Genomic DNA, 56818 nt, shown 5'->3' with positions numbered 1-56818 from the left:
TGTGGGGCATTTTCGTTGGGCGTGCCAAGCCGCACACCCATCGCACCGCCGCCCGCCGACAGGATGATGCCGCGCGCTTCATCCACCCACCGGTTGGCGAAATTGCGCCACGCATAGACAGCGTCTTCGAAATTGCCCACCACGGCGAACGCCACTGCCGTCAGGCGCACCGGCATCCAGTCGATCCAGTAGAACGCCTTGGCGGCAAACTCGCCGAACGCTTCGTTGCGCATGTGGTCGGGCTCGTTCCACGCACGTGACAGGTATTCCGAGACGCGGTACATCACGGCGCCGGCCGGGCCCAGCGGCATCAGGAACCAGAAGAACACGCCAAACACATTGCGGTGCGTCGTGATCAGGGCTTTCTCGACGGCGATGCGGGTGATCTCCGTGCTGTCCATGCCGACCGTGTCGAGGCGCGTCCATTCGGCCAGCAGCGCACGGGCACGCGGCTCGTCGCCGGCATTGAGCGCAAACTGGATCGACGTAAAGAAGTGGCTGTAGTGGCGAAACCCCATCGTCAGGTAGATGATCAGGACATTCCAGGCGAAGGCCAGGAAGATCAGGTTGTAGTGCATGAACACCCAGTAGACGAGCCAGGTGGGTAGCATCAGCGCACCCATCATCAGCAACCATCCCATGCGGCCATTGGTCTGCTCGCCGGCGTTGAACCAGGTTTCGATGCGAATCGTCAGCGCCTTGATGGCGCCGTACACCTGGTTGTCCGCGCGCAGCGGTTTCAGTTGCTCGATGAGCAGCGCGCACAGGATGGAAAAGAATGTCATTCAGGAACCCTTTTTTGTTATGGCAATACAACTGCCCCGTTACGATAGCGGAGAAGTACGCCAGAATCAAATTTCGGGCAATAACATTCCCTTAAGCCCGCAGAAAGTGGAACAGATTGCGCAGCATGGCGGCTGTTGCGCCCCAGACAAAATACTGCTCGTAGGGCATCGTGTAGAAGGCCCGGCTCCCGCCCTGTGGCAGCTCGATTTCGCGCCGCTGGTGATGCTGGCCGTCCATCAGCCAGGCCAGTGGCACCTCAAAGGCTTCCGCCACTTCGCCCGGGTCCACCTGCAAGGTGAACGGTGGCTCGACCAGGGCCACGACCGGCGTGACGCGGTAGGCGCTGATGGTGGCGTAGTCGGGCAGCACGCCGATGATCTCGATGCGGTGGCGCGACAGGCCGATTTCTTCTTCGGTTTCGCGCAGCGCCGTTTCGATGGGCGACGAATCGTAATCTTCCGAGCGGCCACCGGGAAAGCTGACCTGGCCGGCGTGGCTCGTCAGGTGGTCGGTGCGGCGCGTGAGCAGGACCGTCACGCCTTCTGGCCGCTCAACCAGCGGGATCAATACGGCGGCGCGGCGAAACGGCGCGGCCAGGCGTTCGTCGGTCTCGGTCGAGATTTCCGGATCCCACGCCAGGGTTTGCGCAAAGCGCTGGCGCAGCGCTGTCGGACTCAGCCGCGCCGGCGCGAGCGCGGCCTCGCCGGCCAGACTGATCACGGGCAACTGGGTGGGGTCGAACACGAGCTTGGCCAAAATAACGTTCTTTCAATAACGCTGCGGATAGTAAAAAAGGCATCCTTGCGGATGCCTTTTTATTAGCAAAGGTGCTTGCGCACGAAAGCTATTACTCAGCTGCAGCTGCTGGCGCTGCTTTGACGCGACGCTGTGGCAGTTTTTCTTTGATACGCGCCGATTTGCCCGAACGCTCACGCAGGTAGTACAGCTTCGCACGACGCACATCGCCACGACGCTTGACTTCGATCGAAGCGATCAGCGGCGAGTAGAGTTGGAACGTACGCTCGACGCCTTCGCCGGACGAGATCTTGCGAACGATGAAGTTCGAGTTCAGGCCACGGTTACGACGGGAAATCACGACGCCTTCGTATGCCTGGGCGCGCTTGCGGGTGCCTTCGACGACGTTGACGCTGACGATAACGGTATCGCCAGGTGCGAAATCAGGGATCTTGCGGCCGAGGCGCGCAATTTCTTCTTGCTCGAGTTGTTGAATCAGATTCATTTTTATGACTCCATAAACCATCTTGCCGGCGCTACCTTCGCCCAGTAGAGGATGGGGTTGAACAACGGGCAACGTGCCCGCTTTTGCATGCGTCTTGCAACGCATATTCGTTACGCGTCTTGCGACGCCACATTCTTACTCGGCAGGTTTGACCAACCCTGCCAGAAACTGTTCGTCCTTCTCCGTCAGCTGGCCGGCGGCGCGCGCCGCGTCCAGCAGATCCGGGCGCTTCGACGCGGTGGCTTCCAGCATACGCTGGCGGCGCCACTTGACGATCTCGGCGTGGTTACCACCCATCAGGACAGGTGGCACCGGTATGTCTTCGTACACGTCAGGCCGCGTATAGTGCGGCGAGTCGAGCAAGCCGTTGACGAAACTGTCTTCGACGGCCGATGCATCGTCGCCGAGCACGCCGGGAATCAGGCGCACCACGGCGTCCATCAGGGCCATCGCCGGCAATTCACCGCCCGATAGCACAAAGTCGCCGAGAGAAATTTCCTCATCGACGCAGCGATCGAGCAGGCGCTGATCCACCGCTTCGTAGCGACCGCACAGGATGACGAGACCAGGCTCGTCCTTCAGTGCCATCGCGCGGGCATGGGTCAATGGCTTGCCTTGCGGCGACATGAACACCACGCGCGGGCTGGGCAGACCGAGGTCTTGCTGGCGCGCCTTCGCGGCATCGATGGTCGCTTCGAGCGGCCGTGCCATCATCACCATGCCGGGACCACCGCCATACGGGCGGTCATCGACGGTGCGGTGACGGTCTTGCGTGAAATCGCGTGGATTCCAGAGATGCAAGCCCCAGCGTTGCTGCTCGAACGCACGGCGGGTGACCCCGGACTGCGTCAATGCGGCAAACATTTCCGGGAACAAGCTCACGACGTCAAATTGCATCGGATCTCAAGCCCACGTGGACGGGTTCAAAAATCGAGACCCCAGTCCAGGGTAATCAGTTTTTGGTCGAGGCTGACAGTCTTGACGAACTGGTCGACGAACGGCACGAGGCGCTCGGGGGCCTTCTCGTCTGACGACGGATCGGGCACCGGCACGATGCGCAAAATCGATTGCGCGCCATTGCTCATCATGTCGGCCACCTTGCCCAGGGCTTCGCCCTGCAGGTTGACCACGTCAAGCCCGATCAGATCGGACCAGTAATACTCATCTTCTTCGAGCGCGGGAAACGCGCTGCGTGCGATCTGTACCGTGGCGCCCTTGAGCGCTTCGGCAGCATCGCGGCCCTGCAGGCCGACCAGCGTGGCGACGACATCGCCGCCATGCAGTTTTGCACTGCGCACCGTAACGGCGTGCAGAGTCGGCTTGCTGACCCACCAGGTTTTCACGTTCAGCAGCGCATCGGCGTCAGCGGAGTGCGGCGTGACACGAATGCCACCATTGATGCCATAAGCACCGGACACGTACCCCACTTCGGCCAGATCGGCGGGAACCGAAGTTCCCGTACCTGCGTTGCTCGCTGCTGAATCGTTCAAACCTGCGTACCTTGCTTAATGAAATTAAGCAGCTGGCTTTTGCTGGGCGACCAGGCGAGCGACGGTTGGCGACAGTTGTGCGCCAACGCCTTGCCAGTGCGACAGACGGTCAGCAGCGATACGCAGGCTGACTTCAGCGCCCGATGCCATCGGGTTGTAGAAACCGATACGCTCGATGAAACGACCATCGCGACGATTGCGCGAATCAGTTGCAACGATGTTGAAGAACGGACGCTTTTTTGCGCCACCACGAGCCAAACGAATAACGACCATAATATTTCCGAAAAAGTTGTTCTGGACGGAGAAAGTCGACGATTATAGCGCGCGACACCGAACAGCAGCAAGCGTTAATGATACAGGGCGCGCAGTCCCAGGAGAATCAACCATTATCACCGATTTCGCGCCATACCGCTACCAGCCATCTGCTCGATTGGCCTGGAATACGCTGTCAATCGCCGAAAGCGTGCCATTCGCGCCAATCTGGACGATACTTTGGCTTTCCTGAACGATTGACAACATCCATGGCTGCTGCGCACAAGAACAAGACTGTCGCCACCCTGCTCGCCCTGCTGCTGGGTGGTTTTGGTATCCACCGCTTTTACCTGAAGCCCGGCGCGGACCGGATCGGCCTGCTGCACCTGTGCTGCCTGCCAGTCACGGGCATCCTGTACGGTGCGGTCAAACCGCATCCGTTCTATATCGTGCTGCCGCTGCTGGTGTCGTACATCGCCGGCTTTGTCGAGGCGCTGGTGATCGGCCTGACGCCGGATGAGAAGTGGGATGCCCAATACAACGCGCACAGCGGGCAGCAGACGCACTCGAACTGGGTGCTGGTGTTGCTGCTGGTGGTGACGATGCTGGTGGCGACGACCGTACTGATCGGGACGATCGCACGGCTGTCGGATGTGGTGTACACGGGCGGCGCGTACGGGTGAAGAACGCGGGTTGCGTACGATCGCGGTGGGCAACGGTTTGTTGAACGCGTGCACGGCAGAGCCGTCCACCCTACATGCCCACGGTAGGGTGGACGGGTTCAACGAACCCTGCCACGCCACGCCACGACGTGACCGGCACCGCCTACGAAGCGTGCCGGCCTGCATGCCTGCTTAGAACTGCTCGATCTCCAGCGCCAGCACGCCCGCTGCGCCATCCACGATCGACGTGCGCAGCCCCGGTGCCTGCGACAGGATGTGGTCGGCAAAGAAGCGGGCCGTGCCGATCTTGGCGCGGTAGAAGGCGGCATCGCCCTCGCCTGCGTCAAGCCGCTTCTGCGCGGCCAGCGCCGCGCGCGCCATCTGCCAGCCGCCCAGCACGATGCCGACCAGCTTCAGGTACGTCACGCTGCCGGCAAACACCGCCTTCACGTCCGTCTTGATATTGGCCACCACGTACTCGACCACTTGCTCGAGCGCCGCGCTGCCTTCTTGCAGGCGCTGCGCGATGGCCGTGAAATCGGCGTTCTGCGCCTCGCCCAGCTGACGCTCGACATCGCGGATCTGCACGATCAGCGCCTTGGCCACCGCGCCGCCATCGCGTACCGTCTTGCGGCCCACCAGGTCATTGGCCTGGATCGCCGTCGTGCCTTCATAGATGGTCAGGATCTTGGCATCGCGGTAGTGCTGCGCCGCGCCCGTTTCTTCGATGAAGCCCATGCCGCCATGCACCTGCACGCCGTCGCGCGCGACCTGCTCGCTCATCTCGGTCGACCAGCCCTTGATGACCGGGACCAGGTATTCATAGATGGCCAGATTCGCCGTGCGCGTAGCCTCATCGGGATGGTGATGGGCCAGGTCGGACAGCGCCGCGCCGACATACGCCAGCGCGCGCGCGGCTTCCGTCTGCGAACGCATCGACATCAGCATGCGGCGCACGTCCGGGTGGTGGATGATCGTCACCGGACCGCTCGAGCCCGCCACATCGCGCGACTGGACGCGGTCCTTGGCGAAGGCCACGGCGCCCTGGTACGCATGCTCGGCCAGGCCGACGCCCTGGATGCCCACGCCGAAGCGCGCTGCATTCATCATGATGAACATGTATTCCAAGCCGCGGTTCTCTTCGCCGACGAGCGTGCCGACGGCCCCGCCGTTGTCGCCGAACTGCAGCACGGCGGTCGGGCTCGCCTTGATGCCCAGCTTGTGTTCGATCGAGACGCAGGCGACGTCGTTGCGTTCACCCAGCGAACCATCGTCATTGATCATGAACTTGGGCACGATGAACAGCGAGATCCCCTTCACACCCGGCGGCGCGTCAGGCGTGCGCGCCAGCACCAGGTGCACGATGTTCTCGGTCATGTCGTGATCGCCATACGTGATGTAGATCTTGGTGCCGAACAGTTTATAGGTGCCGTCGCCCTGCGGCTCGGCGCGGGTGCGCACAGCGGCCAGGTCGGAGCCGGCCTGCGGCTCGGTCAGGTTCATGGTGCCGGTCCACCGGCCCGACACCAGCGGCTCGAGGAAGCGCGCTTTTTGCGCGTCCGAGCCGGCGGTGAGCAAGGCCTCGATGGCGCCGTCGGACAACAGTGCCACCAGCGCGAACGACAGGTTGGCGCCGTGCAGCATCTCCATGCAGGGCGTGGCCACGAGCTTGGGCAAGCCCTGCCCGCCGAAGTCCTGCGGGTGCTGCACGCCCTGCCAGCCGGCCTCGGCGTATGCCTTGAACGCCTCACGGAAACCCTTGGTCGTGGTGACGGCGCCGTCTTTCCAGTAGCTCGGGTCCTTGTCGCCCACGCGGTTGAGCGGCGCGATCACGTCGCGGCAGAATTTCGCGTTTTCTTCCAGGACCGCTTCCACGGTGTCGGGCGTCGCATCTTCACAGCCGGGCAGCGCATTGATCTCGGCCAGGTTGGCCAGTTCGGTCAGCACGAACTGCATGTCTTTCAGCGGGGCGTTGTAGCTCACCATTGTCTCCTGAATAAATTCTTATGCAAAAAAAACGCCGTTCCTGCAGAGGCGGGAACGGCGTCATTGGCGGCTGTCGGCGCGGCGTACAACGACGCCGCGCCTGGCGATCAGCCCAGTTCCTTGACCAGTTCCGGCACTGCCTCGAACAGGTCGCCCACCAGGCCGTAGTCGGCGACCGAGAAGATCGGCGCTTCCGGGTCCTTGTTGATGGCGACGATGACCTTCGAGTCCTTCATGCCGGCCAGGTGCTGGATCGCGCCGGAGATACCGACAGCGATGTACAGCGTTGGCGCGACGATCTTGCCCGTCTGGCCAACTTGCCAGTCGTTCGGCACGAAGCCGGCGTCGACGGCGGCGCGCGACGCACCCATGGCCGCGCCCAGCTTGTCGGCCAGCGGCTCGAGGATCTTGAAGTTGTCGGCCGAGCCGATGCCACGGCCACCCGAAACGATCACCTTGGCGGCGGTCAGTTCCGGACGGTCCGACTTGGCCAGCTCGCGGCCCACGAAGCTCGACGTGCCTGCATCGGTCACGGCAGCGATGGTCTCGATGGCGGCCGCGCCACCAGCGGCGGCGGAGTCGAACGCCGTGCCGCGCACGGTGATGACTTTCACGCTGTCGCTCGACTGCACGGTGGCAATCGCGTTACCGGCGTAGATCGGGCGCTCGAACGTGTCGGGCGAATCGACCTTGGTGATCTCGGAGATCTGCGCGACGTCGAGCTTGGCGGCCACGCGCGGCAGGATGTTCTTGCCGTAGGCGGTGGCGGGCGCGAGGATGTGCGAGTAGCTGCCGGCGATCGCCAGGATCTGCTCGGCCACGTTCTCGGCCAGGCCGTCGGCGAAGTGCGGCGCGTCGGCGACCAGCACTTTCGAGACGCCCGCGATCTGCGCGGCGGCTTCAGCGGCAGCGCCGCAACCCGAACCGGCGACCAGGATGTGCACATCGCCGCCGCACTGGACAGCTGCGGTGACGGTGTGGTGGGTAGCGCCCTTCAGGGAGCCGTTGTCGTGTTCAGCAATGACTAATGCGACCATGTTGATTCCTATCTTGTAAGTAACGACAAACGGCTCAGATGACTTTGGCTTCAGTGCGCAGTTTCTGCACCAGGGTGCCCACGTCCGGAACCTTCACGCCAGCCGAGCGCTTGGCTGGCTCGACGACTTTCAGGGTCTTCAGGCGCGGCGCCACGTCCACGCCCAGGTCTTCCGGCTTGATCGTCTCGAGCGGTTTTTTCTTGGCCTTCATGATGTTCGGCAGCGTCACGTAGCGTGGCTCGTTCAGGCGCAGGTCGGTGGTGATGACTGCAGGCAGCTTGAGCGCCACGGTTTCCAGGCCGCCGTCGACTTCACGCGTCACGGTGACCTTGCCGTCCTCGAGCACCACTTTCGACGCGAACGTCGCTTGTGGCCAGCCGAGCAGTGCGGCGAGCATCTGGCCGGTCTGGTTCGAGTCGTCGTCAATTGCCTGCTTGCCCAGGATGATCAGCTGTGGCTGCTCTTTATCAGCCAGCGCTTTCATGATCTTGGCCACGCCCAGCGGCTCGGTGTCGCCTGCGGTCTCGACCAGGATGGCGCGGTCGGCGCCGATGGCCAGGCCGGTGCGCAGGGTTTCCTGGCACTGCGGCACGCCGATCGACACTGCCACCACTTCAGTAACCTTGCCGCCTTCTTTCAGGCGGGTCGCCTCTTCCAGCGCGATTTCGTCGAACGGATTCATCGACATCTTGACGTTGGCGATATCCACACCACTGTTGTCGGACTTGACGCGAACCTTGACGTTGTAGTCGACCACGCGTTTGACGGGTACCAGGACTTTCATAGGGTGCCTTTTAAAATGAGATGGAGACAGACTAAAGTGGCTCAGATTATATGAGAAATCGGGGCAACGGGCCAAATTAAAGCACGAGCGTGCGATTTTTTAGTAGAGGAAAACACCTAAAGTACTCGGTCTGTCATGAATTCGGGGAAAACAAACGGGGCAAAGACCCCGGCACGGCAAATATGCGCGCCGTGTCGACAGGCGCGACACGGCGGCTTGAATTACTTGCGGCGCATCAGAAACGTGAATTCGCCGTGTTCGAAGGTGTGGGCCAGCAGTGCATTGCCGGTCTGCTTGGCAAACGCCTGGAAGTCGCGCACGGAGCCGGTGTCGGTGGCCACGATACGCAACACCTGGCCACTCTCCATTTCGGCGAGCGCCTTCTTCGCTTTGAGGATGGGCAGTGGGCAATTGAGCCCCCGCGCATCCAGATCTCTCTGGAATTCCATGGTGTCGGTGTCAGTGTCGAAAATGATGTCGCTCATCGCATTCCTGATCAGTAAGGAGGGTGCTGGAACTCGAATACTACTCCAATTCCCACAGTATGACGCAGCGCACCAAAATAGTCATAGATTGTTGCGAGCCTGCAACCCAGTGTTAAAAGCTTGACGAACTGCTACCGAGTCTGTACTGGATGCTCACGAAAAAGCACTATGGTGGTGCACCATGCGAACAAGATGCGATCCAAACCGGCGCGTGCAATAGACGGTCAGACAATGCGGCGCAATAAAATGGGCGTTGTTTCGATTAAAGCGTCGATGTGCGGGTCAATACAGGTCCGACAGCTGACGATGCGCTTCAATTGCGCCGATCAACCCAACAACGTTCGCCCTGCCGACTCCGACACATAAATTTCACGGCGCACGATGCGCAGTGTGCGTGCTTGCTCCAGCATGGTCAGAAAATCAGGACTGCCCAGGTGAGCATCGAGCGCTTCTTGCGTGGCCCACCCTTCGGCCAGATGAAACACGTTGGCCTGCGTCAGGTCTTGCGAGGCGAGGTAATACAGGCAGCCTGGTTTGCCAGCGATCTGGTCAACCGAGGCCGTCGCAATGCGTGCAAATGCTGCAGCGTCCAGCGGATCGATTTCATAGGTGCCGACCAGGCTGACAAAGCGTTCAGTCGTAGAGGTGTTCATATTGGTTCCTGTAATGGTAAAAACCAGGGCACGAGCGTGCGCGCATGGGTTCGATCGATGCAGTCTGACGGCTGGCGGCCTGCACGAGAACCCATGCTGCGGCCATATCATTTATGCTTTGGTTGCATAAAACGAATTCACGCGGACACGAATGAATAAATTGTTGTGGATGCGTTGCTTCGTGCGCGCTGTCGAAACCGGTAGTTTTTCAGCCGTTGCGCGCGAGCTCGGGATCGGGCAACCGAACGTCAGCCGGCATGTGGCGGCGCTGGAGAAGTCGCTCGGCACGCGGCTATTGCATCGCTCGACGCGGCAGATGGTTGCCACGGCCGAGGGCCAGCGCTACTACGCGCAAGCGCGCCAGGCACTCGATATCATCGGCGAAGCCGAAGCACAGGTGCATGGCGAACAAGATCCGCATGGACTGCTGCGCATTGCGTGTCCGGAGAGTATCGGCACTGAACTCCTGATACCCGCCCTGCCGGATTTCCTGCAGCGCTATCCCCATGTCGATGTGGAATGTCGGCTTGGTGACGCCTACATCGACCTGGTGGCCGAAGGCATCGATATCGCCATCCGGGGTGGCAAATTACGTGACAGCACCCTGCGTGCCCGGTGCGTCGGTCAATCCGCGCGCATCTGCGTGGCAAGCAGGACGTATCTGAAACAACGTGGTACGCCGCTGGAACCCGGCGACCTGGCTGCGCACGATTGCATCATGTATACCTTGCTGGCGGCCGGCAATGACAGCTGGCCGTTCAGGGATGGCGATCGTAAGGTCAGTGGGCGCGTGCGACTCAATAGCCTGGACGGCATTCGGCGCGCCGTCCTGAACGACCTGGGGATCGCTTACCTGCCTTCCTGGATGGTGACCAGGGAATTGCAGAGCGGCGAACTGGTAGCGTTGCTGACCGGGCATGGGGCGCCGCCTGTGCCCGTCAACGTGCTGTATTCCGCAGAACGGCGCCTGCCCCGGCGTGCAGCGGTCTTCGTTGACTTCATTGCACAGGTGCTTGCCAAGGTTCCCGGACTCAACAGCACCAAGGTCGTTCCCACGCGTTCAGCTTGCCCCAAATAAAAAACGCCGCCCAAAGGCGGCGTTGATCTCGCAGACAGCGTGCTTACGCGCGCTCGCCCACCCAGCCCGCGACGCCGGCCAGCGCTGCCGGCAGGCCCGATGGGTCGGTACCGCCGGCCTGCGCCATGTCCGGACGCCCGCCGCCCTTGCCGCCCACCTGCTGGGCCACAAAGTTGACCAGTTCGCCCGCCTTGACCTTGCCGGTGGCATCCTTGGTCACGCCTGCGATCAGGCTGACCTTGCCGTCGAGGACGCTTGCCAGCACGATCGCGGCCGTGCCCAGCTTGTCCTTGAGCTTGTCCATGGCTTCGCGCAGCGTGGCCACGTCAGCACCTTCCATCGTCGCTGCCAGCACCTTGATGCCGTTGACGTCGATGGCTTGCGCGATCAGCTCGTCGCCCTGCCCCGATGCCAGCTTCGACTTGAGCGCAGCGACTTCTTTTTCGAGCAGCTTCACTTGGTCCTGCACCTGGCCGATGCGGCCCGTCAGTTCGTCAGGATTGGTCTTCAGCGCGCCGGCCGCTTCGATCAGCTTGCGGTTGATCGATTGCACCAGGGCCAGTGCACCTTCGCCCGTGACGGCTTCGATGCGGCGGATGCCGGCAGCGACGCCGCCTTCGGACACGATCTTGAACAGGCCGATGTCGCCGGTGCGGGTCACGTGGACGCCGCCGCACAGCTCTTTCGAGGTGCCGATGTCGAGCACGCGCACGGTGTCGCCGTACTTCTCGCCAAACAGCGCCATGGCGCCGTGCTTGACTGCATCATCGAACGACATATTGTGGGATTGGGTTGCGTGGTTCTCGAGGATCTCGCGGTTGACGATGGTTTCGACCTGCGTGATCTCGTCCAGCGTCAGCGCCTGCGGGTGGCTGAAGTCGAAGCGGGTCTTGTCAGGATCGACCAGCGAGCCTTTTTGTGCCACGTGCGTGCCCAGCACTTCGCGCAGCGCCTTGTGCATCAGGTGGGTTGCCGAGTGGTTGCGAATGGTGCGCGCGCGCTTGGCCGTGTCGACCTGTGCGTCGACCGTTGCGCCGACCTTCAGCGTGCCTTCGCGCAGCACGCCGTGGTGACCGAAGACGTCGGCTTGGATCTTGAGCGTGTCTTCGACTTCGAAGCGGATGGCGCCATCGCCAATCACACCCTGGTCGCCCACCTGGCCGCCCGATTCGGCGTAGAACGGCGTCGTGTCGAGCACGACGATGCCAGCCTGGCCGGCGGTCAGTTGCTCGACCTTCACGCCGTCGGCATACAGCGCCAGCACGTGCGTGTTGTGGGCCAGCGAATCGTAGCCAACGAACTTGGTCTTTTCGCCAGCGTACTCGACGTTGGCGGCCATCTTGAACTTGCCGGCGGCGCGCGCCGTTTTCTTTTGCTGTTCCATGGCGGCGGTAAAGCCCGCTTCGTCGAGCGTGATGCCACGTTCGCGGCAAATGTCGGCGGTAAGGTCGAGCGGGAAGCCGTAGGTGTCGTACAGCGTGAATGCGGTGCCGCCGTCGAGGTTTTTCGGATCCTTGGCCAGCTGGGCTTCGAGGATCTTCATGCCGTTTTCCAGCGTCTCGCCGAAGCGTTCTTCTTCGGCCTTGAGCACTTGCGCCACGCGTTCTTTGGCCGTGCGCAGTTCGGGGTAGGCTTCGCCCATCTCGATGTCGAGGTCAGCAACCAGCTTGTAGAAGAATGGCTTGGTCTGGCCCAGCTTGTGGCCGTGGCGCAGCGCGCGGCGCACGATGCGGCGCAGCACGTAGCCGTGGCCTTCGCTGCTCGGGATGATGCCGTCGACGATCATGAACGACGCAGCGCGGATGTGGTCAGCGATGACCTTCAGCGAATTGTTCTCGAGGTCAGGGGCGGCGGTTTCGCGCGCAGCGGCCTTGATCAGGTTCTGGAACAGGTCGATTTCATAGTTGCTGTGCACGTTCTGCAGCACGGCGGCCAGGCGCTCCATGCCCATGCCGGTGTCGATCGACGGCTTCGGCAGCGGGGTGAGCGAGCCGGATTCGTCGCGGTAGAACTGCATGAACACGAGATTCCAGATTTCGATGAAGCGGTCGCCATCTTCTTCAGCCGAGCCCGGTGGGCCACCCCAGATGTCGGCGCCGTGGTCATAGAAGATCTCGGTGCACGGACCGCATGGGCCGGTATCTGCCATCTGCCAGAAATTGTCGGATGCGTAGCGCGCGCCCTTGTTGTCGCCGATGCGGATGATGCGCTCTTTCGGCACGCCGATCTCGTTGGCCCAGATGTCGTACGCTTCGTCGTCCTCGAAATACACGGTGATGGTCAGCTTTTCGGCTGGCAGCAGGTAGACCTTGGTCAGGAGTTCCCAGGCCAGCTGGATCGCATCGCGCTTGAAGTAGTCGCCGAAGCTGAAGTTGCCCAGCATCTCGAAGAACGTGTGGTGACGCGCTGTGTAGCCGACGTTTTCCAGGTCATTGTGCTTGCCGCCGGCGCGCACGCAGCGCTGCACGGACGTCGCGCGCGAGTACGGGCGCGAATCCAGGCCCAGGAAGACATCCTTGAACTGCACCATGCCGCTGTTGGTCAGCAGCATGGTCGGATCGTTGCCCGGCACCAGCGGGCTGGAACGCACGATGGAATGGCCTTTGGATTCAAAGAACTTGAGGAACTTTTCGCGGATGTCGGAGGATTTCATGTCTGATCGTTGGGCGGAGTGAGGCAGCGTGCCTATAAAGGAACGATTATAGCCTAGCTCCCCGATCCATTCTCAGCGCAGCAGGCTCAGGATGGAGCGTGGTTGCCCGTTGGCCTGCGCCAGCATCGCCGACGCCGCCTGTTGCAGGATCTGCGTGCGGGTCAGCCGCGCCGTGTCGCTCGCGTAATCGGTATCCTGGATACGCGAGCGGGCCGCCTGCATGTTCTGCGAACTCGTCTCGAGGGCGCCGGCGGCCAGGTCCAGCCGGTTGCTCGAGGCGCCCGTGCGTACGCGTTGCTCGCCCACGAACTCCAGCGCCCGGTCGATGCTCAGCAGCGCCACGTTTGATCGTGTCATGTCGAGATTGGCCAGGCCCAGGGCACGCGCATTCATCGACGAGAATTGCAGGTCGATCAGGTCGCCGGCACTGTCGCCGGCCTGCACCTGCACGCGTCGCACACCGCTGGCGCCGCCCTCGTCCGGGTAGACGACATTGAAACCGGCCAGGCCGTCCGCGGCATTGCTGGTCCCGCTGGCGGGCACGACGGCGCGGGCATCGCGCACAGGGCCGCCATCAGCGTCCAGGCCGCCGATGGCGCCCGTATCGGCATTGGTCAGATTCATTTTTGTATTGATAAATTGTTCGCCATTGGCGCCGAAGTCAGCCAGGAACGCGGCGTTGCTGGTGTACACGCCCATCGACACGGCATTGAGCGCCGCGTCGAGGTTGGCGGACTGGTTGTTGTTCAGGTATTGCATGATGCCCTTGATGCCGCCCTCCACGCCCAGGCCCTTCATGCGGTCGTGGAGGTAGCGGCTGGCCGCATACCCGCCTTCGTACGTAAATCCGCCACCAGCAATCGTGGCGACGACGCCCGCGATGCTACCGGCGCCGGCCAGCCGTTCGTCGGCGCCGTTGATCAGTTCAGCCGTGCCTTCCACGAACCATTGCGGCAGCGACCCCATATTCATCGTGCGGCCCATCACCGCGTGCACCATTTCATGGGCGACGATACGGTCACTGTAGAGTGGCGCGCTGCCACCGTCGGGGGTAGGTGCGGTGCCGAAGTCGGCCATGTCGATATTCAGGTGCAGATTGTTCAGCTTGCCGCCGGACGACGTGCCGGACACCGATGCAAGCACGTTATAGGCGCCGTCCGTGGTCTCGAGGTTGACAGTCAGTTTGGCCCCATCGCCCATGAGTCCGTAATGCTGCTTGATCAGGTCTTCGGCCGAACTGAGCCAGCCGGATTGCAAGCCATCGAGCACGGCGCGCCGCCGTTCGTCGCCGCCGATGCTGATAGTGTCCTGCGAAAACAGCGCTTGCCCGTTGAAACTGGTGTCGGTGCCCACTTGCGTGATGTGTTGCAGCAGTGCCTGCGTCTCTTTCTGCAGCGCGCTGCGATCGCCGTCCGTGTAGCTGCCGTTGCCGGCCGCCACCGCCATCTCGCGCAGGCGTTGCAGGGTCTCGGTGACGCTGGCCATGGCACCATCGGCCACTTGCAGCATCGATGTCGCGTCGCTCAGGCTGCGCATCGCCTGGCTGACGCCGCGCAGGTTCGACGACAGGCGCGACGTGATCGCCTGGCCGGCGGCATCGTCGGACGCGCGGTTGATGCGCATGCCGGAGCTCAGGCGCTCGACGAGCTTTGCCTGCTCCGTGTCATGCGTGCGCGTGCTGCGCTGCGTGCTGAGCGACAGGGTATTCGTCGAAATGGAAAGCGCCATGGTGGCAACACCGTCAGGGTGATCGTCCCTTCTTAACGTCACCCCTTCCCTGTTACTTGAGGTCGCAGTGTAAATATAGTGCCTGACCTTGCTGTCAGGCGAAATCGGGCGTGATCAGGTCGATGCGGTCGGTGCAGAAAGCGTCCACGCCCCAGGCCAGCAGTTCGCGCGCGCGGCCGGCATCATTGACGGTGTAGCAGAACAGGCCGTAGCCGGCGTCCTTGACGGCGCGTGCCTGCTGCCGGCTCAGGTGCAAGTGGTTGGTATGGATGGCGCGCACGCCGAGCGCCTGCGCCCGCGTCTGCCAATCGGCGCCGAGCGCGCTGATGAGACAGGCGCGCGGCAGGGTCGGGGCCGCCGCCTGCGCCGCCGCCAGCGCGACGTCGCTGAACGACGACAATAACGGCAACGCGGCCGGGTCGCCGGACGCGAGCGCGTCGGCGAACAGCGCGGCCGTCATCTGCGCCACGACGTGGCCCGTCTCCCCTTCGTAGCCGGGCGCCGGCTTGATCTCGATATTCATCCAGATGCCGTGGGCCATGCACAGGCGCGCAAAGGCGTCGAACAGTGGCACCGGCTCGCCCGCGAATCCAGGGCCGAACCAGCTGCCGGCATCCATCGCGGTCAGGTCCCGCGCATCGTGCTCGAACACGCTGCCGCTGCCCCGGACCGTGCGGCCCAGGGCCGGATCGTGCAGCACCACGGGGACGCCGTCGCGCGCCAGCATGACGTCGAACTCGATCGCGCGAAAACCCGCTGCCATGCCGCAGCGCAGGCCGGCCACCGTGTTTTCGGGCGCCAGCGTGCCGCCGCCACGGTGCGCGAGGATGCGGGGCCATGGCCACACGGGATCGTTCTTCATCATCATCATGCAAAGGCCGATTGGCCGAAGCGATAAGCAAGGAATGCGAATACGGCCAGGTTCAACACCACCGTCGCCTGGAACTTCCACTGGAACGATTGCTTGCTGGTCTTGTGGCGCAACCACTGTTGCGCCAGTACGGCGCCGGGCCAGCCACCGATCAGGCCCAGCAGCAGGAGCGTGGCTTCCGGTGTGCGCCAGGTGCTGGCGCGCGCGGCCGACTTGTCCATCGCGTAGGCGACGAAACAGGTCAGGCTGGTGACGAGGTAGGCGGCGCCGACGACCTGGGACATGTTCCAGGCCAGGCTGGCAAACAGGTACAGGAGGAGGAACACGGCGAGCGGGACGTAGGGCATGCCGACAGCTTACCGGTCGTGGTACTGTCGTGTCCACCTGGCAAATAGGTGTAGCGCTACCCTTTCCTGCGCAACACCGACGTAATGATCACAGAGCGCAGAGCGCGCATCACAGAGCGCAGATCGTTGATGATCGATGCACCGTGGGTTCGTCATCGTACAGAGCAGTCCATATCAAAACGCCTACGCTGGTCATCCATCCCGGCATTCACCCAGCAGGAGAACACATGGCTTTTGATTTAGGTAATTTGTTGCAGCAATATCTTGGTGGCGCAGGCGCCGCCAGCACCAACGGCAATGCTGCCGCCGACTTCGACCAGGTAGCGCAGAACGCGCCCCGGGCCAGCGTCGCGCAAGGCATCGCGAGCGCACTGCGCTCCGACCAGACCCCACCGTTCCCGCAAATGGTCAGCCAGCTGTTTGGCCAGAGCGACCAGAACCAGCGCGCCGGCATGCTGAACAGCTTGCTGGGCGGCGCAGGCGGCGGCGTGCTGTCATCAGTCGCCGGTGGCGCACTGAGCAAGATCTTCGGCAACAATGTGCCAACGCAGGTGACACCTGAACAGGCAGCGCAGGTCTCGCCTGAGCAAGTACAGGAACTGGCTGAAAAAGCACAACAGCAGAATCCCGGCATCGTCGATCGCATGAGCGACTTCTACGCCGAGCATCCGACGCTGATCAAGGCTGCCGGGGGCGCCGCCCTGGCCGTCGCACTGGGCTACATGGCAAACAATATCCGTAATCAATCACCAGAAAAGGAGGGTCCCGTGGGTATCCTGAGCAACATCTTCCATAAAATTTTCCCAGGCAAAAAAGACGCAGCACCGGCGGCAACGCCAACGGCTGCACCTGCTGCCCCGACCGCAGCACCGGCAGCACCAACGGCCGCCGCACCAGCAGCAGCGCCAGCGCCAGCGCCAGCAGCAGCGCCAGCCCAGCCGGTCGACGTCGAGCAAGTCCTGAACGGCATGCTCGCCTCGTCGGGTCAGCAGCTGAACTGGCGTTCGTCGATCGTCGACCTGCTCAAGCTGCTCGGCCTGGACAGCAGCCTGCAGTCGCGCAAGGAACTCGCCGCTGAGCTGAACTATACGGGCGACATGAACGATTCGGCCAAGATGAACATCTGGCTGCACCGCCAGGTCATGAACAAGCTGGCGGCCAATGGCGGCAAGGTGCCAGCTGATCTGCGTGACTGATATCGGGTAGCGCGTACCTCACATCTTCCCTGGTATGCGAAGGTGTGTTGAACGCGTGGGCGGAAACCCGCCCACCCTACGTAGCGCGCACTTCATAAAACCGCAACCGGCCCCGCCGGCTGCGGTTTTTTTCATTCAGTCGGCCAGTGTCGTGTTGGCCGCCGCGCCGCACGCGAAGCAGAACCGTGCAAACGCATTCTTGCGCGTCGTGCAGGCAGTACAGCGGTTGAACAGGCCGATGCCACAGTGCGGGCAGAAATCGTTCTTGCCATCCTTCAGGTCGACCGCCCGCTCGCACCCGGGACACAGGCTTTTCGCCAGCCGGGTCTGGGCCACGTCATAGCGCATCCCCTGGCGCCGCTCGGCATCGGGCAATGCTTCAGCCAGCTTCTGGCGCGCCAGATATCCCTGCAACCACCGGATCGCATAGCGCCCGGCAACGACCGTCAGGATGATGCCGACAATGTAGCGTACGTACCCGCCATAGCTCGGCAGATACGGCACCAGCTCGAAAAAGAACGTGAACAACGCAAACAGGATGAAGCCCCAGGCAAATGGCCAGTCGGGCGTCTTGCGCTTGTGCTTGAACAGCCAGCCGGCCACCAGCAAGAGCGGCAGGGTCAGCGCGAGCCGATAGCCAAACACGCGAAGATCGCGCGCAGCCTGCGCTTCAAACAACGCCTTCGCGGCTGGCTCTTCCAGCGCACGCCAGCGGGTGCCGGCGCGCTCCCCGGCCTGGGTTGCGTCGAGCAGTGTCTGCTGTTCTGCCTCCACTGCCGCAAGCGCCGTGCGCTCGGCGCTTGCGAGCGCATCGAGTGCTTCGGTGCGCTTGATTAATTCCGGATCCTGCTCGGGCCGCGCCGTCACCTGCCGCGTCGCCAGCCAGTTGCCGAACGTCTCGCGTGCCGAGGCAGTATTCGCGCTGGCCACCGTGTGCTTCTGGGTCGCCTGCTCCAGGCGCGACCGGGCCTGTTCCTGCGCTTTGTGCGCGGCTTCGCGCTCGGCTTGCACACTGGCCAATTGGGCCGGGTCCATGAACTGCTCGAGGGTCAGTGGCTCTTCAACATCGCGCACGTTCTGCACGATCAGGCTGCCAAGCCCGATCAAAAAGCCGGCAAACACGAACGCAACGAGCCACAGGGCGCGCTGCATCCATTTTTCAGTCAGGCGCAAGCCTTTGCTCATGATGCACTCCCGGGTGATGGACAAGCACGCAGCTTGCCACCCCCGGGGGCTTTCTACTACTCACAGTTGCGATAGCCTTGCGCTGCGCTACCGCCGGCATCGCCGCGCGATACCGGTCAGACGCAAGATCAGAAGTACGACAGCCCCAGCGCCTTCTTGACTTCGTCGGTCGTCGCCGCCGCGACTTCACGCGCCTTCATCGTGCCTTCCTTCAGCATCTGCATGACGTAAGCCGGGTCTTTCGCGAACTCTTCACGGCGCGTGCGGATCGGCGCCAGCATGTCCTGCAGGATGCCTTCGAGGCGCTTCTTGACGATGCTGTCGCCCAGGCCGCCGCGCTGGTAATGCGCCTTCATCTCGGCCAGGCCGTCCTTGTCGGTATCGAACGCGTCCAGATACGTGAAGGCGACGTTGCCTTCGACGTGGCCCGGGTCGGAGACCTTCAGGTGCAGCGGGTCGGTATAGACGTTCCGGACGGCGGCGCGGATCTCGTCAGGGCTGGCGCCCAGATTGATCGTGTTGCCCAGCGACTTGCTCATCTTGGCCTTGCCATCGATGCCCGGCAGGCGCCCCACTTCAGGCACGAAGGCCTTGGCTTCCACCAGGATGTCACGCCCGACGATGCGGTTGAACTTGCGCACGATCTCGTTGCACTGCTCGATCATCGGGATCTGGTCTTCACCCACCGGCACCATGTTTGCCTTGAAAGCAGTGATGTCGGCGGCCTGGCTGGCCGGGTAGGTCAAAAAGCCCGCCGGGATGTCGCGCTCGAAGCCGCGCAAGACAATTTCGGCCTTGACGGTCGGGTTGCGCTCGAGGCGCGCGACGGTCACGAGGTTCAGGTAATAGAACGTCAGCTCGGTCAGCTCGGGGATTTGCGACTGGATGAACACGGTCGTCTTGGCCGGATCGATCCCGACAGCAAGGTAATCGAGCGCCACTTCCACCACATTCCGGTGTACCTTACCCAAGTCATCCATATTGTCGGTCATGGCCTGCGAGTCGGCGAGCATGACGAACTGACGGTATTGATGCTGGTAAGCCACGCGATCGCGCAGGCTGCCAACGAAGTGGCCCAGGTGCAGCGGGCCCGTCGGCCGGTCACCGGTGAGGATGATCGAGTTGGCAGCCGGCGTAGTTACGGCGGTCGTTGCAATATCGGTAGAAGTAGTAGTTGAAGTAGGCAGTGTCATCGAGGTTCCTGGTTCTATGCCCCGATCGCTGCGTATCAACAATGAACGCCGCCTGAATCGAGGCGGCTATGAAATGCACATCATTTCCCGTGGCCGCGCGCTATCAGCGGCGCCACCAGGAAAGAAGAATTGGATGTGCTTTCGGAAAGATCATGGACCGCATGGTTGCAGGTTGCCGCCGCGCTGTCAACCGCCACCCGGTCCGTGACTCGGCAGCAGGGCTCTCCCAACACAATACAGATCAGTCAGAGCACTTCAGGTCGACCAGCTAGTTGCAATAATATTAAGGAATAAACGCCATGAACAAGAGCACGAACAGCCAGAACCACCAGGACCATTCCCTCGAACTATGGGGCGGCCTCGAATGCACCGTCAACCGCGTGCAGGACGCCTATTTCAGCCAGCTCGACCGCAATGGCCACACCGACCGGCCGTGCGACATCGAGCGCTTCGCCGGCCTCGGTATCCGCGCCATCCGTTACCCGATCCTGTGGGAACGCACGGCCCCGGATGGCCTCGAGCACGCCAACTGGCACTGGCCCGACGAACGCCTGAACGCGCTGCGCGAAGCCGGCGTCACGCCGATTGCCGGGCTGGTCCATCACGGCAGTGGCCCGCGCCATACGAGCCTGGTCGACCCCGGCTTTGCAGAGGCACTGGCAGACTACGCCGGCGCCGTCGCCGCGCGCTATCCCTGGCTCGAGTACTACACCCCCGTCAATGAAATCTGCACGACGGCGCGCTTTGCCGGCCTGTACGGCGTCTGGTATCCGCACGGGCGCGACGACCGCACGTTCATCCGGGCGCTGCTGAATCAGTGCCGCGCCACCGTGCTGTCGATGCGCGCGATCCGCGCCGTCAATCCAGATGCCAAGCTGATCCAGACCGACGATCTCGGCAAGACCTACAGCACGCCCGAACTGAGCGACGTCGCCGAGTTCTACAACGAGCGCCGCTGGCTCGGCTGGGACCTGCTGTGCGGGATGGTCGTGCCCGACCACCCGTTGTGGAACTATCTGCTGCGCAATGGCGCCGATGCCGCCGAACTTCTCTGGTTCCGCGACAACCGGTGCCCGCCCGACATCATCGGCTGCAATTACTACGTCACGAGCGAGCGCTGGCTCGACCACCGGCCGGAGCGCTATCCGGCGCACCACCGCGGCATGGCCGACGACCTCCCGTGCGCCGACGTCGAAGCGTCGCGCGTGCTGGCCACGCCCACGCCCGGCATCGCCCCGCTGCTGCAGGAAATCTGGGACCGCTATGGCATCCCGCTGGCGATCACAGAGGCGCACATCGACGCCAACCGCGAAGACCAGATGCGCTGGCTCCTTGAAATCTGGGAAGCGGCGCAGCAGTCGCGCGCCAATGGTGTCGACGTGCGCGCCGTGACGGTCTGGGCGCTGCTCGGCTCGTTCGACTGGAATTGCCTCGTCACCGCCGAACATGGCTATTACGAACCGGGCCCGCTCGACGTGCGTTCGCCGCTGCCGCGCCGCACCGCGCTCGCCACGATGATGAACGAACTGGCCGCCGGCGAGCCGCTGTCGCATCCGGTGCTGCGCGCGCAAGGCTGGTGGCGCCGCCCGGGCCGTTTCGTGTGCCAGCCGGTCGCCACGCCCGACACGGTAACGTCCATCGCCGCCGACGGCCATCGCCTGGTCGGCACCAGCGCCCCGCCGATCCTGATCCTGGGCGCCACCGGCACGCTGGGCCGCGCATTTGCCCGCATCTGCGAAAAACGCAACCTGGCGCACCGCCTGCTGTCGCGCCAGGACATGGACATCGCCGACCAGGAATCGGTCGAGCAAGCGCTGGCCCGCTACAAGCCATGGGCCGTGATCAATACCTGCGGCTACGTGCGCGTGGACGACGCCGAACGCGAACTCGAACGCTGCATGCGCGAAAACACCGTGGGCGCGGCGACGCTGGCCGCCGCCTGCGCGCAGCATGGCATCCACCTGACCACGTTCTCGAGCGACCTCGTGTTCGATGGCAGCAATGAGCGGCCGTATGTCGAATCCGATCCGGTCGCGCCGCTGGGCGTGTACGGGCGCAGCAAGGCCGAGGCCGAGCGCGTCGTCCTGCTGAACCACCCGGGCGCGCTGGTCGTGCGCACGAGCGCCTTCTTCGGCCCGTGGGACGAACACAACTTCGTCACGCAGGCGCTTGCTGCGCTGGAACGGGGCGACCCGTTCGTCGCGGCCGGCGACCTGACGGTGTCGCCAACCTTCGTGCCCGACCTGGTGCATGCCTGCCTCGACCTCGCGGTCGATGGCGAAGCGGGCATCTGGCACCTGGCCAACCAGGGCGAGCTGACCTGGGCCGAGCTGGCGCGCCGTGCGGCCGAACTGGCCGGCATCGATGCGCACCGGCTCGAAGCGCTGCCAGCCGAGGAATTCGGCTTCACGGCGCCGCGGCCACGCTATTGCGCGCTCGCCAGCGAACGGGGCGCGCTGCTGCCGACGCTCGACGATGCACTGCGCCGCTACATCGACCTGCGCAACGCCGACCGCGACGAACGGCGCGAACTCGAAGCGCAGGCCGAACGACGCCAGGACGTGGCGGGTAGCGAGCGCCAGGCCGAAGTGGACGAGGCAGTGCACTCCGGGACCTGACCGGCCGGTGTGGTAGGGTTGGCAATTGCGCCAACCCTCCACGAACAGGTACTTCCGTGAACGACCACCACGCCTTCCCCTTTCTGCGTGAAATCCTGCTGTTCCTGATCCTGGCCGGCATCCTCATCCCTGCCCTGCAGCGCCTGCGCATCAACCAGGTGCTCGGCTTTCTCGCCGTCGGCGCCCTGCTCGGCCCCTTCGGCCTGGGCGCGCTGGCCCTCCACACGCCATGGCTGGCGTTCCTTACCTTCCCCGCTGGCCCCGGCATCTCGATGCTGGCTGAAATCGGCGTGCTGTTCCTGATGTTCATGATTGGACTGGAACTGTCGGCCGCGCGCCTGTGGTCGATGCGGCGCTGGGTGTTCGGCGCCGGCACTGCGCAGGTCGCGGCCAGCGCCACGCTGATCGGCGCCGCGCTGTACCTGTATGGCTTGCCGGGCCAGGCCGCTGTCGTCCTCGGCCTCGTACTCTCGCTCTCGTCCACCGCCGTCGTCATGCAGCTGATGAACCAGCAGCACAGCACCGGCACGCGCCTGGGCCAGGCCGCCTTCGCCGTATTGATGCTGCAGGATCTGGCCGTGGTGCCGATCCTGATCCTGATCGGCGCGCTGGCCAAGGGCGCCGGTGACGGCAACGACGCGCTGCTGCTGGCTGCCATCACGCTGGCCAAGGCCGCCGGCGCGATTGCCCTCATCTACCTGGTGGGCGGGCGCGTCGTGCATCCGCTGTTTCGCGCCTTTGCCCGCCAGCGCCAGCCCGACGTGTTCATGGCGCTGGTCCTGCTCGCGACCTTCGGCATCGCGGCATTGTCGGCCGCCGCCGGCCTGTCGATGGCGCTGGGCGCCCTGATCGCCGGCCTGCTGTTAGCCGAGACCGAATTCAAGCACGAGGTCGAGCTGATGGTCGAGCCGTTCAAGGGTTTGCTCATGGGGCTGTTCTTCATGACGGTCGGGATGACGATCGACACCGGCCAGATCCTCGACGCACCGTTGTGGCTGGCCACCTTCGTCCTCGGGCTGGTGCTGATCAAGGGCCTCGTCGTGGCCCTGCTGTTCCGGATCGGTGGCCTGCCGTGGGGCCGCGCCGTCGAAGGCGGCCTGCTGCTGGGCCAGGGCGGCGAGTTTGCCTTCATCGTCATCGGCTATGCGGCCACCAGCGGGGTGCTCGATCCGGCGCTGGGCGCGCGCGTGATGCTGGCGGTCGGCCTGTCGCTGTTCATCACGCCAATGCTGGCGCGCCTGGGCCGGGCCATCGGCGACCAGCTGGAAACGCGCGGGGACCAGCTCGCCGCGCAGCACGATCATGCCGCCTTAGGTGCGGTGCGCGGCCAGGTCATCATTGCCGGCTTTGGCCGCGTCGGCCAGCAACTGGGCAAACTGCTCACTGCGCAAAAGATTCCATTCGTGGCGTTCGAGACCGATGCGCGGCTGGTGGCGCAGCTGCGCGCCGACGGCTGGCCGGTCTGGTTCGGCAACGCGGCGCGGCCCGAACTGCTGCGCCGCGTGCACGCCGACGAAGCGCCCGCGATCGTGCTGACGATGGACCAGCCGCTCGCGGCGCTGCAGGCGGTGCACGGCATCCGGCGTGAATTCCCGCACGTGGCCTTGTTTGCCCGCTCGCGCGACGAGAAGCACGCGCGCGACCTGCGCCTGGCCGGCGCCTCGGTCGTGGTGCCCGAGACACTGGAAGCGAGCCTGCAGTTATCCAGCTTCGTGCTCGGGGCAATGGGGCTCGAAGAACGCACGATCGACGCCATCGTCGACCGTGAACGCGCACTGTCCGCGGCCGCCCAGCTGGCGCCGCAGCCCATGGCCGGCCCGTTATAATCGGCGCTTCATGATTGCCTACCCTGCCTGAACCATGACGCCATCTTCCGCTTCCGCTTCCACATCGCTGCCCAAGGCGCTCGGCCACATCCGCGTGCTCGACCTGTCGCGGGTGCTGGCCGGTCCGTGGTGCGCGCAAAACCTGGCCGACCTGGGCGCCGACGTAATCAAGATCGAGCGCCCCGGCAGCGGCGACGACACGCGCGCCTGGGGCCCGCCGTATGCGAAGGACGCCGATGGCCGCGACACGCAGGAAGCGGCCTACTACCTGACCGCTAACCGTGGCAAGCGCTCGATGACGGTCGATATCGCCAGCAGCGAAGGCCAGGCGTTACTGCGCGAACTGGTACTGTCATGCGACGTGGTGCTCGAGAATTTCAAGGTCGGACACCTGGCGCGCTATGGGCTCGACTACGCGAGCCTCAAGGCGCTCAAACCCGACCTGGTCTACTGCTCGATCACGGGCTTCGGCCAGGACGGGCCGTACGCGCACCGCGCCGGCTACGATTTTCTGATCCAGGGCATGGGCGGCCTGATGTCGGTGACGGGCGAGCGCGACGACCTGCCCGGTGGCGGGCCGCAAAAGGCCGGCGTCGCGCTGACTGACCTGATGACGGGCATGTATGCGACGGTGGCCGTGCTGGCGGCACTCACGCACCGCGACCGCACGGGTGAAGGCCAGCACATCGACATGGCGCTGCTCGACACGCAGGTGGCGATGCTGGCCAATGTCGGCAGCAATTACCTCAACAGTGGCAAGGCCCCGAAACGCTGGGGCAATGCGCACGCCAATATCGTGCCGTACCAGACCTTTGCCTGCCTCGATGGCCACATCATCGTCGCCGCCGGCAACGATGGCCAGTACCAGAAGTTCGTCGAAGCGGGCGGCCGGCCCGAGCTGGCGTTCGATGCGCGCTTCGCTACCAATCCGCTGCGGGTGCAGCACCGGGACGTGCTCGTGCCGCTGCTGGCCGACATGGTTGGCGAAAAAACGCGCGCCGCATGGATCGCACTGCTGGAAGAACACGGCGTGCCATGCGGGCCGATCAACGACGTCGGCGAGGTCTTCGCCAACGAGCAGGTGCAGGCGCGCGCGATGGCGATCGCGCTGCCGCATCCGAGCGCCGGCGAAGTCACGCTGGTGCGCAATCCGATCCGCATGTCGGCCACGCCGGCCACCAGCAGCGTGGCGCCGCCCACGCTGGGCCAGCACACGCTGGATGTGCTGCGCGATGTGCTGGGCAAGAGCGATAGCGAGATCGCCGCCCTGCAGAACCGCGGCGTCGTCTAGCGCCGTCTTCCTTCATCCTGGCGGCCGCCCGGCCGCCTCAGGGCTGCTTCAGCGCACCCGGGTCCAGGCCCGCACCGACGCGAACGCCAGCAAAAACAGCGAACAGATCAGCAGACTGAACATCGCGCCGGCAATGTAGAAGCCCGGCGTAAATCGGGTACCCGACAAGACCGACCAGGCCTTGATGCACGAGACCGACCCGGCCAGCGAAAAGGTGGCCACGGACACGACCTCACCCAGGGAAACACGCATGACGACACCGTTAAAACAAGGTTGGTGGTGCAGGACAGCTGCACCATAATTTCTCTACAGTAACATGCGGCCATGCCATCAAAATGCGTGCATTCTCACATGCACGCAGGCTGCATGCGCCCGCCGGGCTGGGTAGATAAGTTTATTTTCATCCTGCTGCATCCAATCCTGCATCTGGTGCGTAGTACCCGTGTCGACATGGCAGCCTGCCCGCGGGCCGTGCGCCCTGATTCACTTTGACGACCCATTCTACTAATAAGGACACATCATGAAAAAACCACAATTCGCCAAGCTCGTCCTCGTTTCTTCGATCGCCCTTGCGCTGACCGCCTGCGGCAGCGATGACGACGACAACAACGCCGCGCCGGCGCCGACCACCCCGCCGCCGGCGTCCGCGACTGTTGGCGATGTGGTTGCCCTGACTGTCAGCAACCGTCTGATTTCGTTCGACGGCGCGTCCCCGGCGACCATCCGCACCAATGTGCTCGTCACCGGCCTGCAGAGCGGCGAAAACCTGGTGGGCATCGACATGCGCCCAGTCGACGGCATGCTGTACGGCGTCGGTTCGACCGGCCGCCTGTACACGCTCGATCCGGTCACCGGCGCTGCCACCAACAAGTCGCGCCTGGCCGCTGATGCCGCCGACACCACCGACGCATTCACTGCACTGGCAGGCACCAGCTTCGGCGTCGACTTCAACCCGATGGCCGACCGCCTGCGCATCGTCAGCAACACGGGCCAGAGCCTGCGCATCAACGTCGACACCGGCGCGACGACCACCGACGGCAGCATCAACGGCGGCGCAGCGAACACGGCGATTTCTGCCTCGGCCTATACCAACTCGTTCGCCGGCACCGGCTCGACGACGCTGTACGGCATCGATGCCGTCAACAACACGCTGTACACCCAGAACCCGCCAAACAACGGCACGCTGGCCAGCCCGGTCCCGCTGGGCATCGTCGCCGGCGCCGTCAACGGCTTCGACATCGATGCACGCACGAACATGGGCTATATGGTGGCCACCGTCGGCGGCGCACGCAATCTGTATGGCGTGAACCTGGCCGCCACCACCGCACCGGCCACGCTGGTGGGCGCGCTGGGCGTGACCGAAGACATCCGCGGCATCGCGCTGCGCGCGGCGCAGACGCCAGTCGTGCTGGGCTTGACCGACGATAACCGCCTGGTCGGCTTCAAGGTCGGCACGCCGAACACGCTCGACACCAATGTCGCCATCAGCGGCCTGGCCCCGGGCGAGCTCGTGCTGGGCATCGACGTGCGCCCACGTGACAATATGCTGTACGGCCTGACCTCGACCGCGCGCCTGATCACGATCGATCCGGCCACCGGCGTCGCTACCGTGAAAGCCACGCTGGCCGCTGACAGCACCGACACCACGCTGCCGTACACCGCGATTGCCGGCACCGCGTTTGCCGTCGACTTCAACCCGGTCGCCGACCGCCTGCGCGTAATCAGCAACAGCGGCCAGAACCTGCGCATCAACGTCGACACCGGCGCGACGACCACCGATGGCGTCATCAACCGCACCGGTGCAGCCCCGATGGTGGCAGCAGCCGCCTACACGAACAGCGTCCCGAACGCGACCGCGACGCAGCTGTTCGACGTCGACAGCGCCAGCTCGGTGCTGGCCCTGCAGAACCCGCCAAACGACGGCACGCTGGTCAATGTCGGCCCGCTGGGCGTGACGGTCGCCGGCGACGGCGGCATGGACATCGCCGGCGGCGCGAACGGCCTGGTGCTGGCAGCCCTGCGCACCACCGCCGGTGGCCCGACGTCTCTGTACCGCGTCGACATCACCACCGGTGCCGGCACTCTGATCGGCGGCGCCGCCAACCCGGCCACATCGCGCATCGGCAGCGGCATGCCGGGCGTGAAGGACATCGCGATCTGGCTGCGTTAATCACACCGTAGCATGAACAAAGGGCGTTCCCGCTGATGCGGGAACGCCCTTTTTCGTTGCGCTCGCCCGGCCCTAGATGACGACGGCGCGGCCGATGAACAGAATCGGGCCGGTCGGTTTGCCGATCGGGGAGCCGGCTTCCGGCTCGAGCGTGATCTCGAACAGCTGGTTCGGCACGATCTTCGGCAGCTTGTCGAGCTTGACCTCGACGGTCTCGCCAGGCTTGACGAGACCCAGCGACACGGGGCCGGACCAGTCGTCGGCCTTGGTCCACAACTGCAGCGCGCGCTGCGACGGCACGGCGGTTGCCACCAGGGGTTCGAGGCGCAGCGTCGTCGCGCCCGTCATCTTGAGCACCCAGCCCGGCGCGGCGTTCTGCGGCGCAGCCAGCACCACCATGTAGTGCGGCTGCTGCAGGTCGTTGACACGCAGGCCGACCACCACCGCCATGACGGCAGCGGCGGCAAAACCGCCTGCGGCCAGGCCGCGCCACAGGCCCAGGCGCTCCCACCAGCCGGCGCGCGCAGCCGGCGCCGGTTTGGTGACAGGGCCCAGGCTACGCTCGATGCGCGCCCACAGCGACGCCGGTGGCGTGCTCGGTTCCACCAGCGTGGTCAAGGGCAGCAGCCGTGCTTCCCAGAAAGCGACGGCGGCGCGCAATGATGCGTTATTGGCCAGCGCGGCGTCGACCTCGAGCCGCTGGGCGCGCGGCAGCGTGCCGAGCACGTATTGGCCGGCCAGTTCGTCGTAATCGTGTGTAGCGTTCATACCATGCACTCCCGCAGCGCGCTCATGCCGCGCTTGATCCAGGCCTTGACCGTGCCCAGCGGCGACTTGAGCCGCTCGGCGATTTCACTGTGCGAGAAGCCATCTACATAGGCGTGCAGGATGCTGTTGCGCTTGGCCGGATCGAGCCGGGTCAGGCACTCGTGCAGCCGGCCCATGTCCTGGCGCAGCTCGAACGCATCCTGCATGGTGGGATCGAAGGCGTCGGCGTCGAGCGCATCGAGCGTGTCTTCGTCGACGCCGACTTCGTGGGCGCCATCGCGCACGGCGTCGAGCGCCGCGTGGCGCACGATCGTGTACATCCAGCCACGGCCCGAACCGCGCGTGGCATCAAACGTGCCGGCGCGGGTCCAGATGCTTACGAAGGCATCATGCACGACGTCTTCGGCGCTCTGGCGGTCGCGCACGATGCGCAGCGCCACGCCCAACAGGCGCGGGCTTTCCTGGTCATACAGCCGGCGCAGGGCGTGCCGGTCGCCGCGGGCGCAGGCGCCGATGGCGGCTTCATAGTCGAATGGGTCGGGTGCGGTTGTCACGGTGGTCCGTTGGCAAGTGGCGTCTGTCGGATTATATAGGCGCAGTCAAACGCGCAGAGCGCGCTGAGTGCGCTCTGCGCACCTCAGGCCAGGGCGGCGCTGTCGCGCTGGCGCTGGCGGTCCAGGGCCTGGCCAACGCTCACTGCAAGTTCGGCCAGCTGGAACGGTTTGCGCAGCACGATATCGTCGCCGATCACCTGCTCGATCGCCTTCATGTCGGCGTAACCGGTGGCGATGATCATCGGCAGGCCCGGGAACATCGTGCGCGTGCGCACCATCAGGTCGGCGCCCGTCATGCCGGGCATCAGGTAATCGGTGATCAGGAGCTCCGGGCGCGCCCGTTGCAGGGCCGCCAGGCCCGCTTCGCCGTCGGCCGCCTGCGTCACGTGGTGGCCGAGCGCTTCGAGCGACGAGACCATCGAGGCGCGCACGAAATCGTCGTCCTCGACAATCAGGATGCGCGCCGGCTCGCTCGCCACCGGCATCTGCGCCAGTGGCGCCGGCTCGGCCTCATCCAGCCCGGTGGCGGCGCGCAGCCAGATTTCCACCGTGGTGCCCACACCCTGTTCGCTGAGGATGCGCGCCGCGCCGCCCGATTGCTGCGCCATGCCGTACACCTGGCTCAGGCCCAGCCCGGTTCCCTTGACGCCCTTGGTCGTGAAGAACGGCTCGAACACCTTGGCCACCAGTTCCGGCGCCATGCCTTCGCCGCTGTCGGTCACCGCGATGCGCACGTAGTCGCCGTCTGCCAGCAAGCCCGCCGGCGGCGCCGACAGGCCGGCCGCGAACACCAGCTCGCCGCCGGCCGGCATCGCGTCGCGCGCATTGATGGCCAGGTTCAGTAACGCCATCTCCATCTGGTTGCCATCGGCCAGCACCGCTGCGCAGTCGTCGTCGACGGCAAAGCGCAGCCGGATGGCCGAGCCGACCGAGCTGGCCACCAGCTCGCGCACGCCGTCGAACAGCAGGCCGATATGGGTTTCGCGCAGGTCGAGGCTCTGGTTGCGTGCGAAGGCCAGCAACTGGCTCGTGAGCTTGCCACCGCGCTGGCAGGCGCGGCGTGCGATCTCGGCGCGGCCCTTGGCCACGTCGTCCTTCGACATCAACAGGATCAGGTCCATGCTGCCCTGGACCACATTGAGCAGGTTGTTGAAGTCGTGGGCAATGCCGCCGGTCAGGCGTCCGACCGCTTCCATCTTCTGGTACTGCGCCATCGCCTGCTGCACGCGTTCGCGCTCGATGATCTCGTTCATCAGGCGGTCGTTGGCCTGGGCCAGCGCGCGGGTGCGCTCGTCGATGCGCGATTCGAGCGTTTCGTTCAGGGCGACGAGTTCCTGCCGGCTATCGTGCAGGCTTTGCGCCGTGCGCTCGCGGTCGGCCAGCACGTCGCGCGCCTGGTACTGGCGGCGGCGCGCGCGCAGGGCCGAGATGCTGGCGCTGCGCAGCGTCTGCGCATTGAGCGGGCGTTCGAGCAGGATCACGTTGCCGTAGTCGCCCAGGCGCTCGCGCGCCGCGCCCTGCTGCAGGCCGACCGTCTTGGCCAGCAACACGATGAACGGAAAGTCGGACCAGGGCGCCTGCGCCTCGAGCCAGGCGTGCAAGGCCCTGGGATCGATGTTCTGCAGCGCTTCTTCGGCCAGGATGGCCGCGCCCGCGCCCTCCTCGATCGCCGCGCCGAGCTGGGCGAAGTCGAGGAAGGCCTTGCACTCGAGGCCATCGCGCTGCAGCACCGACGCCATGACGTCGGCGTCGCGCCCGCGCGGCGCGAAAATCAGGATGCGTTCCTCGCGCGCTGCGCGGCTGGCTATTGCCCGGCATCTGGAACCGGAACCATCATGGGCGTGGCGCCGCGGTAGTTGGGGATGCCGGTCAGCACGCCCTCGAAGCCCACGAGCGGCGCGCCAATACGCACGCCGCCATGGCCCAGCTGCAGCTCGTGGATCGTCTGCGCGTGCTGCGTGGTGCGGCTCTTGATCACGCTGATCGCGCGCCGCACATTGCCGCTCGCCTCAAAGAAGCGCATCAGCACCGTGCTGTCGCTCAGATAGCTCAGGTCGACGTCGGTGCGGCCTTCGGCCATCAGGCCATGCTGGCCCAGGATCATCATGGTCGTCACGCCCTGCTGGTTCAGGTACGACAGCAGTTCGTGCATCTGCAACGTCAGGAACTGTTCGCCCGGCATCGCCTGCAGGTAGGCGTTCAGGCTGTCGATCACCATGAAGCGCGTGCCTTGCTGTTCGACGGCGTCGCGCAGCAGCTGGGCGAATTCGCCGGGCGAGAGTTCGGCCGGATCGAAGTGGCACATCGCGAGCTGGCCGGTGGCCAGGTAGGGCCGCAGGTCCAGCCCCAGTTGCGTGCTGCGGGCAAAGAAGGTGCCCAGGCCTTCGTCGAACAGGTAATAGGCCGCCTTTTCGCCCCGCTCGAGCGCAGCCAGCAGGCAGCGCGTGGACAGCGTGGTCTTGCCGATGCCGGACGGGCCGACGATCAGCGTGTTGGTGCCGCGAATCAGGCCGCCGCCCAGCAGCGCGTCGAAGCCGTCGGAACCACTCGAGCCAACCAGCGGCACGAAGTCGCGCACGTGTTCGGCGGCAACCAGGCGCGGGTACATCGTGATGCCGCCCGTGTCGAGCGCATAGTCATGGTAGCCGCCACGGAAGCGAATCCCGCGCATCTTGAGGATATTGACGCGGCGCCGTTCCTTGCCGTAGTCGCGGGCGATCTGCTCCAGGCTGATGACGCCGTGGGCAATGCTGTGCAGCTGCTGGTCGGACTGGTTGGTCTTGTCATCAAGCAGCAGGACGGTGCAACCGCGCGCGGAGAAGAATTGTTTAAGCGCAAGAATCTGGCGCCGATAACGCAGCGGATTCTGGGCCAGCAGCCGCATTTCGGACAGGCTGTCGAACACCACCCGCACCGGCTGCAGTTCGTCGACCCGGTCCATGACCTTGCGCGTCGTTTCGCCCAGTTCGATTTCCGATGGATGGAACACCGACTGTTGCGCATCAAGATCAAGGTCGTCTTCGCCTGCCAGCTCGTAGATCGACAGCGGTGTCAGGTCCCAACCATGGCTTTGACCCACCGCAATCAGTTCGTCGGTCGTTTCGGACAGGGTGACATACAGGCCGGCTTCGCCCCGCGCCATGCCGTCGAGCAGGAATTGCAGGCCAAGCGTGGTCTTGCCGGCGCCGGGCGAACCTTCGACGAGATACACGCGCTGGGGCGTCAAGCCGCCACCCAGGATATCGTCGAGGCCGGCAATACCGGTGGAAATGCGGCCGGTTACATTGGCGGAAGTGCGGTCGTTCATGAGAGCAGCCCAGGAAGGTCGGCCGATCGACACGTGGGGCAACTGCTGCACGCGAAAGACCTGGTGAAAAGCGTTGCTTTTTGCAACGGAAGTTAAGCAGATTATATCGTCATTATGCGTGCGCATGAGCCGCAGAGCGGCAACCGTGCTACACTATCGCTTGTATGGCATCGATCACTCCTCCACGATTACAAAGTTTCAGGAATGACAACACGAGATTGCCACTGGAAAATTCTACTACCGTCCCCATATCGTGTTCCTGTGGACAAATGATTCGCGCAAAGCGCGACGCCACGGCACGAGATGGCACACGGGCCGCAACACCCAGCGAAGTCAATATTATTCCCATCCTGACACCGCCTGCTTCACGCAGGCCGCATCATCCGCCAGCCCGTGCGCCGCGCGCCAGGCTGGTCTGATTACCCAATATTAAAATTTACAGGAGCTCCATCATGGCAAAAGAAGAACTCATCGAAATGAATGGCGTCGTGGCTGAAGTGCTGCCGGACTCGCGTTATCGTATCGACTGCGAAAACGGCCACAAGCTGATCGCCTACACCTCGGGCAAGATGCGCAAGAACCACATCCGCATCATCGCCGGCGACCAGGTCAGCCTCGAACTGTCGCCGTACGACCTGAGCAAGGGCCGGATCACCTTCCGTCACCTTGGCAAGACCAACGGCGCACCGCGCCCACAAAACCGCGCAGCACGCCGCTGATCGGACAACGCCACGCTTCGCAGCGTGGCGTTTTTACTTGTGCGACCGGTTTTCGGCCGGCGCACGGCACCTGTATTGCCCGGTTATTTATTCTAGCTAATAGTTCACCGGCAACGGCGCCAGGCGCCGCAGATGCAGCGCAATCCCCAACCCTACCCCCAGTAGCCCCGCCAGCAAGGTCACGACACCGGTCCAGCCCCAGTGCTCATAGACATACCCGCCCGACCAGCCCACCACGCTCGATCCCAGGTAATAGAAGAACAGGTAGATGCCCGAGGCCAGCGCCTGTGGCGCGCGTGCGCGCCGCCCTACCCAGCTGCTGGCCACCGAGTGCGATGCAAAGAAGCCGAACGTCGCCAGCCCCACACCCGGCACGATCGCGACCAGCGAATCGGCCAGCGTGATCAGTAATCCGGTGATCATCAGTCCCATCATGAGCCACAGCACATTGCGCCGGCCGAGCCGGTCGGCCAGCTTGCCGGCCCACATCGAGCTGACGATGCCCAACAGATACAGCAGCGACAGCAGCCCGACGGCGCTCGGGCGCAGGTTGAACGGCGCGCCCAGCAGGCGGTAGCCGATGTAGTTGTACAGCGTGATGAAGGCGCCCATCAGCAAAAACGACAGCGCGAACAGCCACGGCAGCCCCGGATCGCGCAGGTGGATCCGCAAGCCGGCGACGAAGCCGGGGCCGCGCGCCGGCAACGTCGCGCCATGGCGAGATGCTGGCAGGCTGCGCGAGAATTCCCACGCCGCATACAGCCCGGCCGCACCCAGCACGCCGAGCGCAATGCGCCACGAGGCGAAATCGCTGATGAAGGCCGACAGCACCCGCCCCGTCATGCCGCCAAAGGCGCTGCCGCTGATATACATGCCCATCGACAGGCCAAGGGATGTCGGTTCGATCTCGTCGCCCAGATACGCCATCGCCACGGCCGGCAAGCCGCCCAGCATCAGGCCCATGCAGGCGCGCAGCGCCACCAGGTGGATGTAGTCCGAAGCAAAGGCGCAGCCCAGCGTGAGGACGGCGCCGCTGAGCATCGAGCCGACCATGACCTTCTTGCGCCCAAAGCGCTCGGCGACGTTGCTCGAACCCAGCAGCGCCAGGGCCAGTGTGGCGGTCGCCACCGACAGCACCAGGCTGCTCTGCGCGGGCGACAGCCCGAAGTCGCGGCCCAGCAGCGGCATCAAGGGCTGGACGCAATACAGCAGCGCAAAGGTGGAAAAGCCGCCGAAGGCCATGGCGCGGTTGATGCGCCGGAACGCCGCGCTGCCGGCGGCGATGCGGGCGCCCGGTGCACTCACCTGGCAGCCTTCACGGATACTCGGGATCGAGCTCCGATCCGGCGTAGTTTTCCATTTCGGCGAACAGCTGCTTCATCGTCGCCGTCGTGCCAATCAGTTGCAGCACCGTGCAACTGGCGCGGTAGGTCGCGATGCGCGCAGCGATCACCGGTTGATGCGCCGGCGGCACACGCGCCATCAGCTCGGCCCAGCCGGCTCCGAAATCGGGATTGTGCTTGCGCACCGCCTTGACGAAGCGTTCGAACTCGCGCTGGCCGGTGCGCGCCGTGATGCGCGCGCCACCTTCGGCCGCGAAGATGATCGCCATCGCAATCACGCCTTCGGCATTCAGGTCCGGATCGACGACCGCGCCCTCGTAGTGGTGCTTGCGCAGCCACTCGGCCGCCTTGACGACTGCCTGGACTTCCTGGCGCTGGCGCACCTGGCCCAGATAACGCTCGTAGCCCGACCACGATTCGCCCGGATCGGCCGTGCAGATGTCGACGAACAGTTCTTTCAAACGCCGCTGCGCATAGATGGGGTCCAGGTCGTACTCGCTCACCAGGCTGTCCTCGGGCAGCGCAGCGAGCTCGCGGATCAGGCGAAAGCCCGCCTGGAACGCGTGCTCGGCGCCCTCCCCGATCAGGATGTCGAGCGCATCGAGGTCACCCTCTTCCTCGGTCTGGATCAGGTGTTCGAGACCCAGCGAGATGCCGCCGACGGTCAACAGCAACGCGCGCCCGATGCCTTCGGCGGTGCGGTCGTTGGTGAACTTTTCGGCCACCATGGCGGTGATCCCGGACAATTCGTCGGCAAGGATCGCCGCTTCATCGGGCGTGGCGTCGACCGGCAGCAGCCGGATCGCGCGGATCAGCCGGGGCGGCTTTTCAATGACAAGGGCAGGCAACATGCTGGGACCTGCCGTCACGAAAAGATGTCCGAGCCCAGGCTGCGGCGCGGGCTACGGCGTGGCATGCTGCGCACCGACGGCACCTGCTTGCGCAGGCGCAGCAACAGGTCGCGGGTCGAACGCTGCATGAATTCGGACTCTTCATCCGGATCGTCCGGCAGTTCGATCTCGGCCATCTCGGCGCTGTGGCGGAATTCAGGGAACAGCTCCAGCAGCGAACGCTCCCAGCCATCTTCGCTGGCCTTGGCCAGGTCGACCGCCAGCGGCACGATGTCGCTGTCGGCGCTCGTCTGGCCGCTCACGTAACGGCCCTTGGACAGGATTTCGCCCGCCACCTCGAGGATTTCGCGCGGCGCCAGCGACCACATGATCGCAAAGATCGTCGCGCCATGGTCGGTGGCGGACGCCGCTTCGAGCAGCTCGTTGCGGCGCTCTTCGTCGTCCTGCGCATACACCACGCCATGAACGTGGTTGAACAGGTTCTCGGCGATGCGCTCGGGATCGTCCTCGATCAGGTTGTCGGGCCAGGTCGCGGCGATGTAGGCCAGGCTGTCGGCCCAGGCCTTGGGCGGTACCAGCATCGTGGCCAGCGACGTCTTGCCGCCGTCAAAGCCGGCCAGGTGCAGCGCCGTCACTTGCGGTGGCAGGTCGCTCAGCACCTGCGCCACGGCGTAGTCGCCATGCTCGTCGGCCGCTTTCGAGAACACCTCTTCGGCGTGGTCGAGCGAGCCGGCCAGCACCAGGTCGCCCACCTGCTGCGTCAAGGCTGGCAGGTGTTCGTTCTTGCTGCCGGTATCATCGCTCATCGCGGTCTCCTTCGTCGAACAGGCCGCTGAAGTCGTCGGTTGCTTCGCCGTCTTCATCGACATCGTCGCCATCGTCATTGCGGCCCAGCTGCTCGAGCGACTGGTCTTCATCGTCCCAGCGATTCTGGTTCTTGAACAGGAATGCGGTGATGATCGCCTGGCGCGCCAGCTCGGGGAAGTTGGTCGTCATCGCTTCGTACATCTTGGCGCCGTCGTCGCCCGTGCATTCGGCCATCGCGAACACCTTGGAAGGGTCGCCATCGGCGTAGTCGAGCGCTTCGCGCATCAGGCCCTTGGCGTCCAGAAAGCGGATCTTGTCGACCAGCGCGAAGGCCATCATGTTGACGTCGTCGATGCCGCCGCCGTCGGCGTATTCGGACACCAGGGCGTTCACCATCATGTCGTAGTTCTTGCGGTTCGGCGGGTCGCCCAGGGTGCCTTCGATCTGGCCTTCCAGTTCACGCGACTGGAAAGAGAATTCGGGATGTACGTTTTTCATAGTGTGTCCTGTAGATGTATTTGGCGGGGCGCACGGGCGGCCCGGGCGTCAGTGCGCAGGCAGGTTGACGCCGTTCAGGGCGAACAGCGAGCGCCACAGCTCGAAGGCTTCGGCTTCGGCGTCGAGCACGATGCGGTGGTTCAGGCTCTGGTTGTATTCGTCGCGCTTCGCGCGGTCCGAGAGGATCTCGTAAGCCTTGCTCACGGCCTTGAAGCGCGCCTCGGCGCCCGGCGCCTGGTTGCGGTCCGGGTGGTAGCGCATGGCCAGCGAGCGGTAGACCTTCTTGATCTCGTCGTCGGTGGCATTCGGGGCCACGCCGAGGATCGCATATAAATTTTCCAACAGAAACTCTCCCGGCGTCAGCCGTCTGGCAATGAATCACGGTTTAAAGAGAGATTATCCTATAGAAAAGGTTCGACGGGGCGCGAGCGCCCGCTTTCACCGGATGGCGGCAACGGCGGGCGGGGTAACGACAAGGGCATGCTACAGGGCCGTCGTCTACGGTAAAATGCCCGACACCTTACCCTCCCAGAACTATCTCATGAGCAACGACAAGAATTCCCCGGCGCCGGGCAACGCACCGTCGTCGAACTTTGTGCGTGCCATCGTCGAATCCGACCTGGCCGCCGGCACGCATGCCCGTGAGGGCTTGCCGCCCGTGATCACGCGCTTCCCGCCCGAGCCGAACGGCTACCTGCACATCGGCCACGCCAAATCGATCTGCCTGAACTTCGGCCTGGCGCGCGACTACGACGGCCTGTGCCACCTGCGTTTCGACGACACCAATCCCGAGAAGGAAGACCAGGAATACGTCGACACGATCATCGACAGCGTCAAGTGGCTCGGTTTCTCGTGGCAGCAGGAGGGCCAGGAGCACCTGTACTACGCCAGCGATTACTTCGACCAGCTGTACGCGATGGCCGAGTACCTGATCCAGAACGGGAAGGCCTACGTCGACAGCCAGAGCGCCGAAGAGATGGCGAAGAACCGCGGCAATTTCGGCACGCTGGGCACCAATTCGCGCTTCCGCGACCGCCCCGTCGAAGAATCGCTGCAATTGTTCCGCGACATGAAAGCCGGCAAGTACAAGGATGGTGAACACATCCTGCGCGCCAAGATGAGCGAAGACGCGATGTCGTCGCCAATCATGACGAACCGCGATCCGGCCCTGTACCGCATCCGCCATGCGCACCACCACCGCACGGGCGACGCCTGGTGCATCTACCCGATGTACGACTACACGCACCCGATCTCGGACGCGATCGAAAACATCACGCACTCGCTGTGCACGCTGGAATTCCAGGATCACCGCCCGTTCTACGACTGGCTGGTCGAGACGCTGGCCGAAGGCGGCTTCTTCAGGAAGCCCGTGCCGCGCCAGTACGAATTCGCGCGCCTGAACCTGACCTATGTCGTGACCTCCAAACGCAAGCTGCGCGCGCTGGTCGACGATGGCACCGTCACCGGCTGGGACGATCCGCGCATGCCGACCATCGTCGGCCTGCGCCGCCGCGGCTACACGCCTGAATCGCTGCAGCTGTTCTGCGAGCGCATCGGCGTGTCGAAAGCCGACGGCTGGATCGACATGAGCACGCTCGAAGGCGCGCTGCGTGACGATCTGGACCCGAAAGCGCCGCGCGCCATTGCCGTGCTGCGCCCGTTGAAGCTCATCGTCGACAACTTCCCTGAAGGCGAGTCGCACGAGTGCAGCTCGCCGGTGCACCCGCACCATCCCGAGATGGGCAAGCGCACCTTCCCGTTCACCCGCGAACTGTGGATCGAGCAGGAAGACTTCATGGAAACGCCGGTCAAGGGCTACTTCCGCTTCACGCCGCCGCAGGGCGACCTGCCGGGCAGCCGCGTGCGCCTGAAATATGGCTACGTGGTCGAATGCACGGGCTTTGACAAGGATGCCGACGGCAACGTCACCGCTGTGCACGTGAAGTACTTCGAGGATTCGAAGTCGGGCACGCCGGGCGCGGACAACTACAAGGTCAAGGGCAACATCACGTGGGTCAGCGCCGCCAGCGCACTGGAAGCCGAAGTGCGCCTGTACGACCGCCTGTTCCTCGACCCGCAGCCGGACGCCGGCGGCAAGGACTTCAAGACGGTGCTCAATCCGAATGCGCTCGAGACGATCACCGCGTATCTGGAGCCGGGCCTGAAGGACGCCGTGGGCGACCAGCGCTTCCAGTTCGAGCGTCACGGCTACTTCGTGGCCGACCGCGTCGATTCGACGCCGGGCAAGCCCGTCTTCAACCGGGTGACGACGCTCAAGGACAGCTGGGGCAAGTAAGCAGCAGGCCATGTAACTATCCGGTCATGTAACGATGTCATCCTCCGGGCATCTTGATGACCGGAGTAATTGCATGACCCGTCCAATGCAACACGGCGCTGCCGCCTGCGCCGCCCTTTCCCTGCTGGCCCTGCTGGCAGGCTGCAGTCCCGGCGACAGCGACGCCCCTGTCGTCACGCCGCCGGTGCAAACGCCGGCACCGGCCCCCGCCCCTGCACCGGTGAGCACCGCCGTCGCCTTCATGAGCGACGTCCACTTCCAGGATGTCTACGGCGACTTCAAGAGCAGCCAGTTTGCCGGCATTCCGACCAAAGACGGCAGGAATGCAACCATCCGCACGATGTATGCGCAGCTGACCTCCACGCGCCTGTTCAACGAAAACTATTTCGCCTTCTACGCCGCGCTCGACGACGCCTACGCCAAGGGCATTCGCGTCGTTGCGCTGCCGGGCGACTATACCGACGACGCCCAGCCGATGAACGTCGACGGCATCGCCGCGATCATGAAGCAGTACCAGGCCAAGGGCATGCGCTTCTTTATCGCGCCCGGCAACCACGACCCCGTGGAGCCGTTTGACGATAACGAAGCCGGCAAGAACGACTTTTTGACCAAGGACGGCAAGGAGCAGAAAATCTATGCCACCGGCAATCCGGCGTGTCTCGCCAAGGATCCGACGGTGATCTGCACCGACCAGGTCATGGAGCAAGGCACCGAACGCCTGATGGTCAAGATGGGCGAATTCGGCTTCATGCCGAACAAGGCCGACCTGCTGTGGGAGACCCCGTTCAGCAAGTACGACGCCGGCAAGTACACGTATGACGCGGCGCTGGCGCAGTCGGGCGGCAAGAGCCGTGAATTCGAGATCTGTGCCGAAGGCTCGGGCGGCGCCTACAAGGCTGCTGGCGAAGCCAAGCTCGGCAAAGCATTCACCAGATGCACGAAGCTGATCGACACCACCTATCTGGTCGAGCCGGTCAAGGGCCTGTGGCTGCTGTCGATCGACGCCAATGTGTTCGTGCCGAACGCGAAGTTCGATCCGGCCAACCCGACCAGCTTCAAGGGCTTCGACGGCGCCGGCAACGCCGGCTGGAACAAGGTGATCACCCACAAGATGTTCCTGATGGATTACATCAAGTCGGTTGCCGCGCGCGCGAAGGCCGAGGGCAAGCAGCTGATGGCCTTCTCGCACTACCCGACGATGGACTTCTACGCCAACCAGACGCAGGCCATGAAGGACGTGTTCAAGTCGGGCGCGTTCCAGACGGCGCGCGTGCCGGACCAGAATGTTGCGAATGCCGTGGCGGCCACGGGCCTGCGCCTGCACGTGGGCGGGCACATGCACTTCAACGGCACCAACGACCACACCGACGGCAGCGGCAACTACCTCGTCAACGTGCAGTCACCGTCGCTGGCCGTGTATGGCGCCGCCTACAAGGTCGTGACCTACAAGGACGCCGAGACGATCGACGTCCAGACCATGCCGCTGTCGACGGTGCCCCGCTTTGCCGAACTGTTCCCGCATTACGTGGTCGAAAACGACTACCTCAAGGGCAGCTCGGTGGTCGCCGATGTCGCCAAGCGCTGGGACCGCAGCATCCTCGATACCCGTTCGTACGGCGAATTCACGCACCAGTACTTCGGCGAGCTGTCGCGCCTGCGCTTCATGGACGAATACTGGCCGTGCGAAATGAAAGAAGCCGCGATGGCCCTGAACGGCAAGCAGATGCTGATCCTGTCGCAGCTGCAGACGAAGGTCACGCTGGCGCAACTGAAAGATGCACCCGGCGTGCTGCCCTTGACCGCAGCCTGCGCTGCCGCCGGCACGCCAGCAAGCAGCACGGTTGCCGCCTCGACGCTGGCCACCGACTGGCAGGAAGCGACCGTGCGCGCCGAACGCCTGGCCACGGCCGCCGGCCTGCGCCTGGACGACTTCGCGAACCTCACCCCGTACGCGTTCTATGGCGACTTCCACCGCACCGTGTATGCGGGCGAACTGGCCCTGCGCGACATGGGCCAGGCGCGCGTGAACCAGTACAAGGTCCTGATGGCGGCATTCCCGGCCACCCCCGCGCCGATCGTGCGCATCGGCGACAAGCCGTCCGACCAGAACCCGGTGCACGTGCCGTTCCAGCAGCAGTTCAAGGGCGTCTTCGCGATCCTCAAGGGTCTTGGCTCGGCCAAGCCGAGCGACCATTTCACGGTCGACCTGAAGGGCAGGAAGGTCAGTAACGCCAGCAACAACGGGTTGAGCTTCAACTAAGCCAGCCGGGTCACGCCAGATCGTGGCCGTGTCACGGCGCCCCGCTCGCAACGAGCCGGGCGCCGTGATCGCATCAAAGAGGCGGCAGATTGCAGAACCTAGTAAACCTGCTAGCTACGGTGGACGCCGACAATGCTTAGCGTAGAAACATCATCCGCACGCACGTCCACAACCAGCCTCACGTTCGTGAGATCCGCCATGCATCCAGACCGCCAAGCCGGGACGTTCGTACCTGCCGCCATGATCGTCGGCGTGGTGCTGTCGCTGGCGGTCGGGGCCGGCGCCTATCTGGCGACGTCCGGCGCGATCGAAAGCGATGCGCAGACACGCTTTCGCGCCATGGCGCGCGCCGCGCAGAACAATATCGATGCCCGGATCAAGAGCTACAGCGACGTGCTGCGCGGGGTCGCCGGCCTGTTTCGCTCCGCACCCGATACCAGTGCGGCCCAGTTCCACCAGTATGTCGGTGAACTCGACATCAAGCGCAACTTCCCGGGGATCGTCAACATCAACTACGCGCGCGCGGTGCGCGCCGACGGCCTGCCGGCGCTGAACGACGAGTTGCAAAAGCGGCTGGCGCGGCGCGGCGTCGTGCACACCCCTTTGCTGACGGCGCCGGACCGCGATACCTACACGGTGCTGGTGTACATGGAACCGCTGCCGCCCAACCTGCTCGACCGGCTGGGGCTGGACCTGGAAGCGCGGGGCACGACGCGGCGCTCGCTGGCCGTGGCACGCGACAACGGCAGCTCGAGCGCCTCGGGCACCCGCATCGCCCTGCGGCCCGGTCCCAACCAGAGCGCGCTGGCGCTGCGCCTGCCGGTCTACCGCAGCGACCTGCCCAACGACAGCGTGCAGGCGCGGCGTCTGGCGTATATCGGTTCGGCCGGTCTCGGCTTCGGCCTTGCGCCGCTGGTGGCCGACGTGCTCGATGAATTTCCCGTCAAGGGCGTGCGCCTGGTGCTGACCGAAGTGACCGCGCTGGCGCCCGAACCAGGTGAGGCGCCGCCCCGTGCCGTGCTGTACGACAGCCTGGCCACGGGCGCACTTCCCAACCCGGCACCGCCGCGGGCCGACGACGGGATTTTCGCGGCCAGCCTGCCCATTGAATTCAACCAGCGCGTCTGGCGCGCCGACTTCAGCATTCCCAGGTCCGACATGTACACGCGCTTTGACATGTATTACCCGTGGCTGGCGGCGCTTGCTGCCGGCATGAGCACCGCCCTGCTCTACGCGCTGTTCCAGACGCTGGCCTCGTCGCGCCGCAACGCGCTGCGCATGGCCGAGGAAATGACGCGCGAACTGCGCGCCTCGCAGACCAAGCTGCAGGCCAGCCATGAAAAACTGCGCCTGCTTGCCGCCCACGCGGAGCAGATCAAGGAAGGCGAGCGCAAGCGCATTGCGCGCGAAATCCATGACGACCTGGCGCAGAACCTCCTGGCGCTGAAGATCGAGGCCGAACTGCTGGCCAACCGCACGCGTGGCGCGCAGCAGCGCCTGCACGCACGCGCCGTGGCCACGGTGCGCCAGATCGACGTCACGATCCGCAGCGTGCGCCAGATCATCAACGACCTGCGCCCGAACGTGCTCGACCTGGGCCTGTCGGCCGCCGTCGACTGGCAGGTGGCCGACTTCGCGCGCCGCACCGGCATCACCTGCGAGCTGGTGGACGACGATGATGAGCACCGCATCGACGACAACAGCGCCACCGCGTTCTTCCGCATCCTGCAGGAGTCGCTCAACAACGTGGCGCGCCACGCGCGCGCTACCCAGGTGAGCATCACGCTGCACCAGCATGCCGGCATGCTCACCATGACGATCCGCGACAACGGCGTCGGGCTGCAGCCGGGCAGCCGCAACCGCCACGGCTCCTTCGGCCTGGTGGGCATCGAAGAACGCATCGCCATCCTGGGCGGCTCGTTCTCGATCAACAGCAGCGGCATGGGCAGCGGCACCACGATCGTGGTCAGCATCCCGGTGGATGGCGTGCCGGCGGCCGGCGCTCCGGCGGCCGGAGCGCCGGCCGCCACTGGCCCTGGCCTGCGCATCGACAACGCCCCGATCTCGCCCATCGCCGCCTGAGGCGTCCCCTATCCCACCAATGGTGACGACGTCGCCTGTCACCGCGCTCGGCCATGCTCCCAGGTTTGATCTAGCTCAACTGCTGAGATGAGCCAGCGCATGACAATGGCTGTGTCTGTCACACGTCAACACCACCGGAATTTTCCGGTAATGCGCTACGGAAATACCCCGCTCAGGCACCGTGACAGCCGCCAGCACAGCCGATCCATCCACACAACCACACGAGGTGATCATGATGTCGACCCATACCGAATACGCTGCCTTCGAGGCGCTTGACCTGAACCCGATCAAGATGAAGCTGATGCACGAGGCGTCCGGCGAAGGCTGGTCCGAAATGCGCACCAACGCCGTGGAAACCGAATACCGGCGCTTCCTGTTCCTCATGAAAAAATACCCGGATGCCGGCGCCTCGCCAACGGTCGATGTCGACACGTTCTGGCACTATCACATCCTCGACACCATGAAATACGCGCGTGACTGCCAGGCAGCCTTCGGCTTCTTCCTGCATCACTATCCGTACGTCGGCATCGCCGCCGGCACCGAGAGCGAGCATGTCCAGGCAGGCGAGCGCATGCGCACGCTGTACGAAGCCGAGTTTGGCGTCGTGGTCAGGGGCGACGCTGCGTTCTGCGCATCGCCAGGCAAGCCGGCAGGCGCCGCCGCGTTCTGTGCTTCCCCGGGCAAATCAGCGACCGCAGCAAGTGCCGCCGCCTTCTGCGCCTATCCTGGCAAGCCGGCCGCCAAGGGCGCGGACAGCGCCTTCTGCGCCTCGCCGGGCCTGCCGGCCATCATGACCAGCAAGATCGCGTTCTGCGCGTCGCCCGGCAAACGGACATAAGCGGATATAAGCGGGAATACCCGATGGCGTGGCTCAGCGCCGCAGGCGCGCCAGCGCCGTGGCGACGTCCGGGTACTGCAGACGCACGCGCAGCTCGCGCCGCAGGCGCGTGTTGTCGAGCTGGCGCGACTCGGACATGTACGACAGCAGCACCGGCGAGACCATCTGCGCCAGTTCGGCGCGCGGCAGACGCGGCGAGCGCGGCATGCCGAAGGTGTCGGCCACGGCGTCGAAGTAATCGGCCATCTTCATGCGCGTGTCGTCGACCGCGTGATATACACGCCCGGACCGGCCGCGTGTCAACGCCTGCAGCACGATGCGGGCCAGGTCGTCGGCGTGGATATGGTTGGTGTACACATCGTCCTCAAACCGCAGCGCGGGCGTGCCCTGCTCCAGGCGGCGCAGCGGCAGCCGGTCGGCGGCGTAGATGCCCGGCACGCGCAGGATCGACAGCGTCGCACCGGCCACCAGCGCCCACGCGCGCAGGATGCGCTCGGCGTCCGCGCGGCGCCGGGCGCGCCCGTTCTTCGGCGCCACCGGCCGGTACTCTTTCACCAGCGCCCCGCCGCAATCGCCATACACCCCGCTGGTGCTCACGTACACGATGCGGCGCACGGCCCCCAGCGCCGCCACCAGGTGGCGCGTGCGGCGGTCGGTATCGCCATCGGGCTGGGGCGGGGCCAGGTGCAGCACCCACGGCGCCAGATTGCGCAGGCGCGCCAGCGTGGCGGGCTGGTCGAGGTCGGCGACGACCGGCACCGCGCCGGCCGCGCGCAGCTCACAGCAGCGCTCGGGCTGGCTGGTCAGCGCAAACACGCGAAAACGCCCGGCCAGCAGCGGCAACAGGCGCATGCCGACGTCGCCGCAGCCGATGATCAACAGGCGCGGACGGGCAAAAGCGGAGCGGGATGGCATGGTCATAGGAAGATCGCGGGGTCGTGGAGGCGGCAACTGTAGCACAGGGCGCGCCCGGTAAAACAAGGGCGGGTGTAGAATGGCGGCATCTCGCCGCACGCCGGCGCACCCCACCAACCACCCGCGTTCGCGCCCCAACTTCTCCATCCGCATGACCTTCCAGATCACCGTCCAGCCCAGCGGCAGCCAGTTCGGCTGCGAAGCCGATGAAACCGTATTAGCCGCCGCAATCCGCGCCGGCGTCGGCCTGCCATATGGCTGCAAGAATGGCGCTTGCGGCTCGTGCAAGGGCAAGGTGCTCGATGGCGCCATCGAGCACAAGCCCTACCAGCAGCGCGCCCTCTCTGATATCGAAAAGACCGCCGGCATGGCGCTGTTCTGCTGCGCGATGCCGTCGGCCGACCTGGTGATCGAGGCGCGCGAAGTGGGCGGCAGCTCGGATTACCCGCTGCGCAAGATGCCCACCCGCGTCGCCGGCATCCGCAAGGCGGCGCCGGACGTCGCCATCGTCAACCTGCAATTGCCGGCCAATGAATTGCTGGCTTACCGCGCCGGCCAGTACATCGAATTTTTGCTCAAGGACGGCAAGCGCCGCGCGTATTCGATCGCCAATGCGCCGTCGTTCGAAGGCCCGCTCGAACTGCATATCCGCCATCTGCCCGGCGGCCTGTTCACCGACCACGTGTTCGGCGCGATGAAAGAGCGCGACATCCTGCGCTTCGAAGGTCCGCTCGGCACCTTCTTTTTACGCGAAGATTCCGACAAGCCGATCGTGCTGCTGGCGTCCGGCACCGGCTTTGCACCGGTCAAGGCCCTGGTCGAGCACCTGATGCACCTGAAGTCCACCCGCAAGGTCACGCTGTACTGGGGCGGCCGCCGCCCCCAAGACCTGTACATGGACGAATTGTGCCGCGCCTGGGAAACCACGCTGCCCGACTTCACCTACGTGCCGGTGATTTCGGATGCGCTGCCAGAGGACGCCTGGACGGGCCGCACCGGCTACGTGCACGCCGCCGTCGTGCAAGACATCATCGACCTTTCCGGCCACCAGGTGTATGCCTGCGGCGCGCCGCTCATGGTCGATTCGGCACGCCGCGATTACGTGGCGCTGTGCGGCCTGCCCGAGGACGAATTCTTCGCCGACGCGTTCACGACCGCCGCCGATCTCGCCAACGAGTAAGGGCCCATGCCGCTGATCTCACCGACCGGGCGCCTGGGTGTCCTGCGCAACCGCAACCTGGCGTTCTACCTGTCGGCGCGCTTTCTCGCCACCTTTGCCGTGCAGATGCAGAGCGTGGCGATCGGCTGGCAGGTGTACCAGATCACCGGCAGCCTGTTCGATCTTGGCTTGATCGGCCTGGCGCAGTTTGCGCCGTTCCTGGTGCTGATCCTGTGGGCCGGCCACGTGGCCGACCGCTACAACCGGCGCCTGATCGTGCTGTGCTGCATGGCCGTGCAACTGCTGTGCAGCGCAATGCTGATTGCGTTCACGGCCAGCGGCAGCACGACCGTGTGGCCCGTGTTCGCGATCCTGGTGCTGTTCGGCAGCGCCCGTGCCTTCATGATGCCGGCCTCGCAGGCGGTGCTCAAGAACCTGGTGCCGGACCGCGACTTCAGCCAGGCCGTGGCGCTGGGTTCCTCGACGATGCACGTGGCGATGATTCTCGGCCCGATCGTCGGCGGCCTGCTCTACGTGCTGGGTCCGCAGACGGTGCACATGACATCGGCCTCGCTGCTCGCGCTGGCGGTGCTGCTCATGACGAACACGCGCACCATCGCGCAGGTGATCAACAAGGCGCCCGTCAGCTGGCACACGCTGCTCGAAGGCTTGCGCTTCGTGCGTTCGCGCCCGATCGTGCTGGGCGCGATTTCACTCGACCTGTTCGCGGTGCTGTTCGGTGGAGCGACCGCCCTGCTGCCGGCCTACGCGCACGACATCCTGGGCGCCGGGCCGTCCGGCCTGGGCTTTCTGCGCACGGCGCCGGGCATGGGCGCGGCCCTGTGCTCGGTGGCGCTGGTGATGTTTCCGATCACGCGCCGCGTCGGCGCCTGGATGTTCGGCGGCGTTGCCCTGTTCGGCCTGTGCGTGATCGTGCTGGGTCTGACTGACCACTTCGCGGTTGCGTTCGGCGCGCTGTTCCTGCTGGGCGTGGGCGACATGGTCAGCGTGTATATCCGCCACCTGCTGGTGCAGTACGAAACGCCGGACGATATCCGCGGGCGTGTGAGCGCCGTGAACTCGGTGTTCATCGGCGCCTCGAACGAGCTCGGTGAATTCGAGTCCGGCGTCACGGCCGGCTGGCTCGGATTGACGCGCGCGATTTTGCTCGGCGGCGTGGCGACGCTGGTCGTGACGGGCGTCTGGGCGATGCTGTTTCCGGTGCTGTCGCGGATGGACCGTTTTCCGCACCACGAGGCAGCACGCGATAAAGACGTGGTCTGACGGCTGCATGCCGGGTCGAGCACGGTTGGCGGAGCGGACGCGGTAAAAATCGCTGGGCGTGTAAGATAAAGCCATAACGATTACAGGAGCCATCCATGCAGATCAAAGTCAATACCGATAACACCATCACCAAGCACCAGGGCCTGGACGAGCACGTGGATACCGTCTTGCGCGCTTCCATCGGCCGTTTCAGCGAGCAGGTTACCCGCGTCGACGTTCACCTGAGCGACGAGAACAAGGAAAAGAAAGCGGACGGCGGCAACCATTGCATGCTCGAAGCACGCCTGGCCGGCGTGGCCCCGATCGTCGTGCACGATCACGCGAACGACCTGCACCAGGCCATCAACAACGCCAGCGGCAAGCTGGCCCGCGCGCTCGACAGCACCATCGGCCGCCTGCACGACAAGCATCGCCATACCGCCGTCCCGGTGGTCAGCGTTGACGGCGACATCGACCCGACTGCCGACAAGCACCTGACCGATAACTGATCAGTGCCCGCAGGACCCTGCGCCCGCCATGGGCGCAGGGGCAACCAGCATGCCGTGCCTTCAAGTAGTTAGCGCGGCGCGCCTAGCCGGCCGCACCTTCCAGCATCTCTCGCAACGTCTCCAGATAGTTCACACCCGCCAGCGCGCGGCTACCGTACCACGACAGCATTTCGCCATCGACCAGCAGCACGGGAATGCCAATCTGTTTTTCCAGCGCGTCCACGTGCGCCTGCGTGAAGCGGTAGGGTTCGGTCGACAGCAGCACGGCGTCAAGCCCATCGACCAGGCTGTCCGACCACGTAAAGCGCGGGTAACGGTCTTCGCCCAACTGCGGCACGCGCCAGCCCAGTTCGGCCAGCATCGCCGCGATATACGTATTGGCGGAGATGCTCATCCACGGATCCTGCCAGATGCAGTACAGCACCGTGCGTGATGGACCGGCGGGTCGGGCACGCAGCGCGGCCAATGCCTGTGTGAAGGCGATGCACCAGGATTCGGCAGCATCCTGCACGCCGAAGATGCCGCCCAGCAGGCGGGCCAGCGCCAGATTGTCCTGCGGCGTCACCGGATGCGTGACGATCACGTGCGGCACGAATTGCACCAGCGCGTCGTAGGTCGGTCGCGTGTTTTCATCGAGATTGACGACGACGTGGGTGGGCGCCAGCGCCCGGATCTTGTCGAGATTGACGTCCTTGGTGCCGCCGACCTTGGGAATGGCGACCACGATGTCCTTGGGATGGATGCAGAAACCCGTGCGGCCGACGAGCTGCGGCGCCAGGCCCAGGTCGCACAATAATTCGGTGATCGACGGCACGAGGGAAACGATGCGCGCGGCTGGCGCCGGCTGGTGTGCCTGACCCAGCGCGTCGGTCAGGTCAGTGGCGGAAAGTGTCATACAGGTTGGTCATGGTAGTTTAAGTTTCGTCAAACGCGCAAGGGTGGCACAATCGGCTATGATCCCGCTGATGTAATAACACATGCAATCACGCATGCCAACGCGGCGTACCGCTTGAGGACTCACTTGGAACAGATCGGCACCTTCGGCACCAGCCGTACCCATATCAACGACTTGCAGCTGTTTCGCGACGAAACCGACCCTGACGTCGCCGCGATGCTGGCTGACTGCGCCATCGTGCGCGTGCCAAAAGGCGAGCGCATTGACGACAGCGGCCAGGCGCACCTGTATATCGTACTCTCGGGCCAGCTCGAAATCGAATCGGACGCGCACGCAGGCGACGAAACCGGCACCACCCGCGTCTTGCCGGGCGAAAGCGTGGGCGACCAGGCCGTGCTGGACGATGCCGCGAACCTGGCGGCCATGACGGCCCTGGAAGACAGCGAGCTCCTGGTGATCGAATCGAGCGTCGTCTGGACGCTGATCGACCGCTCGAGCGTGTTGGCGCGCAATCTGCTGCGCCTGCTGTCGTTCCGCATCCGCACCACCAACGCGCTGCTGCGCCGCCGCCAGAAGCTTGGCGAATTCTACCGCCAGCTGTCGCTCAATGATCCGCTTACGGGTCTGTACAACCGCGCCTGGCTCAATGACATGCTGCCGAAGCTGGCGGCGCGCGCGGCCCGCACCGGCAGCGGCCTGTCGATCGTGATGATTGACCTCGACCACTTCAAGCAATTCAACGATACACACGGCCACATCATCGGCGATGTCGCGCTGTCGGCCGCCGCCAGCCTGATCCGCGATGCGCTGCGCCCATCCGACTTCGCCGTGCGCTTCGGCGGCGAGGAAATGCTGGCTGTACTGCCCGACACCGGCATCGAACTGGCCACGATGGTGGCAGAGCGCCTGTGCCAGCGCCTGCGCGACACCGTCGTGTTTACCGACATGCGCGTGGCGCTGCCGCACCTGACCGCGTCGTTCGGCGTGGCCAGCCTGGGCGAGAACGGCGACGAATACGCGCTGATGGCAGCGGCCGACGCCGCCCTCTATCGGGCGAAAGAAGCCGGCCGCAACCGCGTCTCCAACTAGCGCCCAATGCCGTCCCGCACGGACCGTGACACCGGGCCGTGACGGGACGGCGCATCTGTGCCACCATGTCGCCGACGCTGTGATTGCAGCCAAGACAACAACAAGACATGAGCCCGCATACCTTCCTCTGGCACGACTACGAAACCTTTGGCGCGATCCCGCGCCGCGACCGCCCGGCCCAGTTCGCTGCGATCCGCACCGACGCTGAACTCAACGAGATCGGCGAGCCGATCATGCTGTACTGCCAGCCGGCCAATGATTTTTTGCCCGATCCGGAATCGTGCCTGATCACCGGCATCCTGCCGCAGCACTGCCTCGAGCACGGCGTGCCCGAGCACGAGTTCGCGCGCCAGATCGAGGCCGCGTTCAGCCAGCCTGATACGATCGGCGTCGGCTACAACACGATCCGCTTCGACGACGAAGTCACGCGCTACCTGTTCTGGCGCAACCTGATCGATCCATACGCGCGCGAGTGGCAGCACAACTGCGGCCGCTGGGACTTGCTCGACGTCGTGCGCATGGTGCATGCGCTGCGCCCGGACGGCATCGTGTGGCCGACCCGCGACGATGGCAAGCCGAGCTTCAAGCTGGAACACCTGAGCGCGGCCAACGGCCTGGCGCACGAGGCAGCGCACGATGCGCTGTCGGACGTGCGCGCGACCATTGCGCTGGCGCGCCTGATCCGCAGCAAGCAGCCGCGCCTGTTCGACTTTTGCCTGGAGCTGCGCCGCAAGGACCGCGTCGCCGCGGAGATCGGCCTGCACCAGGCCCCTGCCGAGCGCCAGCCCTTCCTGCACGTGTCCGGCATGTTCCCGGTCGAGAACGGCTGCCTGGCCCTCGTCTATCCGCTGGCGCAGCACCCCACCAACAAGAATGAAATCCTGGTCTGGGATTGCCGCTACGATCCGTCCGAACTGTTCGCGCTGGACGCCGAGACGATCCGCACGCGCATGTTCACGCGCACCGACGACTTGCCGGAAGGCGTCACGCGCCTGCCGATCAAGAGCGTGCACCTGAACAAGTCGCCGATGCTGGTGGCCAATCTCAAGACGCTGCAGCCCGACCTGGCCACGCGCTGGGATATCGATCTCGAACAGGGCCGCGCGCACGCCGCGCTGGCCGCTGCCGGCCCCGACCTGCGCGCCGTCTGGGCGCAGGTGCTGCAAAAGCCGGCATCCGGCACGCCCGTCGATGTGGATGAAGATCTGTATGGCGGCTTCGTCAGCAAGGATGACCGGCGCCAGCTGGAATCGATTCGCATGCAAATGCCCGCGGCCCTCACCGGCAAGCGCGTCAGCTTCGACGACGAGCGCCTCAACGAACTGCTGCTGCGCTACCGGGCACGCAACTTCCCCGAGACGCTGTCGGAAGAAGAAATGCAGACCTGGGAAGCGCACCGCGCAGCGCGCCTGTTCGAGGGCGCCGGCGGGGCCAGAACCATCGATCAATTGTTCCAGGAGATCGATGCATTGTCGGAGACGGCCGACGAACGGGCCGAGGCGATTCTTGGCGCGCTGTACGACTATGCAGAAATGATTGCGCCCGAACTGCACTGAAAGTCGGCGACACGTAGGGTGGACGGCTGGCCGTCCACGCGTTCAAACTCACTTGAACCCGTAGCGCATTGATGTTGATTGAACGCGTGGACGGGAAACCCGTCCACCCTACCGCCGTTACACCATTACGCCATTACGCCGTTAGCCGTTACGCCGCTACGACATTACGCCAAACGGCGTGATGTTTTCATCAGGCCGCGTTGCGCGCCGCATTGATCGCGTCGCGCGTTTCCGTCGCCACGCGTCGTGCTGCCTGCGCAAAATCTTCACCATCCTGCGGCGTCGCATACAAAATCGCACGCGACGAATTGATCATCATGCCGGCGCCGCCCGCCGTGCGGCCTGCCCTGACGGTCGCCTCGACATCGCCACCCTGCGCGCCCACGCCCGGAATCAGCAGTGGCATGTCGCCCACCAGTGCCCGCACCTGCGCGATCTCTTCCGGGAACGTGGCGCCCACCACCAGCGCGCACTGGCCGTTGCGGTTCCACTTGTCGGCCACCAGTTGCGCCACGTGCTGGTACAGCGGACGGCCGCCCACGTCCAGGAATTGCAGGTCTGAGCCGCCCGCGTTCGACGTGCGGCACAGCACGATCACGCCGCGGTCCGGCCACGCCATGTATGGCTCGACCGAATCGAAGCCCATGTATGGATTGACGGTCACCGCATCGGCGCCGTAGCGGTCGAACGCTTCGCGTGCGTACTGGTGCGCAGTAGCGCCGATGTCGCCGCGCTTGGCGTCGAGCACCAGCGGGATGTGTGGATACGTCTCGCGCAGATAGGTGCAGATTTCTTCAAGCTGGTCTTCGGCGCGAAGCGCGGCGAAATAGGCGATCTGCGGCTTGAAGGCACAGGCCAGGTCGGCGGTGGCGTCGATGATGGCCTTGCAGAACTGCACGATCGCATCCGGCTGGCCGGCCAGGTGCGCCGGGAAGCGCGCCAGGTCCGGGTCGAGGCCCACACACAGCAGCGAATCGTTGCGGGTCCATGCAGCCGCCAGTTTTTGAATGAAAGTCACGTCGAGCCCCTTGTATCCGAATAATTGCAAACCCATTATTGTACCCGCCGCCATGCGGTCCCCTGCCCCTCGGGGTTGCAGGAACACCAATTGCGGCGCGTTTCAGGTATATTTTGATTATTCGACAACTTGCACGGACCTTTACTGCCATGACTACGACCTTTATTTCCCGCTGGACCCGCCTCATCGGCAGCGCCATTCTCGCCGGCGTCCTGCTCTCGGGCTGCGGCTACAACGATTTCCAGACCAAGGATGAAGCGACCAAGGCCGCCTGGAGCGAAGTGGTCAACCAGTACCAGCGCCGGGCCGACCTGATCCCGAACCTGGTCAACACGGTCAAGGGCTATGCCTCGCACGAACGTGAAACGCTCGAAGCCGTGACGCGCGCCCGCGCCTCGGCCACCAGCTTCCAGATCACCCCGGAAGTGCTGAACAACCCGGAAGCATTCCAGAAGTTCCAGCAGGTGCAGGGTGAATTGTCGAGCGCATTGTCGCGCCTGATGGTGGTGTCCGAAAAATACCCGGACCTGAAAGCCGACACCAGCTTCCGCGACCTGGCCTCGCAGCTCGAAGGCACCGAGAACCGCATCACGGTGGCTCGCCAGCGCTACATCGCGTCGGTCCAGGATTACAACGTGACCGTGCGCCAGTTCCCGAAGAACCTGACGGCCATGGTGTTCGGCTACGAGACGAAGCCATCGTTCACGGTGGAGAATGAAAAAGCGATCTCGACCGCACCAGCAGTCGACTTCGGCAAGTAAGGCTGGCAATGACGGCCTTCCTGCGCTTGTTCTCCACGCTCCTGTTCTCACTGGCGACGCTGCTCGCCGGCGCCGCGCCGGCCCATGCACAGCTCAAGGAGGTGCCGAAGCTCACCACGCGCGTGACCGACCAGGCCGGCATGCTCGACGCCACCCAGCGCCAGCGCCTGGAAGCCGTGCTGGCCGATTATGAAGCCAAGACAGGCAGCCAGATCGCCGTGCTGCTCGTCAAGTCAACCGAGCCCGAAGCCATCGAGGCCTACAGCATCCGTGTCACCGATGCCTGGAAACTCGGCCGCAAGGGCGTCGACGACGGCGTGCTGCTGGTGGTTGCACCCGGCAACCCGTCGGCGCTGCGCCGCCTGCGGATCGAGGCCGGCCGTGGCGTACAGGGCGTGCTGACCGATGCCCAATCCAAGCGCATCCTGCAGGACGTGATCGCGCCGCACTTCAGGGAACAACATTTCTATGAAGGCTTGGTCGCCGGCGTGGGCGCCATTGCCACGCTGCTGAACCAGGAAGCCTTCCCGGCGCCTGCGCAGCAAGCACAGCAACGGCAGGAGGCCGCGGGCGGCGGCGGGATTCCGTTGATCGCCATCTTTGCGATCCTCATCGGTGCATTCCTGCTGCGCTCAGTCTTCGGCGGCAAGCGTGGCCGTACGGTCGCCAGTAGCCGCGGCCGCTCGAACTGGGGCGGCGCGACGACCGGCTTCATCCTCGGCAATATCATCGGCAATATGAGCAATGGCGGTGGTGGTGGCTTCGGCGGTGGCGGCGGAGGTGGTGGCTTCGGCGGCGGCGGGTTTTCAGGTGGTGGTGGCGGCTTTGACGGCGGCGGCGCCTCGGGAGACTGGTAATGGGATCGATCGCACAAAAAATGACTCGCGCGTGGCGCCACGCCACCAGCAGCGCGGCCGAGGCCCGGCGCGCGTTTCCTGAAATGACGCTGACGGCCATTGCCGAGGCCATCGATGCCGGTGAGCGCACGCACCGCGGCGAAGTGCGCCTGATCGTCGAGAAGGCCCTGCCCTTCGACGCGGCCTGGGACGGCATGACCAACCGCCAGCGCGCGCTCGCCCTGTTCGCCGACTACGGCGTGTGGGATACCGAAGACAATTGCGGCGTGCTGATCTACGTGAATCTGGCCGAGCACAAGGTCGACATCGTGGCCGACCGGGGCATCGACCGCAAGATCGACGCCGCTACCTGGCAAGCAGTGTGCCGCACGCTGACGGCAGGCTTCAGGGACGGGCACTTCCATGACGCCACGCTGGCGGCCGTGGCGCAGGTCAACGACCTGCTGCACCAGCACTTTCCGGCCAGCGGCGAGCGCACCAACGAGTTGCCCGACCGGCCCATCATGCTCTAGCAGCAGTAGAATGGCGGCTTTTGCCACAGCGTCGAAAGCCCGCCATGAAACTACATCAGAAAATCGCCATCGTCACCGGGGCCAGCCAGGGCATCGGCCTGGCCTGCGCCGAGCGCCTCGTGCGCGAAGGCGCGCGCGTCATGCTCGTCGATATCCGGCCCGAAATCGAGCAAGCCGCTGCCAGCCTGGGCGACGCAGCCCGCGCCTACCGCGCCGATGTCGGCATCAAGGTCGAGGTCGATGCGATGATCGCGGCCACGCTGGCCGCATTCGGCCGCATCGATATCCTGATCAACAATGCCGGCGTGACCCACGCCGCCGAATTCCTCGACCTGCACGAGGACGATTTCGACCGCGTGCTGCGCATCAACCTGAAATCGATGTTCCTGTGCAGCCAGGCGGCGGCGCGCGACATGGTGGCGCGCGGCGAAGGCGGCTGCATCATCAATATGTCGAGCGTGAATGCCGAGCTGACGATCCCGAACCAGGTCCCGTACGTGATCTCGAAAGGCGGCGTCAACCAGCTCACGCGTGTGGCCGCCATCGCCCTGGCCCAGTACGACATTCGCGTGAACGCCATCGGCCCTGGCACCATCCTGACCGAACTGGCGAAAAAGGCAGTGCTGGGCAGCCCGGAAGCACGGCACACGATCCTGTCGCGCACCCCACTGGGCCGGTGCGGCGAACCGGAAGAAGTCGCGTCGATCGCCGCCTTCCTGGCCAGCGACGACGCCTCGTACATGACCGGCCAGACCCTGTATGCCGATGGTGGCCGCATGGCGCTGAACTACACCGTGCCGGTGCGTGATTGATATGTCGCCGGCCACGGCCGAGAGATATTGACAGATCACATGTCTGGTATCCGAAAACGCAATTGGACGCTGGATCACCGAATCCCTATAGTTACACCTGTCTCCACTATTCTCCTCCAAGAAAATAGTTTCAAGCCCGCCCAGCGGGCTTTTTTTTTGCCTGGACAGTTTGCGCGGCCCACGTCATTTGGGGCCGTATTGTCATAAGCCCAATTCTGTCATCACATTTCCTGCTGTTTTATCCGATCCTTGACGACGGTCACTGACCCGTCACAATCCCTGCCTATACTCGAATGCACCTGACACACACGTAACCGATATGCGTGGTGCCAGCAGGTGTGGAGCGCTCCGTGCGCTGCACACCAACCCGGTTTCCGCACTCTTGGCCCGTTCTCGGGTTCTGCCCGCCCAGCGCGGGCATTTTTTTCGGCATTGTCGCAACTTGGGCCAGAAAAAATTGTCTATGTGCTTGAAGCCGTCTTCAATAGGGCTATCATGAAGCTGCGACGTCCCACCTTGTCCAGCGGGTGGTGACCGCGTACAACGAAACGACCACGGGAGATTGTCCGATGAGTTTACGTGTACCAGAAACATCGCTTTCGCCAGACAGTTGCCGTCGCCATCAGGATTCAAGCGACCTCGTTCTCAGCGAACTCAATCCGCGCGCCGTGGTCGACGATATCGATCGCGACAGCGTCCCCCTCAATCTGCTGACGTTTGGCAGCGTCCGCGAAGTGTGTCCCAAGTGCCGGCGGGCACACCTGAAACTCGTGTTACGACAGGCGAGCGTGCGCGTGGCGCACCTGTTCTGCGCCGACTGCGCCAGCTGTTTCGACGCCCATTACGCCGACGGCGCCCCTGCGCTGACGATTTGACGCACGTCGCGTTGGGCGGCCAGCGCACGGGCCTGCGGCAACGGGCACACAAGGTGCGCCTGGCATGGTAACGTTGACGTTTGCCCCGTCACCGTTACTGTACTGTCACCACGTCGCCATGCCTGCCCTGTCTCCCCTGTTGTACGCCGAACCCCGTCACCGCCGTGCCATGCACGCTGCGGCACTGCTCATTTTTACCTGCATCGTGATCGCCGGCTCGGTCCCCGGCGCACGTGCCGAGGTGGGTGAATACGCGTCCGGCATCGTGCTGCACAGCCTGGCCTATGCCGGCCTCGCGACGCTGTGGTTCCTGGGCAGCACCGGCAGCACGCTGCAACGCGCGCTCAAGGCGGTGCTGGCGATTGCGCTGATGGGCGCCTTCGACGAGGGCGTGCAACACTTCCTGCCGTACCGCTCGGGCGCAGTGCACGACTGGCTGGTCGATGTCAGTGCCGCGACCGTCGCGGCCACGGCATTGGCCGCGCTGCTTGCGCGCATACCAGCGCCGCACGCGCTGCGCGCTGCGGCTGAACGGGCGCGCTGACCATCGTTATCCGATCGGGTTCCCGTCACCGCCCGCCTGCTTGATCCAACCGCCCTCCCGGCGCGGCAGCTGGAACGCTGCCGCGCTTTCTGCCTCTTATCCTCGTGGCGCAGCATCGTCACGTTCCCACTATCACTACGAGGAGTTGATCATGAAGCAATCGCACCAGAGCATGGCCATGGCAGGCCTGCTGGCGGTC

At 64.6% G+C, this 56818-nt stretch carries 54 protein-coding genes (2 of these 54 only partly in view); 24 read left to right on the top strand and 30 right to left on the bottom strand.

The window, feature by feature from the left end; translation table 11 throughout:
- From AC56LV_RS00490 to rpsP, 6 genes are all read right to left on the bottom strand, one after another.
- On the bottom strand, positions 1 to 785 hold the 5' portion of the coding sequence (locus AC56LV_RS00490; RefSeq protein WP_499555179.1) for a CobD/CbiB family protein. The gene continues 175 nt to the left of window position 1, outside the view; 785 of the gene's 960 nt are visible here — the first part of the coding sequence; the start codon lies at positions 783 to 785; the stop codon falls past the left edge of the window.
- 91 nt (positions 786 to 876) lie between these two features.
- Positions 877 to 1542, bottom strand: coding sequence for a CoA pyrophosphatase (locus AC56LV_RS00485; protein ID WP_499555177.1), 666 nt, complete (start codon positions 1540 to 1542; stop codon positions 877 to 879).
- Between the two features lie 91 nt (positions 1543 to 1633).
- Positions 1634 to 2026: a 50S ribosomal protein L19 gene (gene rplS / locus AC56LV_RS00480; protein ID WP_183553473.1), complete on the bottom strand. Its 393-nt coding sequence runs from the start codon at positions 2024 to 2026 to the stop codon at positions 1634 to 1636.
- A gap of 135 nt (positions 2027 to 2161) precedes the next feature.
- Positions 2162 to 2923 (bottom strand): tRNA (guanosine(37)-N1)-methyltransferase TrmD, encoded by a 762-nt coding sequence (gene trmD, locus AC56LV_RS00475; RefSeq protein ID WP_499555174.1) that lies wholly within the window; start codon positions 2921 to 2923, stop codon positions 2162 to 2164.
- 26 nt (positions 2924 to 2949) lie between these two features.
- On the bottom strand, positions 2950 to 3516 hold the full coding sequence (gene rimM, locus AC56LV_RS00470) for a ribosome maturation factor RimM (protein ID WP_499452780.1): 567 nt from the start codon (positions 3514 to 3516) through the stop codon (positions 2950 to 2952).
- Positions 3517 to 3540: 24 nt separating this feature from the next.
- Complete coding sequence (rpsP, locus tag AC56LV_RS00465) at positions 3541 to 3789, bottom strand: 30S ribosomal protein S16 (protein WP_183549939.1); 249 nt, start codon at positions 3787 to 3789, stop codon at positions 3541 to 3543.
- A gap of 248 nt (positions 3790 to 4037) precedes the next feature.
- On the opposite strand from rpsP, the gene AC56LV_RS00460 reads away from it, so the two are divergent.
- Positions 4038 to 4451 (top strand): NINE protein, encoded by a 414-nt coding sequence (locus AC56LV_RS00460; RefSeq protein ID WP_258836219.1) that lies wholly within the window; start codon positions 4038 to 4040, stop codon positions 4449 to 4451.
- A gap of 171 nt (positions 4452 to 4622) precedes the next feature.
- Here the strand turns inward: AC56LV_RS00460 and AC56LV_RS00455 are convergent, their stop codons facing one another.
- The 5 genes from AC56LV_RS00455 to AC56LV_RS00435 all read right to left on the bottom strand — a co-directional run bounded on the left by AC56LV_RS00455 (position 4623) and on the right by AC56LV_RS00435 (position 9375).
- Positions 4623 to 6413 carry an acyl-CoA dehydrogenase gene (locus AC56LV_RS00455; RefSeq protein ID WP_499555172.1) on the bottom strand — a complete coding sequence of 597 codons (1791 nt, stop codon included), beginning with the start codon at positions 6411 to 6413 and terminating at the stop codon, positions 4623 to 4625.
- A 110-nt stretch (positions 6414 to 6523) separates the two neighbouring features.
- A complete protein-coding gene (locus tag AC56LV_RS00450) occupies positions 6524 to 7453 on the bottom strand; it encodes an electron transfer flavoprotein subunit alpha/FixB family protein (RefSeq protein ID WP_499555170.1) in 930 nt (309 codons plus the stop codon).
- Positions 7454 to 7487: 34 nt separating this feature from the next.
- On the bottom strand, positions 7488 to 8237 hold the full coding sequence (locus tag AC56LV_RS00445) for an electron transfer flavoprotein subunit beta/FixA family protein (protein ID WP_183549925.1): 750 nt from the start codon (positions 8235 to 8237) through the stop codon (positions 7488 to 7490).
- Positions 8238 to 8458: 221 nt separating this feature from the next.
- On the bottom strand, positions 8459 to 8686 hold the full coding sequence (locus tag AC56LV_RS00440) for a sulfurtransferase TusA family protein (RefSeq protein WP_183553472.1): 228 nt from the start codon (positions 8684 to 8686) through the stop codon (positions 8459 to 8461).
- Positions 8687 to 9048: 362 nt separating this feature from the next.
- Positions 9049 to 9375, bottom strand: a complete 327-nt coding sequence (locus tag AC56LV_RS00435) for a putative quinol monooxygenase (RefSeq protein WP_499555168.1) — start codon at positions 9373 to 9375, stop codon at positions 9049 to 9051.
- Between the two features lie 151 nt (positions 9376 to 9526).
- Here AC56LV_RS00435 and AC56LV_RS00430 point away from each other — a divergent pair, with 151 nt between their 5' ends.
- Positions 9527 to 10453: a LysR family transcriptional regulator gene (locus AC56LV_RS00430; RefSeq protein ID WP_499555166.1), complete on the top strand. Its 927-nt coding sequence runs from the start codon at positions 9527 to 9529 to the stop codon at positions 10451 to 10453.
- A 43-nt stretch (positions 10454 to 10496) separates the two neighbouring features.
- Here AC56LV_RS00430 and alaS read toward each other — a convergent pair whose 3' ends face one another.
- The 4 genes from alaS to AC56LV_RS00410 all read right to left on the bottom strand — a co-directional run bounded on the left by alaS (position 10497) and on the right by AC56LV_RS00410 (position 16052).
- Complete coding sequence (gene alaS / locus AC56LV_RS00425) at positions 10497 to 13106, bottom strand: alanine--tRNA ligase (protein ID WP_499555164.1); 2610 nt, start codon at positions 13104 to 13106, stop codon at positions 10497 to 10499.
- Between the two features lie 72 nt (positions 13107 to 13178).
- Positions 13179 to 14834, bottom strand: coding sequence for a flagellinolysin (locus tag AC56LV_RS00420; RefSeq protein ID WP_499555162.1), 1656 nt, complete (start codon positions 14832 to 14834; stop codon positions 13179 to 13181).
- Between the two features lie 94 nt (positions 14835 to 14928).
- Positions 14929 to 15681 carry a glycerophosphodiester phosphodiesterase gene (gene ugpQ / locus AC56LV_RS00415; protein ID WP_499556760.1) on the bottom strand — a complete coding sequence of 251 codons (753 nt, stop codon included), beginning with the start codon at positions 15679 to 15681 and terminating at the stop codon, positions 14929 to 14931.
- A 20-nt stretch (positions 15682 to 15701) separates the two neighbouring features.
- Positions 15702 to 16052, bottom strand: coding sequence for a DUF1294 domain-containing protein (locus AC56LV_RS00410; protein ID WP_499555160.1), 351 nt, complete (start codon positions 16050 to 16052; stop codon positions 15702 to 15704).
- Between the two features lie 767 nt (positions 16053 to 16819).
- Between AC56LV_RS00410 and AC56LV_RS00405 the strand changes: the two genes are divergently transcribed.
- On the top strand, positions 16820 to 17248 hold the full coding sequence (locus AC56LV_RS00405) for a DUF3597 domain-containing protein (protein ID WP_499556759.1): 429 nt from the start codon (positions 16820 to 16822) through the stop codon (positions 17246 to 17248).
- 135 nt (positions 17249 to 17383) lie between these two features.
- On the opposite strand, the gene AC56LV_RS00400 is transcribed toward AC56LV_RS00405, so the two are convergent.
- Both AC56LV_RS00400 and trpS read right to left on the bottom strand, forming a co-directional pair.
- Positions 17384 to 18433 (bottom strand): serine endopeptidase, encoded by a 1050-nt coding sequence (locus tag AC56LV_RS00400; protein ID WP_499555158.1) that lies wholly within the window; start codon positions 18431 to 18433, stop codon positions 17384 to 17386.
- Between the two features lie 128 nt (positions 18434 to 18561).
- On the bottom strand, positions 18562 to 19626 hold the full coding sequence (gene trpS, locus AC56LV_RS00395) for a tryptophan--tRNA ligase (protein ID WP_499555156.1): 1065 nt from the start codon (positions 19624 to 19626) through the stop codon (positions 18562 to 18564).
- 299 nt (positions 19627 to 19925) lie between these two features.
- Between trpS and AC56LV_RS00390 the strand changes: the two genes are divergently transcribed.
- The 3 genes from AC56LV_RS00390 to AC56LV_RS00380 are packed head-to-tail and all read left to right on the top strand — an operon-like array spanning position 19926 to position 25361.
- Positions 19926 to 22244 carry a family 1 glycosylhydrolase gene (locus tag AC56LV_RS00390; protein ID WP_499555154.1) on the top strand — a complete coding sequence of 773 codons (2319 nt, stop codon included), beginning with the start codon at positions 19926 to 19928 and terminating at the stop codon, positions 22242 to 22244.
- Between the two features lie 56 nt (positions 22245 to 22300).
- Complete coding sequence (locus AC56LV_RS00385) at positions 22301 to 24070, top strand: cation:proton antiporter domain-containing protein (RefSeq protein WP_499555152.1); 1770 nt, start codon at positions 22301 to 22303, stop codon at positions 24068 to 24070.
- A 34-nt stretch (positions 24071 to 24104) separates the two neighbouring features.
- Complete coding sequence (locus AC56LV_RS00380) at positions 24105 to 25361, top strand: CaiB/BaiF CoA transferase family protein (RefSeq protein ID WP_499555150.1); 1257 nt, start codon at positions 24105 to 24107, stop codon at positions 25359 to 25361.
- A gap of 48 nt (positions 25362 to 25409) precedes the next feature.
- Here AC56LV_RS00380 and AC56LV_RS00375 read toward each other — a convergent pair whose 3' ends face one another.
- Positions 25410 to 25613 (bottom strand): hypothetical protein, encoded by a 204-nt coding sequence (locus AC56LV_RS00375; RefSeq protein ID WP_499555148.1) that lies wholly within the window; start codon positions 25611 to 25613, stop codon positions 25410 to 25412.
- Positions 25614 to 25881: 268 nt separating this feature from the next.
- Here AC56LV_RS00375 and AC56LV_RS00370 point away from each other — a divergent pair, with 268 nt between their 5' ends.
- Entirely contained in the window at positions 25882 to 27531 is a 1650-nt protein-coding gene (locus AC56LV_RS00370) for a DUF4394 domain-containing protein (protein WP_499555146.1), read from the top strand.
- A gap of 72 nt (positions 27532 to 27603) precedes the next feature.
- Here the strand turns inward: AC56LV_RS00370 and AC56LV_RS00365 are convergent, their stop codons facing one another.
- From AC56LV_RS00365 to AC56LV_RS00350, 4 genes are all read right to left on the bottom strand, one after another.
- A complete protein-coding gene (locus AC56LV_RS00365; RefSeq protein ID WP_499555144.1) occupies positions 27604 to 28299 on the bottom strand; it encodes an anti-sigma factor in 696 nt (231 codons plus the stop codon).
- Complete coding sequence (locus tag AC56LV_RS00360) at positions 28296 to 28853, bottom strand: sigma-70 family RNA polymerase sigma factor (RefSeq protein ID WP_499555142.1); 558 nt, start codon at positions 28851 to 28853, stop codon at positions 28296 to 28298. The genes AC56LV_RS00365 and AC56LV_RS00360 overlap by 4 nt, the downstream gene beginning before the upstream one ends.
- Before the next feature lie 83 nt (positions 28854 to 28936).
- Complete coding sequence (locus AC56LV_RS00355) at positions 28937 to 30592, bottom strand: response regulator (protein ID WP_499555140.1); 1656 nt, start codon at positions 30590 to 30592, stop codon at positions 28937 to 28939.
- Between the two features lie 65 nt (positions 30593 to 30657).
- Entirely contained in the window at positions 30658 to 32160 is a 1503-nt protein-coding gene (locus tag AC56LV_RS00350; RefSeq protein WP_499555138.1) for an ATPase domain-containing protein, read from the bottom strand.
- Positions 32161 to 32612: 452 nt separating this feature from the next.
- On the opposite strand from AC56LV_RS00350, the gene infA reads away from it, so the two are divergent.
- Entirely contained in the window at positions 32613 to 32879 is a 267-nt protein-coding gene (infA, locus tag AC56LV_RS00345; protein WP_482897817.1) for a translation initiation factor IF-1, read from the top strand.
- A gap of 96 nt (positions 32880 to 32975) precedes the next feature.
- Here infA and AC56LV_RS00340 read toward each other — a convergent pair whose 3' ends face one another.
- Genes AC56LV_RS00340 through AC56LV_RS00320 form a run of 5 tightly spaced genes read right to left on the bottom strand, consistent with a single transcriptional unit; the run spans position 32976 to position 36720 of the window.
- Positions 32976 to 34184 carry an MFS transporter gene (locus tag AC56LV_RS00340; RefSeq protein ID WP_499555136.1) on the bottom strand — a complete coding sequence of 403 codons (1209 nt, stop codon included), beginning with the start codon at positions 34182 to 34184 and terminating at the stop codon, positions 32976 to 32978.
- A gap of 10 nt (positions 34185 to 34194) precedes the next feature.
- Positions 34195 to 35073 carry a hypothetical protein gene (locus tag AC56LV_RS00335; protein ID WP_499555134.1) on the bottom strand — a complete coding sequence of 293 codons (879 nt, stop codon included), beginning with the start codon at positions 35071 to 35073 and terminating at the stop codon, positions 34195 to 34197.
- Between the two features lie 14 nt (positions 35074 to 35087).
- Positions 35088 to 35879, bottom strand: coding sequence for a hypothetical protein (locus AC56LV_RS00330; RefSeq protein ID WP_183549872.1), 792 nt, complete (start codon positions 35877 to 35879; stop codon positions 35088 to 35090).
- Entirely contained in the window at positions 35869 to 36378 is a 510-nt protein-coding gene (locus tag AC56LV_RS00325; RefSeq protein ID WP_499501385.1) for a hypothetical protein, read from the bottom strand. The genes AC56LV_RS00330 and AC56LV_RS00325 overlap by 11 nt, the downstream gene beginning before the upstream one ends.
- A gap of 48 nt (positions 36379 to 36426) precedes the next feature.
- Positions 36427 to 36720, bottom strand: coding sequence for a DnaJ domain-containing protein (locus tag AC56LV_RS00320; protein ID WP_482897814.1), 294 nt, complete (start codon positions 36718 to 36720; stop codon positions 36427 to 36429).
- Between the two features lie 199 nt (positions 36721 to 36919).
- Here AC56LV_RS00320 and AC56LV_RS00315 point away from each other — a divergent pair, with 199 nt between their 5' ends.
- The 4 genes from AC56LV_RS00315 to AC56LV_RS00300 all read left to right on the top strand — a co-directional run bounded on the left by AC56LV_RS00315 (position 36920) and on the right by AC56LV_RS00300 (position 43854).
- Complete coding sequence (locus AC56LV_RS00315; protein WP_499555133.1) at positions 36920 to 38674, top strand: glutamine--tRNA ligase/YqeY domain fusion protein; 1755 nt, start codon at positions 36920 to 36922, stop codon at positions 38672 to 38674.
- Positions 38675 to 38747: 73 nt separating this feature from the next.
- Complete coding sequence (locus AC56LV_RS00310; protein WP_499555131.1) at positions 38748 to 40934, top strand: metallophosphoesterase; 2187 nt, start codon at positions 38748 to 38750, stop codon at positions 40932 to 40934.
- Positions 40935 to 41132: 198 nt separating this feature from the next.
- A complete protein-coding gene (locus AC56LV_RS00305) occupies positions 41133 to 43016 on the top strand; it encodes a sensor histidine kinase (protein WP_499555129.1) in 1884 nt (627 codons plus the stop codon).
- 232 nt (positions 43017 to 43248) lie between these two features.
- Positions 43249 to 43854, top strand: a complete 606-nt coding sequence (locus tag AC56LV_RS00300; protein WP_499555127.1) for a glycine-rich domain-containing protein — start codon at positions 43249 to 43251, stop codon at positions 43852 to 43854.
- A 33-nt stretch (positions 43855 to 43887) separates the two neighbouring features.
- Here AC56LV_RS00300 and AC56LV_RS00295 read toward each other — a convergent pair whose 3' ends face one another.
- Positions 43888 to 44769: an NAD(P)H-binding protein gene (locus AC56LV_RS00295; RefSeq protein ID WP_499556758.1), complete on the bottom strand. Its 882-nt coding sequence runs from the start codon at positions 44767 to 44769 to the stop codon at positions 43888 to 43890.
- Between the two features lie 151 nt (positions 44770 to 44920).
- Between AC56LV_RS00295 and AC56LV_RS00290 the strand changes: the two genes are divergently transcribed.
- The 3 genes from AC56LV_RS00290 to AC56LV_RS00280 all read left to right on the top strand — a co-directional run bounded on the left by AC56LV_RS00290 (position 44921) and on the right by AC56LV_RS00280 (position 47700).
- Positions 44921 to 45949: a CDP-6-deoxy-delta-3,4-glucoseen reductase gene (locus tag AC56LV_RS00290; protein WP_499556757.1), complete on the top strand. Its 1029-nt coding sequence runs from the start codon at positions 44921 to 44923 to the stop codon at positions 45947 to 45949.
- Between the two features lie 6 nt (positions 45950 to 45955).
- Positions 45956 to 47212: an MFS transporter gene (locus AC56LV_RS00285; protein ID WP_499555125.1), complete on the top strand. Its 1257-nt coding sequence runs from the start codon at positions 45956 to 45958 to the stop codon at positions 47210 to 47212.
- A gap of 95 nt (positions 47213 to 47307) precedes the next feature.
- Positions 47308 to 47700, top strand: coding sequence for an HPF/RaiA family ribosome-associated protein (locus AC56LV_RS00280; protein WP_499555123.1), 393 nt, complete (start codon positions 47308 to 47310; stop codon positions 47698 to 47700).
- 82 nt (positions 47701 to 47782) lie between these two features.
- Here the strand turns inward: AC56LV_RS00280 and AC56LV_RS00275 are convergent, their stop codons facing one another.
- Positions 47783 to 48595: a helical backbone metal receptor gene (locus AC56LV_RS00275; protein ID WP_499555121.1), complete on the bottom strand. Its 813-nt coding sequence runs from the start codon at positions 48593 to 48595 to the stop codon at positions 47783 to 47785.
- A gap of 126 nt (positions 48596 to 48721) precedes the next feature.
- On the opposite strand from AC56LV_RS00275, the gene AC56LV_RS00270 reads away from it, so the two are divergent.
- Positions 48722 to 49684, top strand: a complete 963-nt coding sequence (locus tag AC56LV_RS00270; RefSeq protein ID WP_499556756.1) for a GGDEF domain-containing protein — start codon at positions 48722 to 48724, stop codon at positions 49682 to 49684.
- A 107-nt stretch (positions 49685 to 49791) separates the two neighbouring features.
- Complete coding sequence (sbcB, locus tag AC56LV_RS00265) at positions 49792 to 51240, top strand: exodeoxyribonuclease I (RefSeq protein ID WP_499555119.1); 1449 nt, start codon at positions 49792 to 49794, stop codon at positions 51238 to 51240.
- Between the two features lie 190 nt (positions 51241 to 51430).
- Here sbcB and pyrF read toward each other — a convergent pair whose 3' ends face one another.
- Entirely contained in the window at positions 51431 to 52258 is an 828-nt protein-coding gene (gene pyrF / locus AC56LV_RS00260) for an orotidine-5'-phosphate decarboxylase (RefSeq protein WP_499555117.1), read from the bottom strand.
- Positions 52259 to 52407: 149 nt separating this feature from the next.
- Here pyrF and AC56LV_RS00255 point away from each other — a divergent pair, with 149 nt between their 5' ends.
- The 7 genes from AC56LV_RS00255 to AC56LV_RS00225 all read left to right on the top strand — a co-directional run.
- The gene (locus tag AC56LV_RS00255) at positions 52408 to 53019 is read left to right on the top strand and encodes a LemA family protein (RefSeq protein ID WP_499555115.1); all 612 of its coding nucleotides are present in this window, start codon (positions 52408 to 52410) and stop codon (positions 53017 to 53019) included.
- Between the two features lie 8 nt (positions 53020 to 53027).
- On the top strand, positions 53028 to 53876 hold the full coding sequence (locus AC56LV_RS00250; RefSeq protein ID WP_499555113.1) for a TPM domain-containing protein: 849 nt from the start codon (positions 53028 to 53030) through the stop codon (positions 53874 to 53876).
- A gap of 20 nt (positions 53877 to 53896) precedes the next feature.
- On the top strand, positions 53897 to 54388 hold the full coding sequence (locus AC56LV_RS00245; protein ID WP_499555111.1) for a TPM domain-containing protein: 492 nt from the start codon (positions 53897 to 53899) through the stop codon (positions 54386 to 54388).
- A 44-nt stretch (positions 54389 to 54432) separates the two neighbouring features.
- On the top strand, positions 54433 to 55200 hold the full coding sequence (locus AC56LV_RS00240; RefSeq protein ID WP_499555109.1) for an SDR family NAD(P)-dependent oxidoreductase: 768 nt from the start codon (positions 54433 to 54435) through the stop codon (positions 55198 to 55200).
- Between the two features lie 569 nt (positions 55201 to 55769).
- On the top strand, positions 55770 to 56075 hold the full coding sequence (locus tag AC56LV_RS00235) for a hypothetical protein (RefSeq protein WP_183553458.1): 306 nt from the start codon (positions 55770 to 55772) through the stop codon (positions 56073 to 56075).
- Between the two features lie 118 nt (positions 56076 to 56193).
- A complete protein-coding gene (locus tag AC56LV_RS00230) occupies positions 56194 to 56619 on the top strand; it encodes a VanZ family protein (RefSeq protein WP_499555107.1) in 426 nt (141 codons plus the stop codon).
- 151 nt (positions 56620 to 56770) lie between these two features.
- On the top strand, positions 56771 to 56818 hold the 5' end (the start) of the coding sequence (locus tag AC56LV_RS00225) for a hypothetical protein (protein ID WP_499555105.1). Its footprint extends 477 nt past the window's final position; only the first 48 of its 525 coding nucleotides appear in the window; the start codon lies at positions 56771 to 56773; its stop codon lies beyond the right edge, outside the window.

This window comes from Telluria sp. RB2R28 (assembly GCF_059685835.1).
The sequence above is the reverse complement of the archived record's forward strand: the minus strand, read 5'-3'. Positions and strand labels throughout refer to the sequence as shown.

Excerpts from the sequence above, each read along its gene's own strand:
- rplS (WP_183553473.1), bottom strand. The coding sequence starts at position 2,026 with ATGAATCTGATTCAACAACTCGAGCAAGAAGAAATTGCGCGCCTCGGC.
- trmD (WP_499555174.1), bottom strand. The coding sequence starts at position 2,923 with ATGCAATTTGACGTCGTGAGCTTGTTCCCGGAAATGTTTGCCGCATTG.
- rpsP (WP_183549939.1), bottom strand. The coding sequence starts at position 3,789 with ATGGTCGTTATTCGTTTGGCTCGTGGTGGCGCAAAAAAGCGTCCGTTC.
- AC56LV_RS00460 (WP_258836219.1), top strand. The coding sequence starts at position 4,038 with ATGGCTGCTGCGCACAAGAACAAGACTGTCGCCACCCTGCTCGCCCTG.
- AC56LV_RS00450 (WP_499555170.1), bottom strand. The coding sequence starts at position 7,453 with ATGGTCGCATTAGTCATTGCTGAACACGACAACGGCTCCCTGAAGGGC.
- AC56LV_RS00445 (WP_183549925.1), bottom strand. The coding sequence starts at position 8,237 with ATGAAAGTCCTGGTACCCGTCAAACGCGTGGTCGACTACAACGTCAAG.
- AC56LV_RS00440 (WP_183553472.1), bottom strand. The coding sequence starts at position 8,686 with ATGGAATTCCAGAGAGATCTGGATGCGCGGGGGCTCAATTGCCCACTG.
- AC56LV_RS00435 (WP_499555168.1), bottom strand. The coding sequence starts at position 9,375 with ATGAACACCTCTACGACTGAACGCTTTGTCAGCCTGGTCGGCACCTAT.
- AC56LV_RS00430 (WP_499555166.1), top strand. The coding sequence starts at position 9,527 with ATGAATAAATTGTTGTGGATGCGTTGCTTCGTGCGCGCTGTCGAAACC.
- alaS (WP_499555164.1), bottom strand. The coding sequence starts at position 13,106 with ATGAAATCCTCCGACATCCGCGAAAAGTTCCTCAAGTTCTTTGAATCC.
- AC56LV_RS00420 (WP_499555162.1), bottom strand. The coding sequence starts at position 14,834 with ATGGCGCTTTCCATTTCGACGAATACCCTGTCGCTCAGCACGCAGCGC.
- AC56LV_RS00410 (WP_499555160.1), bottom strand. The coding sequence starts at position 16,052 with ATGCCCTACGTCCCGCTCGCCGTGTTCCTCCTCCTGTACCTGTTTGCC.
- AC56LV_RS00400 (WP_499555158.1), bottom strand. The coding sequence starts at position 18,433 with ATGAGCAAAGGCTTGCGCCTGACTGAAAAATGGATGCAGCGCGCCCTG.
- trpS (WP_499555156.1), bottom strand. The coding sequence starts at position 19,626 with ATGACACTGCCTACTTCAACTACTACTTCTACCGATATTGCAACGACC.
- AC56LV_RS00390 (WP_499555154.1), top strand. The coding sequence starts at position 19,926 with ATGAACAAGAGCACGAACAGCCAGAACCACCAGGACCATTCCCTCGAA.
- AC56LV_RS00380 (WP_499555150.1), top strand. The coding sequence starts at position 24,105 with ATGACGCCATCTTCCGCTTCCGCTTCCACATCGCTGCCCAAGGCGCTC.
- AC56LV_RS00375 (WP_499555148.1), bottom strand. The coding sequence starts at position 25,613 with ATGCGTGTTTCCCTGGGTGAGGTCGTGTCCGTGGCCACCTTTTCGCTG.
- AC56LV_RS00370 (WP_499555146.1), top strand. The coding sequence starts at position 25,882 with ATGAAAAAACCACAATTCGCCAAGCTCGTCCTCGTTTCTTCGATCGCC.
- AC56LV_RS00365 (WP_499555144.1), bottom strand. The coding sequence starts at position 28,299 with ATGAACGCTACACACGATTACGACGAACTGGCCGGCCAATACGTGCTC.
- AC56LV_RS00355 (WP_499555140.1), bottom strand. The coding sequence starts at position 30,592 with ATGGCGTCGGTGCTGCAGCGCGATGGCCTCGAGTGCAAGGCCTTCCTC.
- AC56LV_RS00350 (WP_499555138.1), bottom strand. The coding sequence starts at position 32,160 with ATGAACGACCGCACTTCCGCCAATGTAACCGGCCGCATTTCCACCGGT.
- infA (WP_482897817.1), top strand. The coding sequence starts at position 32,613 with ATGGCAAAAGAAGAACTCATCGAAATGAATGGCGTCGTGGCTGAAGTG.
- AC56LV_RS00335 (WP_499555134.1), bottom strand. The coding sequence starts at position 35,073 with ATGTTGCCTGCCCTTGTCATTGAAAAGCCGCCCCGGCTGATCCGCGCG.
- AC56LV_RS00330 (WP_183549872.1), bottom strand. The coding sequence starts at position 35,879 with ATGAGCGATGATACCGGCAGCAAGAACGAACACCTGCCAGCCTTGACG.
- AC56LV_RS00325 (WP_499501385.1), bottom strand. The coding sequence starts at position 36,378 with ATGAAAAACGTACATCCCGAATTCTCTTTCCAGTCGCGTGAACTGGAA.
- AC56LV_RS00315 (WP_499555133.1), top strand. The coding sequence starts at position 36,920 with ATGAGCAACGACAAGAATTCCCCGGCGCCGGGCAACGCACCGTCGTCG.
- AC56LV_RS00310 (WP_499555131.1), top strand. The coding sequence starts at position 38,748 with ATGACCCGTCCAATGCAACACGGCGCTGCCGCCTGCGCCGCCCTTTCC.
- AC56LV_RS00305 (WP_499555129.1), top strand. The coding sequence starts at position 41,133 with ATGCATCCAGACCGCCAAGCCGGGACGTTCGTACCTGCCGCCATGATC.
- AC56LV_RS00300 (WP_499555127.1), top strand. The coding sequence starts at position 43,249 with ATGATGTCGACCCATACCGAATACGCTGCCTTCGAGGCGCTTGACCTG.
- AC56LV_RS00295 (WP_499556758.1), bottom strand. The coding sequence starts at position 44,769 with ATGCCATCCCGCTCCGCTTTTGCCCGTCCGCGCCTGTTGATCATCGGC.
- AC56LV_RS00290 (WP_499556757.1), top strand. The coding sequence starts at position 44,921 with ATGACCTTCCAGATCACCGTCCAGCCCAGCGGCAGCCAGTTCGGCTGC.
- AC56LV_RS00285 (WP_499555125.1), top strand. The coding sequence starts at position 45,956 with ATGCCGCTGATCTCACCGACCGGGCGCCTGGGTGTCCTGCGCAACCGC.
- AC56LV_RS00280 (WP_499555123.1), top strand. The coding sequence starts at position 47,308 with ATGCAGATCAAAGTCAATACCGATAACACCATCACCAAGCACCAGGGC.
- AC56LV_RS00275 (WP_499555121.1), bottom strand. The coding sequence starts at position 48,595 with ATGACACTTTCCGCCACTGACCTGACCGACGCGCTGGGTCAGGCACAC.
- sbcB (WP_499555119.1), top strand. The coding sequence starts at position 49,792 with ATGAGCCCGCATACCTTCCTCTGGCACGACTACGAAACCTTTGGCGCG.
- AC56LV_RS00255 (WP_499555115.1), top strand. The coding sequence starts at position 52,408 with ATGACTACGACCTTTATTTCCCGCTGGACCCGCCTCATCGGCAGCGCC.
- AC56LV_RS00250 (WP_499555113.1), top strand. The coding sequence starts at position 53,028 with ATGACGGCCTTCCTGCGCTTGTTCTCCACGCTCCTGTTCTCACTGGCG.
- AC56LV_RS00245 (WP_499555111.1), top strand. The coding sequence starts at position 53,897 with ATGACTCGCGCGTGGCGCCACGCCACCAGCAGCGCGGCCGAGGCCCGG.
- AC56LV_RS00240 (WP_499555109.1), top strand. The coding sequence starts at position 54,433 with ATGAAACTACATCAGAAAATCGCCATCGTCACCGGGGCCAGCCAGGGC.
- AC56LV_RS00235 (WP_183553458.1), top strand. The coding sequence starts at position 55,770 with ATGAGTTTACGTGTACCAGAAACATCGCTTTCGCCAGACAGTTGCCGT.
- AC56LV_RS00230 (WP_499555107.1), top strand. The coding sequence starts at position 56,194 with ATGCCTGCCCTGTCTCCCCTGTTGTACGCCGAACCCCGTCACCGCCGT.